We start from the raw sequence: 57,671 nt of genomic DNA, 5'->3' as shown, positions 1-57,671 counted from the left end.
GCATCTCGCCCACACCCATCAGGGCCTCCGGCTTCTCGCGGTCGAGCGCCCGCACCGCGTGCGCGAACAGCTCGACCGAGGGTTGGCTCGCCAGGTCGACGTAGAACGGCTTGTGCTCCACCGGGCTCTTGACGAACACGAACCTCGGCATGCCGTGCTCGCGCCGCCACGCCTGCGCCCGCAGGTACCGCGTCGGCTCGTCGGCGGCGAAGGCGAAACCGCACTTCGCGCTCGGCAGCCGCCAGCCCTCGCGGGCCACCACGAGCCGGTCCAGGCTCACCCGCGGGGTGTGCTCCCCGGCGGGCAGCAACCGGAAGTGCTGCACGAGCTGGGCCATCACCTGCTCGTTGAGCAGCTCGACGAGGTCCAGGTCGACCCGGCCGTCCCGGCTGCGCGCCAGCAGCCGGCCGCCGACCTCGACCACGTCGCACGAGCCGACCGGCACCGCGTCGCGCAGGCCGGGCCCGCAGGCGTCGTGCCCGAACACGATCTTCAGGTCCTCGGGCAGCACGAGGGCGTCGGCCAGGCGCTGCGGCGTGCCGCCCTCCTCGCGGGTGGTGGCCAGCACGACCCGCGGCCCGTCCAGATCGCGCCGCATCGCCTCGCGCAGCTGCTCGGGGTCGGGGTGCTGGGAGACGAACAGGGCCGAGCGCATGGTGTTCACGCCCGGGTGCACCTCGCCGAGCACCCACCGGTAGTCGCCGTCCCGGATCGCCTGCTCGTCGCGGGCGGCGATGAGCACGTCGGGGCTGTGCTGCACGGCGCCGCGCCAGCCGGGGCGCGGCGCGGCGAACGCCTTGAGCACCGCGTCCCGCACGTCGGCCACCCGGTGGTGGACCCGGCCGGGCTCGGCCTGGTCGCCGTCGCCCAGCGCGGTGGCCCAGCGCTGCTGCAACGCCCGGACCAGGCGGCCGATCAGCCGTTCGTCGAGCCGGAAGATGGTGTCGTTGGCCCACAGCCAGAAGTCCGCGAGGTTCACGTGGTCGTCGCCGGTGGCGGCGACGCGCTGCCGGTAGACCTCGCGCAGCGCCCGCCCGTACAGCGCCGCGCCGGCCGAGGTGTACCAGCGCGCCGCCTCCAGGACCAGCGACAGCGGCGACCACAGCGTGTCCAGCAGGCCGGGGGAGAGGGTGACGTCGAGGTCGCGGCGGCACTCCTCGTGCACCACGGTGCGCCCGGCGTAGAACAGCCCGGGTCTGCGCACCGCGGCGGCGCCGGTGACGGCGGTGAACCGCTCGTGCAGGTCCTCGATGGACCGCACCAGCCGGTCCGGGTCGCCCACCGCGGCGCGCACGGCGTCGCGACCGGCCTCGATCTCGGCGAGCCGCTGCTCGACGCCTGCCCGCGCGTCGTCGTCGCCGATGGCGGCGACCTGCTCCCTCAGCGAGTCCTCGGGCACCAGCGCCTCCGGCGGCACCTCCAGCGTCCAGGCGATGCGCTTGGCCAGGCGCAGCCGTTCCAGGACGGCCAGCACGTCGTCCGCCGGCAGCCCGAGGCGTTCGGCGATCGCGTCGGGGCGGGTCAGCCCGTCGCACGCGGCGAGCACCGCGGCGTCCGGCGCGGGCAGCCGCACCGGCCCGGTCATCGGCACGCGCAGGACGTCGCCCTCCACGTGCACGAACGGCATCCGCCTCGGCACCGCCCACGGCCGCACCGCGTCGGTGGTCAGCGCCTCGGCGAGCTGCTGCACGGCCCAGTTCTCCAGGTAGACCGTGCGCGAGGCGATCAGGTCCGGGCCGGGCGCCGCGGTGATCGCGGCGGGGGCGTCGTCCTCGACGCGCGCCCACCCCACGGGGCCGAAGAACCCGATGGTGTCGTTCTTCGCGCAGTACCGCTGGAGGTAGCTGACGACGGTGTGCTCCCAGCGGCGGTAGTCGACGTTGCGCGTGGCGGGTCGCCCGCCGGACAGGGCCCGGTGCAGCGCGTCGACGGCGGTCTGCAACGCCCTCGGGTTCTGCCAGGCGACCGCCTCGCGGAACCGGGGGTCGCCGCTGACCTCGCGCAGCACCACGGCCGCGGCCCGGCGGCCCTCCTCGAACCGGTCGGCGTACGCGGCCAGCAGCGCCTCGTGCCTGGCGGTGGCCTCGGCCGCGGCGACCAGCGCCGCGTCCACCCCGGTCCGCGCCAGCACCAGCTGCACCTCGGCGGTGCTCGTGACGGTGGTCGCGGAGGCGGCCGCGGGCGGCGTCTCCGCGACCGCGCCCAGGTCGACGAGCTCGGGCACCGCGGCCAGCGCCGCCCGCGCCTCCGCGAACCGGCCCTTGCGCACGAGCCGCCCGATGCGCCGCAGCGCGGACCGCTGCTCGCCGTGCGCCCGGTCCTCCACCTCGCGCAGCAGCCGGAACGCCGACCACCGGGCCTCGCCGAGGGCGTCCTCGGCGGCCAGCGCCTCCTCCGCCGCCCGCGCCGCTCCGGGGCTGGACACCGCCAGCAGCGGCTCGATGCCGAAACCCGTGCCGCGCAGCTCGACCCACCGCCACGCCGCCCAGTCGCCACCGCCGGCGGGCGCCACCAGGTGGTCCGCCGCGGGCGGCCGGGCCGGTGCGCTTCGGGCCGGCGGCGCCGGGGCCGGTCTGGCCGGCACCTGCGCGATCCGGACCGGCACGGTCCCGGCCGGCGAACCCGGGGAGACCGCGATCCGGTAGGCCGAGCGGTCCCGGCGCGTGATGCCGGCCGACAGCCCGGCCCCCTCGTGCGCGGCCGCGTCGAGGACCGCCGCGCACGCGGCCAGCGTCCGCGCCCGGTGCAGCCGCGCGACCGGCACCTCCACGCCGAACTCCTCGCGCACCCGGAACGCCAGCCGCACCGCCAGCAGCGAGTTGCCGCCCACCGCGAAGAAGTCGTCCTCGGCCCACACCTCCGGCACGCCCAGCAGTTGCTGCCACAGCCGCGCCAACCGCTGCTGGGTGGCCGAGGAGGGAGGAGTTCGGCCCGCGCCCCGCGCGCCCGGGGCGCGGACCGAACGCAGTGCCGCCCGGTCCACCTTGCCGCTGCGGTTCAGCGGCAGCTCCGGCAGCGGCACGTACCGCGCCGGGCACAGGTAGGCGGGCAGTCGTTCCGCGACGTGCGCCCGCACCCGGTCCACGTCCAGCGGACCGGAGGGCACCACGTACGCCACCAGGTGCCGGGCGTCGCCGTCGCCGACGGGCAGCACGGCCGCCGCGCCGACGCCGGCGTGCTCCCGCAGCACGGCCTCGACCTCGGCCGGCTCGACCAGGAAGCCGCGGACCTTCACCTGCTGGTCCGCGCGGCCCAGGAACTCCAGCACGCCGTCCGGCCGCCACCGCGCCAGGTCGCCGGTCCGGTACAGCCGCTGACCGGGCCGCTCGGCGAACGGGTCGGGCACGAACTTCGCCGCGGTCGGGCCGGGCGCGGCCCAGTACCCGCGCGCCAGGCCGTCGCCGCCGGCGTACAGCTCGCCGGGCACGCCGACCGGCACCGGCCGCATCTCTTCGTCCAGCACGTACACCGCGCCGGACTGCACCGGCGCGCCGATCGGCACGGTGGCGCCGACCTCGTCGGCGGAGGTCATCACGTGGCACGAGGTGAAGGTCGTGTTCTCCGTCGGCCCGTACCCGTTGACCACCGGCTTGCCGCCGCGCGCCCGCAGCGCCGCGCGCACCGCGTCCGGCGCGAGCACGTCACCGCCGGCCAGCAGCTGCTCGACGTCCGCGAGCAGGTCCGCGTCCAGCGCGTGGAACAGCCCGGCGGTCAACCACAGCACGCTCACCCGGTGCTCGCGCAGCAGGCCGGCCAGCACCGCCGGCTCGACCGGGCCCTCCGGCGCGGGCACCACCCGGCCGCCGGTCAGCAGCGCGCCCCACACCTCCAGCGTGGTCAGGTCGAACGCGGTCGCCGACAGGTGCAGGAAGGTCTGCCCGGGACCGAACCGGGCGAACGAAGGTCGGGTCACCAGCCGCACCACGCCCCGGTGCGGCACCGCGACGCCCTTGGGCCTGCCGGTGGAGCCGGAGGTGTAGTTGACGTAGGCGACGCCCTGCGGGTGCGCCGCGACCGCCCGGAACACCGGGGACTTCGCCCGGGTGTCCACTTCGGACAGCACCACGCCGGCCACCCCCTCGGGCAGCGGGCGCGGGCGGTCGGTCACCACCAGCGGCGTGCCGGACTCCCGCAGCGCCACCGCGTCCCGCGCCGCCGGGTTGGCCGGGTCCAGCGGCAGGTACGCCGCACCGGTCTTGAGCACCGCGAGCATCGCGACGACCAGGTCCGCGCCGCGCGGCAGCGCCAACCCCACCGGCCGGTCCGCTACCGCGCCCCGCTCGACCAGCACGTGCGCCAGCCGGTTCGACCGCTCGTCCAGTTCGGCGTAGTCGATCCAGCGCTCGCCGTCGAACACCGCGTCCGCGCCCGGCCGCGCGCGCACCTGCTCGGCGAACAGGGTGACCACGGTCGCGGTCTCGTCGAGGTCGACCGCGGTGTCGTTCCAGTCGCGCAGGAGGAGCCGCAGCTCGTCGCCGCGCGGCCCGGTCAGCTCCCGCACCGGTCGGCCGGGGTCCTCGGCCATGCCCGCGAGCAGGTCGCGCACCCGCGCCAGCAGCGCGTCGGCGGCCCAGCCCGGGAAGCGGCCGGTGTCGTGGATGAGCTGGAGGCTCAGGTGCGGTTCGGCGAACGCGTACAGCGTCATGGCGTAGCCCGGGGTGCGCAGGATGCGCACCCGTCTACCGGGCGGCGACGAGGACCGCGCGGCCAGCACCGTGTTGATCTCCTGGTGCTCGAACAGCACCAGGCTGCCCATCAGCGGCGCGTCGTGGCCCGCGGCGCGCTGGATCGCCGGCAGCGGGCACAGCTGGTGGTCGCGCGCCGCGACCGAGCGCTCCCGCACCGACCGCAGCCAGTCGGCCACCGGCGCGTCCCGGTCGACCGGCAGCCGCAGCGGCACGGTGGCCAGCAGCAGGCCCAGCATGTCCCGCGCGCCCTCGACCGTGCCGTGCCGTGCCGCCCGGGTCACGCCGAACACCGCCTCGTCGCGCCGCGCGTGCACGGCCAGCAGCAGCCCCCACGCGGCCAGCACGACGGTGTTCACCGTGACGCCCGCGCCGTCGGCCAGCGCGCGCACCGCCGCGCTCTCCGCGTCGGTCAGGTCGACGCCCGCCGTGGCCATCACCGGCGTGCCCGTGCCCGCGTGCTCCAGCGGCAGCGGCCCGGGTTCGGCCGACCCGGACAGCTCGGCGGCCCAGAACCGCTCCTCGGCGATCCGCGCGGACGACGGCCGGGCGTCGTACCAGCGGGCGTAGTCGGTGAAGTCCGGGCGCTCCGGGAACTCCAGCGCGCCACCCGCGCGGCGGGCCGCGTAGTCGTCGTCGATCTCGCCCAGCAGCATGGCCAGCGACCGCCCGTCGAGGATCGCGTGGTGGAAGGTCGCCACCACAACGTCACCGGGCAGCGCCACCACCCGCAGCGGCGGCCCGGAGACCGGGTCCACCCCGGAGCGCCGGTCGGCGGCCAGGAACGCGTCGAGGTCGGTCACCGAATCGTCGAACCGCACCGGGACGTCCCCGCTCGGGCCCGCCCACTGCTCCATGCCGCCGTTGGCCCGCCAGGCGAACCGGGTGCGCAACAAGGGGTGGCGCTCCACCGCCGCCCGCCACGCCGCGAGGTAGGCGTCGGTGTCCAGCCCGTTCGGCCAGTGCTGGACGCACTGGATCACATCCGTCCCGGCCGACGGGTCCCGCAACCCGGCCGCGATCATCCCGCTCTGCAACGGCAGTGCGGGCGCGAGCCGTGGCAACGATTCCGTGTGCACCAATACCTCCCCGGCTGATGTGTTTCCCGCGCATGCCTGAAGGGGCCACCGGGAATACCCGGCGGCCGAATCTGCGCACGGCGGCGTACGCCCCGTTCACGAGGACGGGGTGAATTCTTCGAGAGGTCGGACGAGAGCGCCGTCAGCCGGACTGGGCGGCGAGGTGCTCTCGGACGCTGCGCGGGCGCATGTCGGTCCAGACCTGGTCGATGTGGGCGAGGCAGTCGTCCCTGGAGCCTCTCTTGCCCTCGGCTCGCCACCCCGGCGGGAGGTCCCGGTCGGCGAACCAGATCGAGTGTTGGTCTTCGTCGTTGATGACGACGAGGAATTCGCGGTAATCCGCGTTGTCGGTGCTCATGGTGTTACCTCTGCTGCCCTTGGCGGATGTGGGCGTTGATGTGTCGAGCACGCTACGCGGCCGACGGCCGCACAAGAAATCCACTGAATGGTCGAACCGGCCATAGAAGAAGCCCCGCGCGGGTTATCAACAGTTCCTATCGTTCGTCGCGGCGCGTGTTCGAGCGGTTACTGTTCTCTTTCCTGGTCGGTGGCGGAAACTTTTGCAACCGACAGTGTCGTCCAAAAGTAGTCACTTCCGTTGGGCTGATCAGCCTGGCTGAATCGATTTCTGCCGTTTCTGCGGTTGGGTGTGCACGCACCGTGACGGGGCGCTATGTCGCCGCCGTGAGCGGTGGCGGCGAGACCCACGACGACATCAGCGGCGAGGTGCGGGGCGGATCCGCGGTGCGGGCTCACCACATCGGCTCGGTCAACTACCGCCTGTCACCACCGGCGCCCGTGGAGCCTTCTTGCGAGAAGCACCTCCGCGACCACTCCCGATTCGTGGACCGCACCCTGCTATCGGACCTGCCGGATCGCCCCGACGCCCAGGCGGACATCGGGTGGTGGCTGTTCAACCGGTGGGTCAGGCAACGGGCGGAGGTCGTCAAGCGCCAGTCAATCGGCGACCTGCTCGCGCGCGTCGACACCGGGCCGCCGGCCGAGGCCTCGCCGAATTCCGCGCCGCGATCCCGAAGATCCCCTGGGTCGGATGACCCGCGAACCGCGAATCCCGCCCCAAGTCCACCGTGTACGGTTCCGCCGGGGGTGCGAGCTGGTGGACTTCGGGATCCTGGGCCCGTTCACGGACGGGCGGCCCGGGGACGCGGCGCCGCTGAGCGGCAGGCAACGGCTGGTGCTCGCGGTCCTGCTGGTCAACGCCGGCCACCCGGTGCCGGCCTCCCGCCTGGTCGACCTCCTGTGGTCCGACCCGCCCGGCACGGCCAAGGCCCAGCTGCACAACGCGGTGAGCGCGGTCCGCACCGCCTGCGGCGCGGACCTGGTCACCACCCGCCCCGCCGGGTACGTGCTCGACCTCGACGGCCACCGCCTGGACCTGCTGGAGTTCCGCTCGCTCGTGACCGAGGCGCGGGACGCCACCGCGCGGGGTGACGACGACCGGGCGGTCACCGCGCTGACCGGGGCGCTGGAGCTGTGGCGCGGACCGGCGCTGGTCGACGTCCCGGGGGACTGGGCCGCGGCGATGGGCCGCACCCTGGGTGAGGAGAAGGCCGAGGCCGCGCAGGCGCGCCTGGAGGCGATGCTCGCGCTCGGGCGGTTCGACGCGGTGGCGAGGGACGTCGTCGCCGCGATCGCCGAGGACCCGTACCGCGAGCGGCTGCACGAGGTGCACCTGCTCGCCCTGGCCGCCGTGGGCCGCAAGGCCGACGCGCTGGCCGCCTACCGCGAGACCTTCCGCAGGTTCGTCGACGACCTGGGCATCGAGCCCGGTCAGGCCCTGCGGGAGGTGGAGCGGCGGGTGCTGCGGGACGAGGTGCCGGTCGTGGGCGCCGCCGTGCGCAAGCCGCGCCAGTTGCCGCCCCGGGCCGCGCAGCTGACCGGTCGGGACGCCCTCGTCGCGGCGATCGCGGACTCGCTGCGGCGGACCACCGACGCGTCGCCGCCGGTCGCCGTGCTGGTCGGGCCCGGTGGTGTCGGCAAGACCGCGCTCGCCGTCGCGGTCGGCCACGCCGTGTCCGCGCGGTTCCCGGACGGGCAGGTGTTCGTCGACCTGCGCGGCGCGCACCCCGACCCCGCCGACCCGCACGCCGTCACGGGCAACGTCCTGCGCGCCCTGGGCGTCGACGGCGCGACGCTGCCCGAGGACCGCGACGAGCGGACCGCGGCGTACCGCAGCCACCTCGCGGACCGCGCGGTGCTGCTCGTGCTGGACGACGCGGCGAGCGAGGAGCAGGTCCGGCCGCTGCTGCCCGGCACCGGGCGGTGCGCCACCGCGGTGACGTCGCGCCGGCAGCTCGGGGCGCTGCTGGGCGCGGCCCGCCACCAGGTGCCGCTGCTCGACCGGGACGACGCCCTCGCGCTGCTGACGCGGATCGCCGGCGAGGACCGCGCCGTCGCCGAGCCGGACGCGGCGCGCGAGGTGGTCCGGCTCTGCGGGAACCTGCCGCTGGCCGTGTGCATCGCGGCGGCCCGGCTCGCGATCAACCCGCACTGGACCTTCGGGGAGTTCCGCGAGCGGCTGGCCGGTGAGCGCGCCCGCCTGGACGAACTCGTCGTCGGCGACCTGGACGTCCGGGCCGGCATCGCGCTCGGCTACCGCGCCCTCGACCCCGGCGCGCGGCGGCTGCTGCGCAGGCTCGGGCTGGTGGCCGCGCCGGACTGGCCGCGCTGGGTGGCCGAGGAGCTGGTCGGCGAACCCCTGCGCGGGCTGCTGGACCGGCTCACCGAGGCGCACCTGGTCGACACCACCGGCAAGGACGCCGTCGGCCAGGTCCGGTACCGGCTGCACGACCTGGTCGCCGACTTCGCCCGGGAACGGGTGGCGGAGGAGGACGACGCGGGGGAGTGCGACGAGGCGGTGACCCGGGTGGTGTCGGGCTGGCTCGCGCTGGCGGCCACCGCCGACGAACTCGTGCCGCACGGCACCACCTACTCCGCCGGCCTCCCCGTGCCGCGGCCACCGCGCGCCGCGCCGGGCATCGCCGGGGACCTGGCCGTCGAGTGGTTCGAGGCCGAGCGGCACGGCGTCGGGGTGGCGGTCGACGAGGCCCTGCGCTCGGGGCGGCCGGACCTCGCCGCGCGCCTGGCGCTGCACATGTCGGGCTTCCTCACCCTGCGCGCGCACGACCACCAGCGCGAGGACCTGTTCCGCCGGGTGGTCGCCGAGGTCCGCGGACGGGGCCTGGAGGCGCTGCTCCTCCGGCTGCTGCCCGCGTTCTACGAGGCGTGCAGCCAGGTGGAACTCCTCACCGAGCTGCCCGCGATCGCCGCCGAGCACCTGGAGCTGGCCAGGGCGTCGGGCGACCGGGGCGCGGAGGTGATGGCGCTGTGGCAGGCCGGCCGCGCGGCGCGGGTGCTCGGCCGGTTCGCCGAGGCGCTGCCCTGGCTGGACCAGGCCGTCCGGCTGTCACGTGAGCCGGGGGTGGACCCGTCCCTGCTGGCCAGCGCCCTGGCCGGGCTGGGCAACGCCCACGTCGACGCCGGGCGCCCGGAGCTGGCGCTGCCGTTCCTGGAGGAGGCGGTGGCGCGGGCCCGGGAGTCCGGCAGGTCCCGGGAGGTGACGCTCAAGCTCTACAACCTCGCCGTCGCCCTGGCGGACCTGGGCCGGTGGGCGGAGGCCGACGGGGTGCTGGCCGAGATGCTCGGCATCACCGAGGAGATCGGGGACGACACGGGCACCGCGTTCGTCCGGGCCGCGTCGGCGCAGGTGGCCCTGGGCCGGGGCGACCTGGTCGCCGCCGCCGGGCACGTCGACGCCGCGGTGCGGGCGGGCGAGCTGCTGGGCAACGAGTACCTGCTCGCCGGAGCCGTGCGCCTGCGCGGCGACCTGCACGCGGCACGGGGGTGCTGGCGGGAGGCCGTGCCGCCGCTGGTCGAGTCGCTGGAGCTGTGGCGGCGGATCGACACGCCGGTGGAGGTGGCGCGCACGCTCGCCAGGCTGCACGTCGCCCACGACGCGCTCGGCGAGACCGCGACCGCCTCGCGCCACCGCGACGAGTGCCGGCGGGTGCTGGCCGAGCTGACCCTGGACGAGGACAGCCTGAGGCTCCCGCCGCACCTGGCCGCCCGGCGCCCCTGATCCGGCGGGGGTCGGCGTGCGGCAGACCACCGGCCCACCGGGCGCGGACCCCTCGCACCGCGCCCGGCGGGTCGGAGCGGGACCGCGGTCCCGCTCCGACGACCTCGGTCGATCAGTACAGGCGCCACTTCTGCGCCGCGCCGTCCCCGCAACCCCACTGGATGATCTCGACCCCGGGCGAGGTCCACCCGGCGTAGACCGACAGGCACTGGTTCGTCTTGACGTTCCGCAGGCGCGACGCCTTGTCCCACGCCCACATCTGGTCGCTGTTGCCGGAGCACTCGAACTGCGCGACCGCCGCGCCCTGGGTGGTGGAGCCGCCCGGCACGCCCAGGCACAGGGGCCGGTCGCCGAAGAAGCTCTCGTAGGGCGACAGGCCGATCACCGGGTTGCCGTAGCCGTCGGTGTACCAGTCCAGGACGACGAACTGCTTGGCCGCGGTGTCGGGTTCGCAGTCGAACTGCGTGGCCTGCACGCCGACGGTCCGGGAACCGCCCGGGATCGACAGGCACAGCCCGCTGTTGTCGTTCCGGAACCGGAACCCGGCGTCGGACTGGTCGGTGGACTGGTCGGGCGCCGCGCTCGCGGTGGCCGTCGTGCCCACGACCGCCAGGACGGCCGCGGCGACGACCGCCGCGCAGGACCGCAGGAACTCGACTCGACTCGGCATGGTTCTCCTCTGCGCTGTTCGTGAAGACGCCGAGATCGTCCGCCGAGCCTCTAACAAACCTCTAACCGCGCCACGCGCGACGCGCTACGGCACGATCGAGTCCACGTACCCGCCGTCCACCCGCACCGCCGCCCCGGTGGTCGCCGAGGCCAACGGCGAGGCCAGGTACGTGCACAGGTTCGCGATCTCCTCGGGCTCGATCAGCCGACCCAGCAGCGATTGCGGCCGGTGCAGGCGCATGAACTCCCGCTGCGCCTCGTCCCACGGCAGCGACCGGTCCACCAGCTCGTACACGAAGTCCTCGACCCCGCCCGTGCGCGTCGGCCCGGCGATCACGCAGTTCACCGTCACCCCGCTGCCCGCCGCCTCCTTGGCGAACCCGCGCGACACCCCCAGCAGCGCCGTCTTCGACACGCCGTAGTGGATCATCTCCGCGGGGATCACCACGGCCGAGTCGCTGGCGATGTACTGCACCCGCCCCCAGCCGCGCTCCCGCATCCCCGGCAGGTACGCCCTGGTCAGCCGCACCGCCGCCAGCACGTTGACCTCGAAGTACCGCCGCCACTCGTCGTCGGTGATCTCCAGGGCCGGGCGCGAGCCGAAGATGCCGACGTTGTTGACCAGGACGTCGACCACCGGCAGGGCGTCGACCAGGGCCGAAGCGCCTTCCGCACTGGCCACGTCACCCGGCGCGGCCACCACCTCGGCGCCCGGCACGGCCTCCCGCAGCCGCGCCACCGCCTCGTCCACCGCGTCCGGTTTGCGCCCGTTGACCGCCGTCCGCGCGCCGGCCCGCGCCAGGCCCACCGCGATGGCCTCGCCGATGCCCTGCGTCGAACCGGTGACCAGTGCCGTCTTCCCGCTCAGATCAAGGTGCACGACCCCCATGATCGCGCAAACGGCCCAACCCCGCCTCGGGAGCCCGACCCCGCCTCAGGAGTACAGCGCGCCCAGGAACTCCACGAGCAGCCGTTCGCGCAGCGCGGGCGACGCCGCCGCGAGCAGCGCGTTCACCGTCGCCATCCGCTCCGGCAGCACGCCCTCGCCACCCATCCCGGCCGCCGAGAGGAGCCCGGCGAACTCGGCGGGGGTCAACGCGCCGGGGTCGAGCGAGCCGATGAACCCCAGCACCTCCGGCGCCACCTCCACCGGCCCGGCCCCGACCGCCGCCGCCACCGAGGCGCGCAGGTCGTCCAGCAGCTCCTGCTCGTGCCCGGAGTTGGCGGCGGTGACGGTCAGGTGCAGGTTGGCGGGCGAGGGGCCGAAGGCGAACTGCGGCTGCACGTACCAGTTCCGCGCCTTCATCTCGTCGGCCACGGTGAACACGTCGAAGTCGTCCCGGTCTGCGGCCACCGCCAGCAGCGTGGCCTCCGGCGCGCCGAGCACCCGGAGCCCGTCGACCTCCTCGATCCCGGCGCGCAGCACCCGCGTGCTCTCCAACGCCCGCCGCGCCAACTCCCGGTACCCGTCGTCGCCGACGTGGCGCAGCACCGCCCAGGCGGCGGCCAGGGGACCACCTGAACGCGTCGACTGCGTGGTGGGGTTCAGCATCGTGTAGCCGGGCCAGGCCGCGCTGGCGAAGTACTGCGAGCGGCGCAGGTCGGCGTGGGCGTGCAGCAGCACCGACGTGCCCTTCGGGCAGTACGCGTACTTGTGCAGGTCCACCGAGATGCTGGTGACGCCGGGCACCGAGAAGTCGAACGGCGCCACCCCCTCGGCGTGGGGCAGCACCCACCCGCCGATGCACGCGTCCACGTGGCACCGCACCCCGCGCGAGGAGGCCGCCGCCGCGATCTCGGCCACCGGGTCGACCACGCCGTGCGCGTAGGACGGCGCGCTGGCCACCACGAGCACCGTGGAGTCGTCGATCGCCGCCGCCACCGCCGCCGGGTCGGCCCGGAACGTCACCGGGTCCACCGGCACGGGCACCGCCCGCACCCCGAAGTAGTGCGCCGCCTTGTGGAACGCCGCGTGCGCGGTCTCGGGCAGCACCATCGACGGTGAGGCGACGCCCGGCCGCGAGTCCCGCGCCGCGACCACCGCGAGCAGGCACGACTCGGTGCCGCCCGAGGTGACCGCGCCGACGGTCCCGGCGGTTCCGCCGAGCAGCCGGGCCGCGGTGCGCACCACGTCGTTCTCCAGCCGCAGCAGGCTCGGGAACGCGGTCGGGTCGAGCCCGTTCACCGACGACGCCAGCGCGTGCGCGGACGCCGCCAGCTCGTCCAGGCCCGGCAGCGCGCTGTCGTAGACGTAGGCCAGCGTGCGCCCGCCGTGCGTGGGCAGGTCTCCCGCCCGCAACGCGCGCAGCTCGGCCAGGACGTCGGTCATCGAGAGGTCTCCTCACGCAACAGGGGCAGGGCCACCACCGCCAGCACCGCGGGCACGGTGGTGAACCCGAGCAGAGCGGCGGTCACCGCGCCGGGGGACTGGGCGACCGAGCCGCCGGTGCTCGCGACGTACCCGCCCAGCGCCAGCACCAGCCCGTACACGCCGGGGCCCAGGGCCAGGCCGAGCGTCTCGCCGGCCGTCCACACGCCGGCGAACAGGCCCGCGCGCGTCGCGCCGACCCGCTCCTCCTCGGCGGTGATCACGTCCGGCAGCATCGCCAGCGGGAACACCTGCATCCCGGCGTACCCGACGCCGACCACCGCCATCAGCGCGAGCACCGCGCCGACCGGCAGCACCGGCGAGGCCAGCAGCCCCACCACGGCCACCGCGAACACCAGCGACGCCGCCACCAGGCCGAACCGCTTGCCGCGCCGCCGCCCGACCCGCTGCCACAGCGGCATGACCAGCAGCGCGGGCCCGACGAACCCGGCGAACAGCGCGGGCTGCCACGACCGGTCGCCCAGCACCAGCCGGGCGAAGTAGTCGACGCCCGCGAGCATCGTGCCCAGGCCCACGGCCTGCACCACGAACACCGCCAGCAGCGACCGGAACGACCGCGACCCGCGCACCGCCGCGAGCAGCTCGCGCGGCGACGCGGCCGTCGGCGCCCGCCGGACCGCGGGCACGCCGCGCGTGCCCGCGAAGACCACCGCGGTGCCCAGCACCATCACCGCCGCGACCGCGACCCCCATGCCGGGGTACCCGACGAGGTCGCGCACCGCGGGCGCGCCCGCGCCGCTGAGCAGGATCGCCAGCGCCAGGAACGCCATCCGCCACGCCATCAGCCGGGTGCGCTCGTCGTAGTCCTCGGTGATCTCCGCGGCCATGGCCACGTACGGGACCTGGAAGAACGCGTACGCCGTCGCGCAGGCCAGGAACACCAGCGCCACGTACACCGCCGCACCGGCCCCGGTGAACGGCCCGGCGAACAGCAGCGCGAACAGCGCCGCCGTGGCCAGGCCGCCGCGCAGCAGGAACGGCCGCCGCACGCCCGCCCGGTCGCTGAGGCGGCCCGCCACGGGGTTGAACAGCACGTCCCAGGCCTTCGGCACGAGCACCAGCAGCCCGGCGACCGCGGCGGGCACGGCCAGGCCGTCGGTCAGGTAGGGCAGCAGGAGCAGTCCGGGCACGGTGCCGAACGCGCCGGTGACGAACGACCCGGCCGCGTAACCCGCCCGAACCCCCTGGGTGATCTTCGGCATAGGCGGAAGATCTTCGCATTCCAGGTCCGCCGGGTGCCAGGGACGGTTCGGGCGGTGGCGCGGCGCCTACGGACCGTCAAGAACCCGACCGCGGGCGTTGAGCCGGGCGGCCTGGCGCGTCAGGTGGTTGACCTCGGCGAGGTTGGTCGCCTTGCGGGCCGCCTCCGCGTACAGCCGCGCCGCCGTCGCCAGGTCGCCGTCGCGCTCGCGCAGGTACGCCGACACCGCGGCGTGGCGGGGCAGCGAGGCGTCCAGCCCCGCGAGCGCCGCCAGGCCCGCGCGCGGGCCGTCGGCCTCGCCCACGGCCACCGCGCGGTTGAGCCGGACCACCGGGCTGTCGACCAGGAGCAGCAGCTCGTCGTACCACTCGACGATCTGCACCCAGTCGGTCCGCCCGGCGGTGGGCGCGTCGGCGTGCAGCGCCGCGATGGCGGCCTGGGCCTGGAACTCGCCCAGCCGGTCCCGGGCCAGCGCCGCCTGGAGGACCTCGACGCCCTCGGCGATCAACCGGGTGTCCCACCGGCCGCGGTCCTGCTCGGCGAGCGGCACCAGGCCGCCGTCGGGCGAGGTCCGGGCGGCGCGCCGGGCGTGGTGGAGCAGCATGAGGGCGAGCAGCCCCGCCACCTCCGGGTGGTCGATCGCGGCCGCGAGCTGCCGGGTGAGCCGGATGGCCTCCACCGCGAGGTCGACGTCGCCGGAGTAGCCCTCGTTGAACACCAGGTAGAGGACCCGCAGCACGGTGGCCACGTCGCCGGGCTGGTCGAACCGCACGCCGGCGACGGTGCGCTTGGCCCGGCTGATGCGCTGCGCCATGGTCGCCTCGGGCACCAGGTAGGCCTGGGCGATCTGGCGGGTGGTCAGGCCGCCCACGGCGCGCAGCGTGAGCGCGACCGCCGACGACGGCGTCAGCGACGGGTGGGCGCACAGGAAGTAGAGCTGGAGCGTGTCGTCCACCGCGGGCGCCGGTCCGGGCGCCGGCTCCTCGTCGACCAGGTCCTCCCGCCGCCGGCGGGACGCGTCCGCCCTGGTCGCGTCGAGGAACCGGCGCCAGGCCACGGCGACCAGCCAGCCCTTCGGGTCCCGGGGCGGGTCGGCGGGCCACGCGCGGACCGCCTCGACCAGCGCGTCCTGCACGGCGTCCTCGGCCGCCGCGAAGTCGGCTCCGCGGCGGACGAGGATCGCGAGGACGTTCGGCGTGAGGCCCCGGAGCAGGGCCTCGTCCAGGTGCCCGGTCACTCGGTGATGGTGGGCGGGGTGCTGAGGAACGGGCGCAGCTCCAGCCACTCGTGGATGGGCTTCCCGCCCGCACCGGGCGCGGCCGACAGCTCACCGGCCAGCTCGACGGCGCGCTCGTAGCCGTCGACGTCGATCACCATCCAGCCGGCGATGAGGTCCTTGGTCTCGGCGAACGGGCCGTCGGTGACGGGCGGGCGCCCCTCGCCGTCGTACCGGACGAACGTGCCCTCGGGCGCGAGGGCCTGGCCGTCGACGAACTCGCCGGCCTGCTCCAGCCGGGCGGCGAAGTCGTTCATGTACTGGACGTGGGCCGAGATCTCCTCCGGCGTCCACTGGTCCATCGGCACGTCGTTGACGGCCGACGGGGCGCCGCGGTAGTGCTTGAGCAGCAGGTACTTGGCCATGGTGTCTCTCCTCGGTGCCGGCGCGACCCATTGTGGTCGGCTTCCACGACGGGGACGGAGCCGGTCCCGGGTTCTCGACATCACCGGCCGGATCTTTTCCCGGCGGTCGGGTCGACCGCGCGGCCCGCGTCGAGTCGAACGGGTCGCGCCGTTCGACGCCGCCCTGGTGGGACTTGCCGAAAACGTTTTCGGACCCCATCCTGGCCCGACACCCGGATCCCTCGGTGCGAACACCGCCGTCCTTCGCGCCTCCCACGCCGTTCGACGAAAGGTGTTGTCGTCCGATGACGTACGACCTGCACGGCAGGCGCCCGCGGAGCGCGCGGGCGCTGCTCGCGGCCCTGATCGTGGGCGTGTTCGTCGCGGTGCTCGCGCCGCCGACCGCGTCCGCCGCGCCGAAGACGGTCTACCTCCCGGCCCGGTGGACGCAGACCGGCGAGGTGCCGTGGGCGCCCGAGCGCACGCGTGAGTCCACCAACTTCGTCCTGCTGTGGGGCGAGCGGTCCGGGACGAACCCGGTGTCCGCGCCCTCGCCGTACAACTTCGACCCCAGCAGCGTCATCACGCAGCTGGAGAACCTGTACTCGTTCTACGTGAACACCATGCGGTTCACGCCGGAAGCGGGGCTGCTGGCCCAGCACAAGATCATCGTCATCATCACCCGGACGTGGAACCGCACCGCGCTGGACGCGTGGGCGACGGGCGGTTCGGTGGACGGCCGGGTCGGCATCATCAACGTCGCGCCCGGCGCGGCGCTGCCCGGCTCGTGGGGCCTGGCGCACGAGCTGGCGCACGTGTTCCAGAACTACACGTTCCTCGGCCGCCCCGGCTACGGCTTCACCGCCCCGTACGCGGGCACGTTCTGGGAGACCGGCGCCGAGTTCATGGCGATGCAGGCGCTGCCGACGACCGCGGCGGGCGACCTGACGCGCTGGCTGCGCTCGGAGAACCTGTACTGGAGCTCCAGCCGCCACCACTACGGCAACTGGATGCTGATGCAGTACGTCAAGGACCGCGACGGCCTGGCGATGTTCAACCGCATGTGGAACGAGGCGCGCAGCGACGAGCACCCGCTGGAGGTCTACCGGCGGCTGGCCGGCATCACCCAGGCCGAGCTGAACCGGCGGATCGGCGAGTACGCCACCCGCAACGTCACCTGGGACTTCGGCAACCGCTCGACGCTCATGCCGTTCATCGACAACGTGTACGGCTCGGGCTTCCTCAAGGCCTACAACGGCGGCCTGGTCGAGCCGGTCGACGCGGCGGCGGGCCACTTCCGCGTGAACACCCGCGCCGCGCCCTCCGACTACGGCTTCAACAAGGTCAAGATGGTGGCCGCGGACGGCGCGCTGGTGAAGGTCCGGGTCAGGGGCCACGCCGAGACCGGCGCGACCGGCTGGGCCTTCGGCCTGGTGGCGGTGCGCAACGGCGTCCCGCGCTACTCGCCGGTGACGGTCGGGACCGACGGCCAGGTCACCTTCCAGCTCCAGCCCGGCGAGCGCGAGGTGTGGCTCGTGGTCACCGGCACGCCGACCGCCGTGCCGCGCTACGCCTTCCTCGACGGCTACCCCAAGGCGCGCCGCCACCCCTACGAGTTCCGGGTCTCCGGCGCCACGCCGTCCGGCTTCGAACCGGGCCACGTCAAGCCCGCCCCCACCGGCGGCGGCCGCTGGCACGCCAACGGCGGCGGCTGGGTCGCGAACACCGCCACGGTCGCCGCGTCCGCCTACGTCGGTCCCAAGGCCGCGGTCCACGGCCGCGCGACGGTCCGGGACAACGCGCGCATCGAGGGGCTGGGCTGGGTCAACGGCGGCACGGTCGCCGGCAACGCCGTGGTCAAGGACAACGCCCTGGTCCAGGACGGCGCGAACCTGTCCGGCACCGTCGTGGTGGGCGGTGACGCGGAGTTCGCGATCGCCTGCTCCTCGGGCACCTACCTGGCGTTCAACCCCGACCGGCGCTGCGACGGCGGCGGGGGAGAGGCCGACGTCAACCCGGCGCACGGCACGTTCCCGACCTCGGAGCTGGCGCTGAGCTGACGGTGCGGGCGGGCGTCGGCCGGGGCAGCGGCCTGCGCCCGCGGGTTCGGGGGTGCGCCGGCGCCCGCCGGTTCGGGGATGCGGAGGCCCGCCGGTTCGCGGGTGCGCCGGCGCCCGCCGGTCCGGCCCTCGGGCTCGCGCCGTGGTTCCCGGACTCGCGGGCCGGCCGCGGGCGCGACATGATCCACGCGCACCGCCCAGCCGCCCGGAGGGAACCACCGTGACCGACCCGCACCACCCCGTTCCCGCCGTCGCGGTCACCGGCGCCACCGGCCGCCTCGGCGGGCGCGTCGCCCACCGCCTGTCCGCCGCCGGCGTCGCCCAGCGGCTGCTCGTCCGCGACTCGTCCCGCGCGCCCCGGCTCCCCGCCGCGACCGCCGCCGTCGCGCCCTTCGCCGACCGCGCCGCCGTGCGCGCCGCCCTGACCGGAGTCGACCGGGTCCTCATGGTCTCGGCCTCGGAAACCCCGGACCGCGTGGAGCAGCACCGGGCGTTCGTCGACGCCGCCGCCGAAGCAGGCGTCACCCACCTGGTCTACATCTCCTTCTTCGGCGCGTCACCCGACGCCACCTTCACCCTCGCCCGCGACCACCACGCCACGGAGGAGCACATCCGGGCGAGCGGCCTGGCGCACACGTTCCTGCGCGACAACCTCTACGCCGACTTCACCCCGCACCTGGCCGGCGAGGACGGCGTGATCCGGGGCCCGGCCGGTGAGGGCCGGGCCGCCGTGGTGGCGCAGGACGACATCGCCGACGCCGCGACCGCCGTCCTGCTGGCGGCTCCCGACCACGCCGGCGCGACCTACGACCTCACCGGACCCGAGGCGCTGACCCTCGACGAGGTCGCCGGGGTCATCACCGAGGTCACCGGCCGCGCCACCACCTACCAGCGCGAGACCCGGGAGGAGGCCTACCGCTCCCGCGCCGCCTACGGCGCACCGGACTGGCAGCTGGACGCCTGGGTCTCCACCTACACCGCCATCGCCAACGGCGAACTGTCCGGCGTCACCGACCACGTCGAGCGCCTCACCGGCCACCCGGCCACGTCGTTGGCGGAGGTGCTGCGGAGGGCCGGGTGACCGGTGGAACACTGACGACGCGGCTCCGCCTCGGTCAGAACGTGGCGATCGGGTTGACCGGGCTGCCGGACGTGCCGGCGAATCGGACCGGCGCGACCGCGAGCTGGAAGTCCCACTGGTCCAGCTCGGCGGCCGTCGCCGCGCACGCCTCCAGGTCGCAGTTGTCCAGCAGCCACAGGCCCATCGCGACCAGCCCCACGGCGTGAACCGGCATCAACACGCCTTCGTACCCCGACGGCTGCACGTCCTGCGGGGTGTCGGCGCCGATCAGCGCGACCCCCCGCTCGTGCAGCCACGGCAGGCAGGACGCGTGCCAGCCGGCCTGCGTGAAACCGCCGGCCGCGCCGGCCTCGTGCCGGGCGCGGCCGTAGCCGGTCCGCAGGAGCACCGCGTCACCGGGCCGCACCCGCACGCCCTGGCGTCGCTCGGCCTCCTCCAGGTCCTCGGGGAACGCACCCCGCCCCGGTTCCAGCCACGGCACGTCGCGGACCCGCGCCACGTCCAGCAGGACACCCCGCGTGACGATCCCGTTCGCCGCCGCCGTGACCGCCGCCCACGCCGATCCCGTCGCCGCGTCGACCAGCGAGTGCGACCGCCCGTTGTACATCCTGCCGTCCCAGAACAGGTGGCACGGCGAGTCGACGTGGGTCACGGTGTTGCCGTGGAACGCGATGCCCAGCCGCTCGGACGAGAAGCCCCAGCGCCGGTCCTCGTGGAACTCCGGCGCCGGCATGTCCTCGGCGCCCGGCATGTCCGCCGCGCACGGGCACGTCGTCGTCGACCGCTCCATCTCCTCCGGCACGGCGACCTCCCACGCGCACGACACGCTCCTGCCGTGGCGCACGGCCCGCGCCGCCGCCAGCCGGACGTCGTCGGTGATGTGGTTCAGGGTGCCCAGCTCGTCGTCATCACCCCACCGCCCCCAGTTCGACAGCGCGTCGAAGTACCCGAGCACGTCGTCCTTCGTGGGCATCGACCGCCCAGCCGTCATCCCGACACCAACCCCCTGGTCGCGCGGCTCGACGGGCCGCCGGCCGGGGGTAGGTTACGGCACACCTGCGGCACCGGTGGTCGTCCGCGTCGCGTGGTGTCGAACAGGCGAGGACGAGCTCAGGCGGTTCGGCGAGCCGCCGAGCCGGGACGCGGCCCGCCTGCGCGACGCCGGGCGCACCCGGCGAGCGTCCTGCCCGACCTGGGCCGAACTGGGGCCCCGTAGAGGATCGTGCAAGGACCAGGGACGATGGTTCTATCGGTTCACCAGGTCAGAGCGATTGAATGGGATCACCACTTCTCCTGCCGGGCAGGAAGATGACTGCCCATCCGGGGATTCCACGACATCGCGGTGAGCACGCAGTGAAGACGGTTCCGATCACCGGCACGTCCTCCGGGTACGGGCGGGAAACCGCCCTCCACTTCCACGCCCGGGGCTGGGACGTCATCGCCACGATGCGCACCCCGCGTCCGGACCTCCTCCCCGAGTCGGACCGGCTCCGCGTCCTCGAACTCGACGTGACCGAGCCCGGGAGCATCACCGCCGCGTTCGAGGCGGCGGGACCCGTCGACGTCCTGGTCAACAACGCGGGCGTCCCGTCGATGGGCGTGTTCGAGGGCACCTCGATGGCCCGGGTGCGGGCGGCGTTCGAGACCAACACCTTCGGCGTGATGGCGACGACCCGGGCGGTGCGGCCGGTCAGGTCGAGCCGCCACTGCCGTCCGGGACGACCGTCGGCGATGGCGTCACCTCAGCGTTCGGCCACCACGCGCACCAGTGTGCGGAACTGTCCTGGCTGCAAGCCGGTGAAGGGCGCGACCCACTCGGGCCATTGGGTGGCGTTCCGCGCACGACCCCCCACCGCGGTGGGGGAAGATCCCCCTGATCACCTGGGGATGGGATGCCGCCCAGGCCGACGACGCGGCCTGGTTCTGCGGGCGCGACGACGAGGTCGACGAGCTGGTCGCCCGGGTGGGCGCGGGGCGCTTCGTGGCGGTGTTCGGCCCGTCCAGGTCGGGCGAGTCGTCGCTGCTGCGGGCGGGCCTGGCGCCGCGGTTGACCGCCGGGGGACCGGTGGTGCTGCTCACCCCGGGGCACGACCCGCTCGGGGAGTGCGCCGCCCACCTCGCGCGCCTGGTGGGGGCGACCGCGGGGGCGGTTCGCGCGGACCTGGCCGCCGACCGGCTCAACCTGCACCGGCTCGTGCGGCAGGCGCTGGTGGACCGGCCCGCGGAGGCGGAGCCGGCCCTGGTCGTCGACCAGTTCGAGGAGCTGTTCACCCTCTGCGGCGACGAGCGGGTCCGGCACGCCGGCGAGGTCGCCGCCGACACCACGGACCTCGTCGTGATCTCCTCGCTCAACGAGGGCTCCGGCGGGACAGGCGTGAGCCCGGACGGCGCGTTCGCCGCTACCCGGGGCCGCGACGCCACCACTCACCTGTGGGACCTGACGGACCCGCGCCGACCGCGGCGGGGCGGGATCCTGCCGGGGGCCAACGCCCTGTTCACCTTCGGCGGTGACGGTGCGCTGGTCGCCACGCCCGACCGGCGGAGGCGGTCGGGGAGCCCGTCGACGCCCCCGGGCGCCGCGGCCTTCGCGGCGGACCGGCTGCTGGTCACCGGATGAGGTGCATCGGCGAACTGCCGCCGGAACCGCTGTGCGACGGACCGGGGAGCGGGACCGCTCACCCGATCCCGGCGCGTCATTCGATCACTGACCTCACCCGCGTGCGACAGCCCTCACCGGCGGTCTGCGGCCGCTGACGTGCAGGCGGACGAGGTCGTGACCACCGGCGATCGGTTCCTCCCCGGCCCGACGATTCGGAGCTGGTAATTTCCTTCTCGTGGACCCGTCGAATTCACAGGACGACACCGACGGCACCGACTTGACCGAAGAAGTCGAGGATTTCTCGACAACGCGCAACACGATGAGCGGATCGGCTTCTGCGGCCGTCCAAGCCGGAATGATCACCGGTGGCGTCACGCAGAACACCGATCAGTCGACGCGGAACACCTATCACGTGCCGGGTGGGTGGATCGGCACCGTGCTCTTGGCCTGTTCGGTGATCTTGTCGGCGGTGCTGCTGGTCAAGGCCGTCGACGACGATCCACCGGAGCAGTCGAGGGGTGATGACTCCGCAGTTCCGCTGGTCGCGGCGGTCAAACCGGTCACTGACCCGTGCTCGTCGGACTGGTTCACCTCCAAGCCCGCCGACGAGGTCCGGGCGCTGTTGTCGGAGGGCGAGCCCCGATCCTGGACCGACCTGGCACCTCTCGCCGAGGGCGCGTCCGCGGACCGGGGCCTGGTCATGGTGACCCTGCAGGGCCTCCACCCCGACCGCAGCGTGATGATCACCGGAATCGGGATCGAGGTGCTCAGCCGCGAACCGCCGCCGCCGGGGATCCTTCTCGATGCTCCCTGCGGGGGTTCCGACAACTACCGGCACGTCGACATCGACCTGGACCAACCCCGGCCCCGGGCCGTCGGCAGGCCAGTGGACTCCAACGCGGTCGAGGAAGCCCACCGCAAGGGCTGGCGTGTCGATCCGATCGCCTTTCCGTACGAGATCACCAGCACCGATGCCGAGACGTTCCTGCTCGATGCCACCACCGCGTCGTGCGACTGCACCTGGATCGCCCACTTCGACTGGTCGGCCGGCGGGCGGACCGGCAGGCTGACCGTGCCGGACGGCGGCTCGTTCAGGGCCGTCAGCAGCGCGAACGCGACCCGGTGCAGCACGCTCACAGGGCTGACGTGCGGATGAGGCCGCAACGCCATCGCAGGCTGAACCTGGTGTTGGCAGTGACTGCGGTCGGGATGTCCGCGGCCCTGGGGCTGACCTTGCTCTTCAACCGGGAGGAACCGGCGTCCGAGGCACGACAGGCGCAGTGCGGCCGGCCCGCCCTCACCTACGCCGACGGCACCCCTCTCGGCGACGACCGCGCCCGCGACGTCGCCGGGGTGCACGCGGCGGCGTGCGCAGGTGACTACGACGCCCTGATCCCCTTCATCCCCGACGCGCGCCCATCGTCCCTTTCCACCTTCACGGCGGTCCAGATCGTGGAGGACTGGCGCCGGGAGGACCCTGCCGGGGTCAAGCTGCGGGCAGTGGCCGAGGTGCTCGAACGGCCCGGGGTCGGCGGGCAGGGCGGCCTGGTCTTCTGCGAACCGGACAAGGGACTGGTCGGGTTCAGCCGCGGCACCATCGACGTGCGGCCCGGACTGGGGGGCATGGAGTTCCCCCGCGCGGGCCGCCCTGTCGACTGTTCCCCCTACGCCCCGGGGTAGGCCTGGACGGGCTGACGGCCGGACCACCGCGCGACCGTGCGCACCGCGACCAACCCCGGCTCGACCCGGCTGCTCTCCGCCGCGCCCACCGGCCATGGCAGGAGCCGCTGGACCGTGTGCCGCTCGAAAGTCACCGCTGCGGGTCAAGCGGCGTTTCCCCGCTCGTTGACGAGCCCGTGGCCCGGAGGGCGACCCGCGCTCGGCTGAGCGTCGCGGCAGGACTCGGCGATCCGCGAACCTCCGTGCGGCGCATGGGTTCCGCGGATCGTTGCGCTGTCCGGCCGACACCGCCGCGGGCGCGCGGGGGTTACCGTTGATCGATCCAGTGCCACTTCAGGACATACTCGCAACGGAGCGATCATGCCCGACTTACGCGCGTCGCTGGCCGTGTTGGCGCTCGCGACAGCCCTGCCCCTGGCCACCACCCCCGCGGCGGTCGCGTCCGCCACGCACGTCATCGCCGAACTGCCGGGCGTCGCGGGCCTGCCCGGCACCTTCGGCTACCACCCCACCGGTGTCAACGACCTCGGCCAGGTCGTCGGCAGCGCCCAGGGCGACGGGCTGACGCGCGCGGTGCTGTGGGCGCCGCGCGGCGGTGCGACCGACCTCGGCCCCGGTCTGGCCGGCGCGATCAGCCAGAACGGCCGGGTGCTCGGGTCGACCTCCGACGGCGTGCCGGACACGCAGAAGCCGTGGGTCTGGTTCGCGGGCCAGCGGAAGGCCATCGCACCGCCGGGAGCCGCGTGGGCGCTGGCGCAGGTGATCAACGACGACGGCAGCGTGCCGATGTCGTACGCCACGTCGTCCCGGGGCGGGCAGCACGCCACCGTGTGGGACGGCGAGCGGCACGTGGAGCTGCCGGTGGCCGGTGATCACGTGTCGACGTACGCGATCAACGACGCCGGTGTCGTCGCGGCGAGCTACGCCTCCGCCTCCTTCCAGGAGTTCGGCGCGCTCCGTTGCGCCGACGGCGCGTGCACGGCGCTGGCCCCCGGTCCGGGCTACGGCACGTACGACCCGGAGGCGGTCAACGAGGCCGGTGTGATCGTCGCCAACCGGGGCATGGTGGCGCTGCGCTGGGACGGCGAGGAGCTGACCGTCCTGTCGGAGAGCGGCCGGCTCGCCCACGGCGAGCAGTCCCTCAACGAGCGCGGCGACGCGGTCGGCTGGGTGCTGGACAACGGCATGTCCCGCGCGGTGCTGTGGCCCGCCGGCGGCAAGCAGGTCGACCTCGGCGTGCCCGGCAACTCCGTGGCGACCGCGATCAACGAGCGCGGCGACATCATCGGGCACGCCTCGTCGCCGGACCACTCGTCGACCCGCGTGTTCCTCTGGCGCGACGGGCAGCTCACTTACCTCGACTCGCTGGGCGGCGCCCACAGCACGCCGGTCGCGCTGAACAACCACGGCGTCGTGGTCGGTCGCAGCACCACCGCCGACGGCACCTGGAAGGGCGCCCGTTGGACCCCGGTCGCCACGACCCCGTCCCGCTGACGCCCGCCGGCCACCACGACCCACCCGACCCGGCCGTGGCATCCGTGCACCGGCCGGTCACCTGCCCGGCTGCCCCGGACTGCCTGGACCCGCCGGTGGGGCGCTGGAAGGATCGTGGTGACCACCCCGGGGCACGGCCTGGACGTGCTGGAGACCCCGGCGTCCGCGCCGTCATCGAGAAGGGGGTGTCGTGGGCGACCCGCACCGCGTCGGCATCGTAGGTCTCGGGGTCATCTCCCGCGCGTACCTGGACACGCTCGGCAACCACCCCGCGGTGCGCGTCACCGCGGTCGCCGACCTCGACGGCACCCGGTCGGCTGCGGTCGCCGCCGAGCTCCCGGACGCCGAGGCGGTCGGTGTCGAGCGGCTGCTCGCCGGGGAGGACGTCGACACCGTGCTGAACCTCACCGTCCCCGCGGCCCACGCCTCGATCGCGCTCCGGGCGATCGAGGCCGGCAAGAACGTCTTCGGCGAGAAGCCGCTCGCCGTCACGTTCCCGGACGGCCGAGCGATCATCGATCGGGCCGCCGCGGCCGGTGTCCGGGTCGGTTGCGCACCGGACACCGTTCTCGGCACGGGCACGCAGACCGCGCGGGCGGCGATCGACAGCGGGCTCATCGGGCGCCCGCTCTCGGCATCGGCCGTGATGGTCACGCCGGGGCACGAACGCTGGCACCCCAACCCCGACTTCTACTACACCGCCGGTGGCGGTCCACTGCTGGACATGGGGCCGTACTACATCACCGCGCTGATCCACCTGCTCGGCCCGGTGCGCACGGTGCTCGGCGCGGCCAGTCGCCTGCGCACCGAGCGCGTCATCGGCTCCGGTGCGCGGATGGGCCACGGATCCCGGTCGAGGTCGACAGCCACGTCTCCGGCGTGCTCGAACACGCCAACGGCGCGCTCTCCACCATCACGACCAGTTTCGACGGGGTGGTCACCACAGCCGCGCCGATCGAGGTGCACGGCGAGATCGGCACGCTCGCGGTCCCGGACCCGAACCTCTTCGACGGCGAGACCCGTTTCTTCCCGCTCGGCGGCACCGGGTGGCGGACCCTGCCCCCCAGCGCGGGCTACGCGGGCGCAGGACGGGGGATCGGCCTCCTCGACCTCGTCGCGGCCGGCGGGCAGCGGGCCCCGCGCGCCGGCGGTGAGCTCGCGCTGCACGTGCTCGAGACGATGACCGCCGTGCTCCGCGCGGCGGACGAGGGGCGGCGGATCGAGCTGACGACCACGGTGGAGCGGCCGGTGCCGGTGCCCCTCACACCCGTGGACGAGTGGTCCCCCAGCCGCCGATGAAGGCGCCGGCACGGCGGAGGGTGCGGCGGGCAGGTCGGTGTTCCGGGGTGATGCCCGTTCGAGAACGTGGTCAGGACCGCGCCGGTGGGGACGTCCTGGCGCGCACCGGCACGGGCCGGGTGCGGCAGGTCCTGTCCGACGCCATGGCCCACCTGTGCTCGACCGCCCTGCGCGCGGCGGTGCTGCTCGACGTCGTCGAGCACTTGGTGGACGGGCCGCGCGACGCCGCCGACCGGCCGGGAAGATCGGGGCGCACGGCCCGTTGCCGCACCGGCTGCTGCGGTTCCTGGCCGGCCGCGGGGTCTTCCGGGAGGACGAGGACGGCAGGTTCCACCTGACCCCGGCCGCCGACGTGCTGCGCGCCGACGCGCCCCGGACGGTCAAGACGGCGGTGCTCGGGATGACCTCGGACCTGTGTGCTGCCCGCGACCGGCCTCGCCGACGCCCACCGGCACGTGGACTCGGGGCACAATCGAGGGATGGATGCCGGTTTGTTGGTGGCCGTGATCGCCACCGTCCTGGTCTTGCTGACGCTCGTGGTCCTCGTCGCCCGGGACCGCTTCTCACCCGGTCACCCCGACGACGAGCCCGGCCCCGAGACCTCGGGCGGCGGTGGCGGCGGCTGATCCGGGCTGCCGCCCTCGCGGGCGTCCAACCACGGATAGCGCTTTCCACTTCGATTCCGGAAAGACCGAAAAGGGCGGTACATCGCCATCGTCGAACGTGTTCGACGCTCCGGCCCATACAAGATGCGGCCATTGACCGCGAAGGGAGATCCACGTAACTCTTTCGCCGAAGACGTTCTCTCGTCCGGCGGCCCGACCGCCGTGCCGACTCAGGCGAAAGGCACGAACATGACACTGTCGTCATGCGGTGCGGTCATGCGATCGGCGCTCGTGCTGGTCGTGGGCGCGGTCGTCGCGCTCGCACCGGTCGCACCGCCGGCCCAGGCGGCCACGGTCGACACCACGGCGAGCTACGCGGTCGTGGCCCGGCACAGCGGCAAGGCCATGCAGGTCCAGTCCACGGCCGACGGCGCCGCCGTGGTGCAGGCGACCAGGACGGACTCGGCCGCGCAGCAGTTCCGGTTCGTCGACTCCGGCGGCGGGTTCCACCGGCTGGAGTCCCGCTACAGCGGCAAGGTCGTGGACATCTCCGGCTCGTCCACGGCCAACGGCGCGAACGTGGTGCAGTGGACCGACGCCAATGCCGCCAACCAGCAGTTCAGCCTGGTCGACGCGGACGCCGGGCACGTGCGGATCGTCAACCGCAACAGCGGCAAGGCGCTGGACGTGTGGGAGCGCTCGACCGCCGACGGCGCGCGGGTGTCCCAGTACGACGTCAACGGCGGCGCCAACCAGCAGTGGCTGCTGGTCCGGCTCGGCGGCGGCACGCCGGGCGGCGACGGCTCGCCGACCGACGCGAACGTGAAGCACTTCGGCCGGTGGAACACCGCCGACCCGACCGCGCACGTCTCGGAGTGGGCGGGCGCCTACGTGCTCGTCGGGTTCACCGGCCGCACGGTGAAGCTGAAGCAGCGCAACGCGATCGACTTCCACGTCAGCATCGACGGCGGGCCCGACGTCTCGTACGTCAACCGCAGCGGCACGGTGAACCTCACCCCGACGCCGCTGGCGAGCGGCAACCACACCCTGCGGGTGTCCTACCGGCCGGTCGCCGGGTCCTACCGGGGTGACGCGGTGTTCCGCGGTGTCGAGCTGGACGCGGGCGCGACGACGTTCGCGCCGAGCGCGCCGGCCAAGCTCGTCGAGTTCGTCGGTGACTCGATCACGGTGGGCCAGCAGTCGTCCAAGCAGGCCCTGACCGCCTACGGCTGGCTGGTCGGCGAGCGCCTGGGCGCGGGGCACACGCAGATCGCGGTCGGCGGCGCGTGCCTGGTCCCGGCGGCGGACGGCTGCATCGGGATGAGCGACCGGTTCCTGCGCACCGGTTTGCAGGCCAACGCCGCGAACTGGGACTTCTCCCGCTACCGCGCCGACGCCGTGGTGATCAACCTCGGCACCAACGACGTCGGCCACGGCGTCACCGGACCGCAGTTCCAGTCCGCCTACGTCACGCTCCTCCAGCGGGCGCGGCAGAAGTACCCGAACGCCACGATCTTGGCGATGCAGACCTTCCGCAAGCGCTACATCCCGGAGACGCAGGCGGCCGTGCGGGCCGTCGACGACCCGAAGGTGCGGTTCGTCGACACCACGGGCTGGATCGTCGAGTCCACCGACACCACCGACAACGTGCACCCCAACGACCAGGGCCACCGCAAGATCGCCGACCGGCTCGCGCCGATCCTGTCGTCGGCGCTCGCCACCGGCTGAACCGTCGTCCCCGCCCCACGTCCGGGAACCCGCCTCCGGCCCCGGACGTGGAGCGGGCCTGCGCACGAACCTCCTCCCCGTCATGCGGGCGAACCGCAGCAAGGAGCACACCCATGCCCTCCCGGACCGCTGTGCTGCGCTCGGCGCTGGCCGTGACGCTCACGGCCGGCGCGCTCACCACCCTCGGCACCGCGCCCTCGCACGCCGCACCGGCCGGCTGCACCGGCACCGGGCCCATCACCTGCCGCTACGACGTGGCGCCCGGCCACTACGACGTGACCGTGCGGCTGGGCAGCCGGTCCCACGCCGCCGGCACCGGCATCACGGCCGAGGCCCGCCGCCGCGTGCTGAACGCGGTGGACACCGGCGCGGGCCAACTGCTCGACCGGGTCGTCACGGTCAACGTGCGGCAGCCGGAAGGGCAGCCGACGGGTCAGGGCGGCACCGGCACGCCCGGGTTGACCCTGGTGTTCGACGGGCGTTCCCCGGCGGTCGAGGCGATCACCGTCCGGCCGGTCCGGCCGCCGGCGTTGTTCCTGGTCGGCGACTCGACCGTGTGCGACCAGCCCACCGCTCCCTACACCGGCTGGGGCCAGCTGCTGCCCGCGCGCCTGCGCGAGGGCCTGTCGGTGGCCAACTACGCCGACTCCGGCGAGAGCTCCGGCTCGGTGCTGTCCAACCCGGTGCTGTTCCCGGCCGTGCGGTCGCAGACCCGCGCGGGTGACACCGTCGTGATCCAGGTGGGCCACAACGACAAGCGCACCACCGCCACCGCGTTCCGCGACAACCTCACCCGCATGGTCCGCGAGGTGCGCGCGGCGGGCGGCGCGCCCGTGCTGGTGACGCCGCCGGTCCGCCGGCTGTTCGACTCGGCCGGGCGGCTCACCGGCACCGCGTGGCACGTGAACGAGCTGGGCGTGAACCTGCCCGGCGAGGTGAAGGCCGTCGCCCGCGCGCAGGGCACACCGCTGGTCGACCTGACCACGTCGTCCGCGAACCTCGTCCAGCAGCTCGGCGTCACCGGGTCGGAGCGGTTGTTCCTGACGCGGGAGAAGGGCGACAACACCCACTTCTCCGAGTACGGCGCGGCCGCGATGGCGTCCCTGGTGCTCGACGAGGCCCTGCGGCTCGGCGTCATCAGGTCGACCCGGGTCCGCTGAACCAGCCGGCACGACATGGAGGATCGATGAGGACTTCTTCGCTCACCAGGAACCTGGCGGTCGCGGCGGCGGTGTGCGCCGCCGCGACGGTCGTGACCGCGCCGGCGCAAGCCGCGCCCGCGCCCTGCGCCGCCACCGACCGGACCGGTCCGGGGGCCGCCGCCGCGCCGTTCAAGGTGTGGCTGGCCGGTGACTCCACCATGGCCAACCCCAACTCCGGCGTCAGCTGCCCGGCGGGCTGGGGCAGCCAGTTCGACCGGCTGTTCAACGACGACGTCACCGTGGTCAACAACGCCGTGGGCGGGCGCAGCATCCAGACCTGGCTCTACGAGTCCAACGTCAAGAGCACCAAGGACTCCACCGGCGAGTGCGTGGTCAGCCCCCGCACCTACGCCTCCCGCTGGGCGAACATGCTGTCGTCCACCAACGGCATGACGGCGGGGGACTGGCTGGTCATCCAGTTCGGCATCAACGACGGCGACCGCAACTGCCCCCGGCACGTGGGCACGACCCGTTACCGCCAACTGCTGTCCACCATGGCCCGTGAGGCGAAGGCCCGCGGCGTCAAGCCGGTGTTCGTGACGCCGGTCGCCGCGATCCGCTGCTCCGGCTCCACCGCCGTGGGCAACCGCGGGTTCGTGTCCGAGACCATCGCCCAGGCGCAGGCCGACCAGGTGCCGGTCATCGACCTGCACCAGCGCAGCGTCGCCCTCTACAACTCGCTGCGCCTGTGCCCGAACAACGGCGACTACACGCAGGGCGCGGTCGGCGCGTTCTTCTGCAACGACCACACCCACTTCGAAGCCGCCGGCGCGGCCCGCATCGCCGAGGTGGTCGCTCGGGCGCTGCGCGAGCAGGGCCTCGGCCTCGCCTCGTCCCTGCGCTGACGCCCGCACCACGATCACATCACCGACGCCCTCGACGCCCTCGACCGACAGTGCCGCAGACCCGGCAGGTGCGGCCGGTCGCCGGGCTCGGAGCAGCACACCGGCCAGTGGTTCAGGCAGGGCCGAGGCGAGTGCCGCGGCGCCAGGTGTCACGGGTGTTGAGGGTGTCGGAGATCGTCGTGGTCGGATCACCGTCCACCAGGAGGAGGTCGGCGCGCTTGCCCTCGGTGATGCGGCCGCGGTCGTCGAGGCTGAAACGACGTGCGGGAGCCGAGGTGGCCGCTGCCAGCGCGTCGGCGGGGGAGAGGCCCGCCTGGACGAGGTATTGCAGTTCCTGGTGGACGCTGGCGCCGTGGGCCACGCCGCCGAGGAACGGCAGCGGCATCGAGGCGTCCGTGCCGACGAGGAGGTCGACGCCTGCGCGGTGCAGTGCCCCGACGGAGCGGAGCACGTCGTCGAGCCTGCCTTGCGGGTAGCGGTTGAAGCTGCTGCGGAGGGTCTCGTTCCAGGCGGCGTCCAGGCGTGAGGACACGCGCGCGTCGTCGGCGAGGGTGTCGCCGGTGATGCCCATCATGGACGCGTTGAGCACAACGCAGGGCACGACGAAGGCGCCGGAGGCCGCGATGAGGTCGACGAGCTCGTCGGTGTGCGGCTGGTCCATGAACAGGTGGACCAGCCCGTCGATGCCCGCGTCGATCGCCATCCTGGTCGCCTCGGCGGTGAGGGCGTGGGCGACGGTGAGCATGCCGTGCCTGTGGGCTTCCGCGACGCCTGCGGTCACGGTTGCCCGGTCGAGCACCGGAAGACCGGGGTGGCCCTCGACGCTGCCGTCGTCGATCATGAACTTGATGTAGTCGGACCCGGTCTCGACCAGTCGTGGGATGAAGCCGGCTGCTTGTTCCGGTGTGGTCGAGAAGGGGTGGACGATCTCGCCGACGGGGCGGCGTCCGCCACCGGGGCGGAAGTCCTCGGGGAACAGCTCGCTGGGGTGGCCGCCGGGTGGCGTGATCGCGAAGCCCGCTGATCGGACGTCGGCGACACCGTCGTTGGAGGTGATGTGCCTCCGGTTGGGCTTGGTGTGGGTGCCCTGCATCTCCAGTTCCGTGGTGACCCCGAACCGCAACGCCAGTGCCAGTGCCTCCTCGCTGGTGTGGACATGGGCGTCGAACAGCCCCGGCAGCAGGGTGCCGCCTCGAGCGTCGACGATCTCGCTTCCCGGTGGGGCGACGGCGCCGACCGAGGTGATGACGCCGCCGTCGATCACGACGGTGTCGGCGTCGAGCACCCGTTCGCCGTCGAACACGCGCGCGTTGGTGATCGCAGTCCTCATGTGCCACTCCTGTCGTCGATTCCCCGCCGCCGCGGCGACCGTTGACTAGAATCGTATCAAACTTAGAATGACTTCAACTTTAGAGCTGGTCCAGGTGCCCTATGCTTCCCGCTGTGGAGATGGTGGGACGCAGGGAGCGCAAGAAGGCGCAGACGCGTCAAGCGCTCGCAGAGGCGGCGATGACGCTCTTCCTGGAGCGCGGGTACGACAACGTGACCGTCGCTGAGATCGCCGCGGCCGCCGACACGGCTCTGGGCACCGTGTTCAGTCACTTCCCGGACGGCAAGGAGTCCCTGATCTTCGACGACGGCGCCCAGCGCGAGGCCGCCTTGGTCGCCGCCGTTCGCGACCGCCCGGCCGGGCAGGCGATCCTGCGAGCGCTGCGGGAGTTCCTCGCGGACCGCGGACCGTTCCGGAGCAACCCCTCGGTGGAGTTCCGCCTCAGGACCGAACTGATCGTCAACACCCCCGCGTTGCGCGGCTACCAGCTCAAACTGTGGCTTCGTGGCCAGGACGTGCTCTCGGAGGCCATCGCCGCCGAGTGCGGCAGGTCCGCGGGCGACATGGACATCCGGGCCCTTGCCCGCTACGTCCTGATGATCCCGGACCTCGCCGGCACGGAGCCCGATCCGCGTGCCGCTCTCGACGTCGTCTTCGACCTGCTGGAACAGGGATGGCGTGAAGTGTGAAGCGTCTCCGTGTCCATGTGCAGGCAGAGGTTGAAGAGTCGCGTGCTGGGAGCCTGACCCTGGCGGAGCAGGAGGAGATCTCGCGAGGGCTGCACGCCGGTGAGTCCTACCGGGCGATCCGCCGCGCTGTTGGGTCGCTCTGCGTCCACGGTCGGTCGGGAAGTGCACCGGGTCACCGGCCACCCGGCCACGTCGTTGGCGGAGGTGCTGCGGAAGGCGGGGTGACCGGTGGAACACTGACTGGTGGAACACTGACCGGGTGCCCGACCCCGCCGTGCCGCCGCACGTGACGAACACCGTTGCCGGGAGCGTGTCCGGCCTCGTCGTGCAGGCGGGCGCGGTCCGAGGTGGAGTCCACCTCCACCTCGCCCCGGAACGCCGCACGGGCGGGCCGCTCGGCCGTCCGATCACCGAGGTCTCGCCCTCCGACCTGGAGGTCCACCACGCGGCGACGCCCGGCGCGGACGCGCTGACCGGGTACGTCGTGCGCGCCCACGACCACCGGTTGACGGACCTGGTGGCCGCCGCCCTCGGTCCGGCTTCGGAATCCGGCCTCGCCGTGCTGGTCAGCGAGTCGACCGCGGGCAAGACCCGTGCCCTGTTCGAAGCCCTGCGCCGCCGCGTCCACCTCGACCCCGACACGGTGACGAGCCTGCTCGAAGCCGGGTGGCGGGTGTGGCCGGGCATCGCCCCGGCGCCCGCGAGGCGCTTCCTCGCCGAACTGGGCTCGGTCGGGCCGAAGACCGTGATCTGGCTCGACGAGGCCCAGCGGTACCTCGTCGACCCCGATCACGAGGTCGCCTCCGCGATCGCCTCCGCGCTGCGGGAGCGGCTGGCGGATCCCGGTCACGCGCCGGTGCTGGTGCTGGGCACGCTGTGGCCCCGCTACCTGAACCTCATCGCGGGCCGGCCCCGACCGGGCCGACCCGACCGGTTCGCCGACGCCCGCCTGCTCCTCGCCGGGCGCACGTGGCCGGTGCCCGGCGCTTTCACCGGCGCCGACCTGGAGGCCGCGCGCCGCAGCCGGGACGTCCACGTGCGCCGTGCGGTGGAGTTCGAGGACGCCGCCGCCGGTGGAGCGGGGCGCGCCACCCGGATCGAGTTGACCCAGGTGATCGCCGGCGTGCCCGCTCTGGTGAACCTGCGCAACACCGCCTCGGCGACCGAGCGCGCGGTGCTGCGCGCCGCGATGGACGCCCGTCGCCTCGGGCACGGCGAATGGCTCCCGGTCGAGTTGCTCCACCACGCCGCACCGGCGTACCTCACCGACGCCGAGCAGCGCCGCTCCCTCAGCCGTCCCGACTGGTTCGCCGAGGCGCTCGACGCGCTGACCACCGAGTTGGCCGGTTCCGCGCGGGCGCTGGAACGACCTCCGGTGTTCGCCGGCCGACCACCGCCGCCCGCGGTCCGGCTGCACGACCACCTGGACCAGTTCGGCCGGCGGACGCGTGCCTACGTCGTGCCGCCCCAGCGGTTCTGGGACGCGGTGCTCGACCACGCCGCCGATCCGGACGACAGGTACCGGCTCGGCGTCTCCGCGCACCGACGGCACCGGTCGCGCATCGCCCACGGCCTGTGGCGCCGCGCCGCGGCGGCCGGAGTCGCCGGCGCCCGGGATGAGCTGTCGTACTACGCCGGCGAGACCGAGGACGGGCGCGAACCGTTCACCCGGGGGTCGTGGTCCGTGATGGAGGAGATCCTGTCCTCAGGCGGGGTGCGGATCTTCACACCTGCGTGTTGGGCTCAACGGACCTCGACGTGCGACCTGGTGGGTTGCCCCGACGAGGCCGACGGGCACCTGGGCCGGGCGGCGGGCGTCGGCGGGGGCGTCGAGGGGTTGTTCGCCGACCTGGGCTTCCACCGGCACGAGGACCCGACGACACCGGGCGCCGGAGCGGACCTGGCCCGTCGCGTCCTGCTCGGCGAACCGGACGTCCTCCGCCTCGCCAGTCGGTTCGGCCTGGAGGCGGACGGCTCGGTGGCGGAGCCCTGGGACGACGGCCTGGACCCGGAGCTCCGCCACCGGCCGTTCCCCGACCCGCCGGACAGCGGGCCGGGGAACGACGACTACGCCGCCGGAACCGTGTCCACGTGGGACACGCCCGCCGACCGGTAACCGCCCACCTTCGACGTCACCTGCGCCGGGCTCAGCACCTGGTCCTTGGCGAAGTACACCCAGTCCACGTGCTGCTGGTACGTCCGCTCACCCGGCGTCCCGACCAACCCGCCCGAGATGAACCACAGGTTGAAGTTGATCGACATCGGGGTCTCCGGGTAGTACTTGTCGCCGTGGTCGGCCACCTGCGCGCCGTCCACGAAGTACTTCACCCGGCCACCCGACACCTGCACCACCAGGTCGTGCCAGCCCGCGTAGCTCTGCCGCTGCGCGGTGTGGGTGTTGTCCGCCAGCCACGGCTCGTTGCGGTAGGTCTCCCACGTCGTCTCGTACAGGACGTTCGCCGGTTCGCCCCACCCGCCGTTGGGCAGGTACTCGAAGTCGATCTCCCCGTAGTCCGGGTCGAGGTCGGAGCGCAGGGGCGTGATGGTGAAGAACGTCTGCACCACGTGGTCGCCGTCGGGGCCGGACACCGGCGCGTCGGAGAACTTCACCCGTGCCGCGTACGTGCCCTCGAAGAACTTCCGCTGGTGGTACAGCTCGGTCTGCCGCGCCGCCGAGCCGTTGTTCCACGACTCCAGCCGCATCGACTGCTGCCCGTCCACGGACGGGAACGTCACCCGCGTCGGGTCCCACTCCGCGCCCGGCACGCCCGGACCGCCGCCGCCGGCCCGGACCGTCCAGCCGCGCTGCGCGATCCGGGGGTCGGCCGACCCGGTGTAGGAGAAGTCGTCGAACAGCGCCGGGCCGTTGGGGTTGGGCGGGTTCGACGTGGTGGTGGTGGTGGTGGTGGTCGTGGGCTGCGAACCGCCCGGCGGGGTGCCGTACAGCAGGGCCCCGCCCCGGTGCACGGTCACCCGCGACCACGCCGAGTAGGTGCTCGACGCCCGGAACGAGTAGTCGTCGGACTGGGTGATCCGGCCCCAGTCGGCCCGGTAGAAGCGCAGTTGCAGGTCCCCGGTGTCGGCGCCGGGGGCCAGGGTGCCGGAGGTGAAGCCGACCTCCAGGTACCGGTCGGCGCCGCCGCCGGTCAGCGTGCCGAACGTGCCGGTCACGATCCCGCAGCCGCGCACCGCCCACGAGCACGCGAAGCGGTAGCCGGTGGAGGGGGTGTCGGCGGTGAAGTAGTAGCGGACCTTCAACTCGTTCAGGGGCAGGGTCGTGGTGCCCGAGTTGACCAGTTTGAACCAGGGCTCGGCCTGGTCGGTCGCGGCGGCGGTGGCGCTGGTGCGGTACTGGGCGGTGACCGCGTCGGCGGCGAGCGCGGGGGGCGCGGTGACCAGGCCGGTCACCAGGGCGCCCACCGCCACCGCGGCCGCGCCCGCCGCGGCGATCTTGCGCGTGGACGGGGTGGACAGGGTGGACAAGGTCGTTCTCCTCGGGTCAGCAGGGTTGAACGGGGGAGCGGTCGTCGTCCTCCTCCCTGGTCGTCAGCGGTCCGTGCGGCACCGACAGCGCGGTCAGCCGGTCGGCGTGCCCGCGCATCCGGTCGGTGAAGTCGGTCCACGAGGGGCGCTTGGCCCACAGCGCGTCGGACAGGGCCGCGAGCCGGGGGAACGCCAGCCGCTCCAGGTGTCGCGCGGTGGGCACGTACTCGGTCCACAACGCGCACTGGGCGCCGAGGACCCCGGCGGGCAGGGGCACGTGGTAGACGTCGTGCGCGGTCACCACCAGGCCGGGCTGCCCGGCGGGCTCGTCGGGGCCGGCCGACTGCGGGTAGTCCAGGTAGGTCGAGCGGTGCGGCGCCATGACCACGTCGTGCCCGCCGTCCAGCGCCGCGTGGGCGTCCGCCGCGTCCCGCCACGGCATGAGCACCGCGCCGGGGCGCCCGACCGGTTCCCACGACACCGGCGTCCGCCCGCGCGACACCAGGTGCTCGGCGACCTGGCGCAGGAACCAGCCGCGCAGCTCGTGCGGCCCGGCCAGGCCCTCGCGGGCGACCCGCGCCAGGGCGGTGGGGCTGGTCTCCCACTCGGTGGTGGGGCACTCGTCGCCGCCGATGTGCACGTGCGGCCCGGGGAAGACCTCCAGCACCTCGTCCAGCACGTCCCGGCAGAACTCCAGGGCGGCGTCGTGCACGCCGAACACCGCCTCGCTGACGCCCCACCGCGTCCACACCGGCAGCTCGCGACCCGGCACGTTGCCCAGGTGCGGGTACGCCGCCAGGGCGGCCCGCGCGTGGCCCGGCATCTCGACCTCCGGCACCACCCGGACCCCGCGCTCGGCGGCGTGGGCGACGAGCCCGGCCAGCTCCGCGCGGGTGTAGCAGCCGCCGTGCGGCACGCCGTCGCCGTCGCTCTCCGCGCGCCAGGCCCCGACCTCGGTCAGCCGCGGCCACCCCGGCACCGGCAACCGCCAGCCCTGGTCGTCGGTGAGGTGCAGGTGCAGCACGTTGAGCTTGTGCAGCGCCATCAGGTCGACGAACCGGCGCAGCGCGGCCACCGGCTGGAAGCGCCGGGCCACGTCCAGCAGCACCCCGCGCCACGGCAGGCGCGGCGCGTCCCGGATGTCCACCCCGGGCAGCGCCCACTCCACGTTCGGCGCCGGCCTCGACCCCAGGGCCTCGACCGGCAGCAGCTGCCGGATGGTCTGCACGCCGTGCGCCAGCCCCTGCCGGGTCGCCGCCCGCAGCACCACGGCGTGCTCGGTGACGCTCAGCGCGTAGCCCTCGTCGCCGAGGCCGACCAGCCGCTCGTCGAGCGCGATGACCACCCGCCCGTCCTCGTGCACCGGCAGCGGCAGCCCGGTGGCCGGGCGCAGCGACGCGCGCAGCAGCCGGGCCGCGCCCTCCGCGCCGGGACCCGCGCGGACGGCGGTGTCGGGGGAGAGGGTGAACCGGCCGCGGCGGCGGACCAGCCTCGTCGGTCGTGGCACGATCACGCGGCCCCCTCAGCCCTTCACCGCGCCACCGACGATGCCGGTGGTCACGCGTCCCTGGAGGACCAGGAAGACCAGCAGCACCGGCAGCATGAACAGGGTGGAGGCGGCCATGGTGGCGCCCCAGTCCGTGCCGAAGGTGTTGCTGAACGACGACAGCCACACGGGCAGCGTGCGGTCGTCCTGGTCCTTGATGATCAGCACGTTGGCGAAGGCGAACTCGTTCCAGGCGGTGATGAACCCGAACAGCGAGGTCGCCAGCAGGCCCGGCGCCAGCAGCGGGAACACCACCCGCCGGAACGCCTGGGCGCGCGAGCAGCCGTCGACCAGGGCGGCCTCCTCCAGGTCCGCGGGTATCGCGGCGAGGAACCCGCGCAGGGTGACGATCGTGAACGGCAGCGTGATCATGAAGTAGACGAGCGTGAGCATCCACAGCGTGTCGAGCGCCCCGGTGTCGCGGGCGATGACGTAGACCGGGATCAGCAGCGCCTCCCACGGCGTCATCTGCGCGATGAACACCATCAGCACGAAGCCGCGCCTGCCCGGCCACCGCAGGCGCGCCACCGCGAACGCCGCCAGCAGCGCGACCACGAGCGCCAGCAGCACCGCCCCGCAGGCCACCAGGGCGCTGTTGCGCCAGAACGACCAGAACCCGCGCGCCGCGACCGCCGTGCCGAAGTGGTCGAGGGTCAGCGACAGCGGCAGGAACACCGGTGTGGCGGCCTGGATGTCGCGCGTCGGCTTGAAGGCGGTCAGCACCATCCAGTACACGGGGAACACCGACACGACGAACACGACCAGCGCGGCCGCGGCCCGCAGCACCCGACCGGTCACGACTCGCCCTCCTGCCGGTAGAGCTGCCTGAGGTAGGCCAGCAGCGCGAGCACCAGCAGCACCACCATGAGCATCGACACGGCCGCGCCGAGGTCGTAGCGCTGCAACGACTGCGCGACCTGGAACGCGTACACCGGCAGCGTGGTGGTGGCCTGACCGGGACCGCCCTGGCTGATCACCCAGATCTGCACGAACGCCTTGGCCACCCAGATGACCTCCAGGCAGGTGATCAGGCCGAACATCGCGCGCAGCACGGGGACGGTGATGGTGGTGAACGACCGCCACGCGCCCGCGCCGTCGATCCGCGCCGCCTCGTACAGCTCGGCCGGGACGGTCACCATCGCCGCGTACAGCGACAGCGCGGCGAACGGCACCGACTGCCACACGATCAGCACCACGAGGATCGCGAACGTGGCGGGCCCGTCGGCGAACCACGCGTAGTCGCGGAAGCCCTCGAAGCCGAGCCGCACCAGCGCCCAGTTCACCACCCCGAGCCGCGACTGGAACAGCCACTGGAACACGGTGGTCGCCGCGATCACCGGCGTGGCCCACACCAGCACCAGCCCGGACATCACCAGCAGGCGCAGCGCGCGGCCGAGCCGCACCAGCAGCAGGGCGACCAGCGTGGACAGCACCATGATGAGCACGACGTTGATCGCGGTGAACAGCAGGGTGCGCCGCACCACGGCCCAGAACTCCGGGTCGGACAGCACCCTGGCGTAGTTCGCCAGGCCGACGAACCGGGCGTCCCCGCGCACCAGCTGCGGCAGGCGGAACTCCTGGAAGGAGATCACCACGTTGCGCACCAGCGGGTACAGCAGGAGGTAGCCGGTGGCCAGGAGTGTCGGCGAGATCAGCAGGTAGGGCCAGAGCGGGCGCCGTCGCCGCCGGGGTGCGGGCGCGGGGCGCGGGCGGTGCTCGACCGACCGCGCCAACGTGGTCGCCACCTACTCCCCCGAGTTGAGCGCCCGGGTGATCACCCGGTCCGCCTCGGCGGCCGCGGTGGCCGGGTCGGCCCCGGTCAGCACCGCGGTGAGGAACTCCTTGACCGGGTTGCGCGCCTCCACCGCCGCCCAGTTCGGCGAGTTGGGCGTGGCGTGCCCGTTGACCGCGGCCGCCGCCATGGCCGCCGCGCCCGGGTCGTCGCCGACGGCGGCGGCCAGGCTCGTCCGGTTGGGCACGTAGTTCATCGCCTTGGCCAGTTCGACCTGCCACTTCTCGCCGGTCAGCGCCTCCACCACGGCGTAGGCGCCCTCCTGGCGCGGCGAGGCGAGCGGGATGATCAGGTCCGAACCGCCGGTGAACACCGCGCCGGGCGTGGCCGCGGTCTTGCCGGGGATCGGGAAGAAGCCGAGCTCGCCGGCCAGCTCGGGGTTGGCCTGCTCGACCAGCTTCGCCGCGCCGGGCACGGCGATGAACTGCGCGACCTGGCCGGCGGCCACCACGTCGGTCTGCTGCGGCCTGGCCTCGTCGGAGTCCTTCGGCCCGTCGCCGAGCGCCTGGAGCCTGCGGTAGAAGTCGGCGCCCGCCAGCGCCTCGGGCGTGTTCAGGGAGCCGGACCACCGGTCGCCCTCCCGGGTGGCCAGGTCGCCGCCCTCGTCCCAGACGAAGCCGGCCAGCACGTACCAGTTCTGGCCGGGCAGGTAGATGCCCTGCGCGTCGCCCTCGTCGAGCCGCTCGGTGGCGGCCAGCCACTCGTCGCGGGTCCTGGGCGGCGTCACCCCGGCGGCCTGGAACAGGTCCTTGCGGTAGATGACCACGCGGTTGGCGGCGTAGAACGGGATGCCGTGCTGCCTGCCGTCGACCGCGCCCGGCTCGGCCAGGCCGGGGATCCAGTCCTCACCCTTCAGCTCGGCCTTCCGGTCGGTCAGGTCGGTCACGCCACCGCTGGCCGCGTACTGGGCGACCTGGGTGTTGCCGACCTCGATGACGTCGGGCGGGTCGGTGCCGGCCAGCGCGCTCGTCACCTTCTGGGTGATCCCGTTCCACTCCTGGACCTGGAGGTCGAGGTCCAGGTCGGGGTGGTCCCGTTCGAACTCCGCTTCGAAGCGGCTGACGAAGTCGTCGGTGGCCGAGTCCTTCATGAGCCAGACGGTGATCTGCTGCCGGCCGCCGGCGTCGCCGGGGTCGTCGCCGCAGGCCGTCAGGGCGAGTCCCAGCGCGAGGAGGAGGGCAAGGGGGCGGTGCGGCACGTCTCACCTCTCAGCTGACCAATTGGTAAACCCTGGGTGGAGCGTGTTGAAGATGGCATAGACCAATGTTGCAGTCAACACCCAGCTCACAGCCTTGAGAGCGCTCTCGTTGTCTGGCAAGTGGTTACTGACCAGTGGTCTGCCATACTGGCCGGGCGACGCGGTCGGAGCAGCGTCGGACGAAGCGAGGCGCCATGGCCGAACCGATCCTCAAGCGCGAACGGGTGCGCGACTACCTGCTGGAACTCATCGAGACGCACCCGCCGGGCGCGCCGATCCCGGCCGAGCGCGCGCTGTGCCGGCAGCTGTCGGTGTCCCGCCCCACGCTGCGATCGGCGGTGGACGAGCTGGTCAACACCGGCCTGCTGGTCCGCCAGCACGGCCGGGGCACGTTCGTCGCGCCCGCGAAGATCACCCAGGAGCTGGTGTCCGGCGACCGGGCCATGACGCTGCCGCAGGCGGGCGGGGTGTGGACCAGCCGGGTGCTTGAGCACGCCCGCGTCCCCGCCGGCGCGCGCGTCGGCCGCAGGCTGCGCGTGTCACCGGCCGCCGAGATCGCCTACACCGCGCGCCTGCGCCTGGTCGACGGGCAGCCGATGGCGATCGAGTACCTGCACGTCCCGGTGGCCGTCGCGCCCGGCCTCACCCCGGAGGACATGGAGTCGGGCAACTTCTACGACCGCCTGGCCGAGCACGGTGTCCACGTCCACGACGCGGTGCAGTCCATCGAACCCACCGTCACCAACGACGCGGAGTCCGGGCTGCTCGGCGTCCCGGTCTTCGCGCCCGCGCTGCTGTTCGAGCGCCTGACCAACGACACCTCGGGCCGCCCGGTGGAGTACGTGCACTCCCTGTACCGGGGCGACCGCTACCGCATCGTCTCCCGCCTGTCGCTGGTGCCCACCGCCGTCGCGCCCGGCGCGCGGGCGGACCACCACCCCGGCATACCGCCGGGCGACCTGTCCTCGACGGGCCGGGTCCGCTCGACCACGACGGGCGACGTGCAGTGACCCCCGCACCGGTATGACGCGGGGAGTAGTTCCCCGGTGGGACGACCCGGCCCCGGTCCGCGGCTAGCGTCCCAGGGGTGAGAGCACTCGCCGCACGCCTCGGGGTGCACCCGCGACCGGGTGTCCTCCGCGCACTGGCCGCCGCGCCGTTCGCCCTGCTCGCCGCCTACCTGGCGGCCCGGGGCTGGCTGTACCCGCTCTGGCCGGACACCGCCGGCGCCCTCGGCCACCCGTTCACCGCGGACCCGGACCTCGACGAGGCCTGGGGCGGTCCCACGCTCGCCGGCGCCTGGGTGGTGCACGCCCTGGTCGCGCTCGGCCTCCAGGCCCTCTGCGTCGGGGTGCTGAGGCTGCTCTACCCGAGCAGGGCCAACGGGTGAACCTCTGACACGAACCGGTGAATGCGGCGACTCCGGGCGAGGGCCGCGATCCGGCCGGTGGCACGCTCCGACGCACAGGACGGGCGGACCCGCGCGGGCGGTCCCCGTCCACGCCGAAGGGGGACGTCATGAGCGCGCACTCCACCGGGCGGCCGCAGCCCGACTTCCCCTACGGGCCGGACGACGCGACGTGGTCGGCGCCGGTGACCCCGGCCGGGCCGGGCAACGGGCACGCGCCGGTCATCGCCGAGCCCTCCCGGGACCCGAGGGAGGTCTACCCGAGCGACCCGGAGCTGGAGGTCAAGGAGTTCGAGATCCCCGCCGGGGGCCTGAGCCCCCAGCAGCGCAAGCGGGCCCTCAACCGGTTGGAGACCTACCTGGTCGGCAAGCACGAGACCATGGTGGGTTTCCAGGGCAACCAGGACATGGCGCACTACCAGCAGGACCTGGCGCGGTTCCTGGAGTTCCACCTCAACAACGTCGGCGACCCGTTCCAGCAGGGCAACTACCGGGTCAACACCAAGATCGTGGAGCGCGCGGTCCTCGACCACTACGCGTCGCTCTGGCGGGCGGCGTGGCCCTACGACGCCGACGACCCCGACAGCTACTGGGGTTACGTGCTGACGATGGGCTCCACCGAGGGCAACCTCTACGCGCTGGCCGGCGCCCGCGACTACCTGTCGGGCAAGAAGCTCATCACCGAGCCCGGCGGCGGTGGCGAGCAGATGGTGTACGTGCAGGCGACCCCGCCCGCCGCGGGCGACGGCGAGCGGGGCGCGCAAGGCCGGGACCACACCTACCGGCCGGTGGCGTTCTACTCCGAGGACACCCACTACTCGGTGATCAAGGCGGTCCGGACGCTGGACATCGACACCTTCGCGGCGATCGGCAGGCGGGAGTACCCCGGGCAGTGCCCCGTCGCCGACGAGTGGCCGATGGAGGTCCCGTCCCGGGGCGGTGCGGAGGGCAGCGGCGAGATCGACGTGGACGCGCTGGAGCGGCTGGTCCGGTTCTTCGCCGAGCGCGGGCACCCGATCCTGCTGCTGCTCAACTTCGGCACCACCTTCAAGGGCGCCTACGACAACGTCGAGAAGGTCGCGGGCCGGCTCGTCCCGATCTTCGCGGAGCACGGCCTGCTGGAGCGGGACATCGAGTTCGAACCCGGCCGCACCGACCGCCGCCGCGGCTTCTGGGTCCACGTCGACGGCGCGCTGGGCGCGGGGTTCATGCCGTACCTGCGGATCGCGGCGGCCGAGGAACGCACCAGCGAACTGGCAGTGCAGCTGCGCCGGGAGGTCAAGGACAAGGTCCCCGAGTTCGACTTCGGCCTGCGGGTCCACGGCGTCGACGTGGTCAGCTCCCTGGTGATGAGCGGGCACAAGTGGCCCGGCGCGCCCTGGCCGTGCGGCGTGTTCATGACCAAGAACAAGTTCCGGGTCGAGCCGCCGGCGAAACCGGCCTACACCGGTTCGCCCGACACCACGTTCGCCGGGTCGCGCAACGGCCTGTCGCCGCTGGTGCTGTGGGACCACCTGGCCTCCAAGTCCATCCGCGAGCACGCGGCCACGGCGGTGCGGGCGCTGCGCACCACCCGGTACCTGGAGAGCTCGCTGCGGGAACTGGAGGACCGGCTCGACCGGGAGGACCGGCTGCCCGGGGGCGGCCTGCACGTCGACCGCAGCCCGATGGCGCTGACGGTGCGCTTCCGCCAACCCGGCGACGCGGTCGTCGAGAAGTGGTCGCTGTCCTGCCAGCCGATGCCGGTGAACGGCGAACTGCGCCACTACGCGCACGTCTTCGTCATGCCGTCGGTCACCGAGGAGAAGGTCGACGCGTTCATCGAGGACCTCTTCGCCGAGGGCGCCTTCGACCGACCCGAACCGCGACCCCTGCCGGAGCGGCCGGCCGGCGCGCCGGGGTTCGCCGCCGAGGTGCGGCCCTTGGCCCTGGTGCCCCGCACCGGGCGCGGGTTCCAGTGACCGGCGCCCGTGCCCGCGTCGGCCTGCCACCGGTGATGGGCCACCGGTGGCTGGCCGCCGACGCGGGCACGGGCGGTGCTCCGGCTACGCCCGGTGGGCGTCGAAGCGCAGCAGCGCCCGGCGCGGGCAGGGGACCGCGCCCCTCATGGTGGTGCGCAGGTCGGCGCCCGGCGCGAGGGACAGCCGCCACCTCCGGGTGAGGGCGGCGAGGGTCAGCGTGGCCTCGGTGGTGGCGTAGGCGTCGCCGATGCAGCGCCGCGCCCCGCCGCCGAACGGCAGGAACGCCCCGTGCGGCGGCGCGGCGTCCCACCGGTCGGGGTCGAACAGCATCGGCTGCCGGTAGTTGTCCTCGCTCAAGTGGACCACGGCGGGTGAGGTCATGATCGTGGCGCCGCGCGGCAGGGCGGTGCCGGCCAGCTCGACCGGCTCGGTGACGGTCCTGGTGATCAGCACGGTCGGGTGGTGCAGCCGCAGCGTCTCGTCCAGCACCCGCCGCGCGTAGGTCAGGTCGGCGGGGTCGGACACCGCGGTCGCCTCGGCGCGCACCGCGTCCTGCACCTCCGGGTGCCGGGCCAGGCGGGTCAGGCACCAGGTCATGGTGGCCGCGGTCGTCTCGACGGCCGCCACCAGCATGGTCATGACCTGGTCGTGCACCTGGTCGGTGGTCATCGGCGCCAGCTCGTCCACCAGGCCGCCGGGCGGGCGTGCCGCGGCCAGGCGCTCCACGGCGTCCCGCAGCGACCGCTCGGCCAGCCGGTGCGGCCGGTGGACCGCGGTCAGCGCCCGCCGCAGCCCGCGCGGGACGAGCATCAGCGGCAGGAAGCCCCGCAGGACCGTTTCCACACCGCGCTGGATGTCGTGCACGACCTCGGGCGAGTCCTCCGCGAACAGGGTCCGCACCACGATCCGCCGCGACAGCGCCTGGAGCGCGGGGTGCACGTCGGCGACCTCGCCGGGGCGCCACGCCCCGACCGCCGCGTCCGCCTCCTCGGCCATGACCAGCGCGTAGCGCCGGAGCCGGTCGGGGTGGAACGCCGGTTGGATCATCCGGCGCTGCGCGCGGTGCTCGACGTGCCCGCAGGTGCCCAGGCCGTCGCCGATGAAGTCGCGCACGCGGTCCAGGGCCGGGCCGCCGCGGTCGAAGACGCGGTCGTGCACCAGGACGTGGCGCAGGATCTCGGGGTGGCAGCACACGTGCGCCGGGCGCGGACCGAGCCGGATCTCCACGAGGTCGCCCAGGCGGTGCAGCGAGCGCAGGAACTCGACGGGCCTGGTGGCCAGGTGCCAGGCGTGGCCGACGACGGGCAGCGCGCCGGGCGCGGTGGCGGAGCGGAACCCGGTCGGGGCGGACCTGGCCGTGGTCGCGCCGGTGTGGGCGTGCCCGGCGCTCCGGAACCCGGTGGACCGGGAGGCGGCGGGACAGGGCGCCGAGGGGTGCGGTGCCGAGGGGTGCGGTGCCGAGGGGTGTGGTGCCGAGGGGTGTGGCGCTGAGGGGTGCGGCGTGACGGGGTGCGGTAGCGCGCTGTGGGGCACGGCCGGGTGGGGTGCGGCCGGGTGGGGTGTGACCGGGTAGGACGCGCTCGGGCAGGGCGAGGTCGCGTGGGACGTGGTCGGGCGGGACGGGGTGCTCAAGCGGGACAGCCTCCTGGTCTAACCGTGGTGTCCGGCGAGTCCACCCCGGATCCCGGCGGCCGGCACCTCGGCCGACCCGTTCGTGACCCGCCCAGGGCATTTACCACCCGTACTGGTGGCGTCACTTTGAGTGAATGAGGCCCCTGCCCCGATCGCGTGGCACCGGCTTCGGGGTCGACTTGCCGGAGAGGGCGCTCCCCACTACGGTCCGACGAAAGTGAAGAGCTTTCGCGTATTTCCGGGAGTGCGCATGAGGGGTTCTCGTCGTTCGCTGGTGCCCACCGCGCTGGTCGCGGCCCTGGTCGTGGTCGGTTTGCCCGCCGCCCACTCCCAAGCTCAGGACCAGCCCTACCTGATCGGGCGCGGCATCTCCGACGTGACCGGGCCCGCCGCCGAGAACGGGATGATGGGCTACTCCTCGTTCGACCAGAAGACCACCGGCATCCACCAGCGCCAGCGGTCCCGCGCCTACGTCGTGGTCGACCGGGCCACCGGTGAGCGGGTCGCCTACGTCAACGCCGACCTCGCGATGATCTTCCGCGCCGTGCAGGAGGCCGTGCTGGACCGCCTGCGGCCCCGCTACGGCGACCTCTACACCCGCGAGAACCTGCTGCTGTCCGCCACCCACACCCACGCGGGCCCCGGCGGCTACTCGCACAACCTCGCCTACAACCTGTCGGTCCTCGGTCTCCAGCCGCAGGCGCTGAACGCCATCGCGGACGGCATCACCGAGTCGATCGTCGAGGCGCACGAGGACCTCGCGCCCGGTGAGCTGTCCCTGGGGCGCGGGCAGCTGACCAACGCCAGCGTGAACCGCTCGCGCACCGCGTTCGAGCGCAACCCGGCCGCCGACAAGGCGCACTTCCCGAACGCCATCGACCCGGCCGTGACCGTGCTGAAGTTCCGGCGCGGCGGCGAGGACGTCGGCGCGATCAGCTGGTTCGCCACCCACAACACGTCCCTGACCAACGAGAACACGTTGATCAGCCCGGACAACAAGGGCTACGCGTCCTACCAGTGGGAGCACGACGACGAGGGCGTGCGCTACCTCGACGACCGGCCCGGCTTCGTCGCCGCGTTCCCCAACACCAACGCGGGCGACCTGTCGCCGAACCTCAACCTGCGCCCCGGCTCCGGCCCGACCGAGGACGAGGTGGAGAACACCCGGATCATCGGTGAGCGCCAGAACCGCAAGGCGCAGGAGGTGTTCGCGGGCCCGCAGCGGGCCGTCACCGGCGGCGTCGACTCCCGGATGCGGTTCGTGGACATGTCCCGGGTCGCCGTGGACGGCCGCCACACCACCGACGGCCGACCCGGCACCACGTGCTCGGGCGTGGTCGGCGCGTCCACCATGGCGGGCAGCGTGGAGGACGGCCCGGCGCTCCCCGGCTTCAGCGAGGGCATGCAGAGCCCGCTCAAGGCGCTGTTCGAGCCGTTGGACGTCGAGGTGCCGCAGTGGCTGCGCGACTGCCAGTACCCCAAGGCGTCCCTGGTGCCCACCGGGCTGGTGGGCGCGACGCCGGACGTGCTGCCGCTCCAGGTCGTCCGCATCGGACCGCTGCACCTGGTCGCGGTGCCCGCCGAGGTGACGGTCGTGGCCGGCCTGCGCATCCGGCGCGCGGTCGCCGAGGGCGCGGGCGTGCCGCTGGAGGACGTGCTGGTCCAGGGCTACGCCAACGACTACAGCCAGTACGTGACCACCCCGGAGGAGTACGACCTCCAGCAGTACGAGGGCGGCTCGACGCTGTTCGGCCGCAACACCCTGCCCGCGTACCAGCAGGAGTTCGGGGAGCTGGCCGAGTCCCTGCGCACGGGCGCGCCGCTCGACCCCGGCCCGACGCCCGGCGAGCCGCCGTTCACCGGGATCAACCTCCAGACCGGCGTGGTGTTCGACGACAAGCCGCTGGGCAGGTCCTTCGGCGACGTGCTCACCGAGCCGGCCGCCGAGCACACCCGGGGCCAGACCGCCACGGCCGTGTTCGTCACCGGGCACCCCAAGAACAACCTGCGCCGCAACGGCACGTTCCTGGAGGTCCAGCGGCTCGTGGACGGCCGGTGGACCCGCCACGCCGACGACGGCGACTGGTCCACCCGCTACCGCTGGCAGCGCGAGGGCGTCGCCAACTCGACCGCCACCGTCACCTGGGCGATCCCGGCCGACACCCCGGCCGGCACGTACCGCATCGTCCACCACGGCGACTGGAAGAGCGGGTGGACCGGCGCGATCACGCCGTTCACCGGGGTGAGCCGGGCGTTCACCGTGAGGTGACGCCGGGTTCGACGGGATCCCGTTCCAGGGGGACGCGCACCGCGACGTCCCGCTGGAGCGGCCTGGGTCGACGGCGGCGAACCCGTTGTGACCGCGCGTCCTCCGCGACGGGCGCGGCGCTACCGGTCACCGGGGGCGCGGCCGCGTGACCGGTCCTCCCGCTCGTCGTCGAGCGGCAGGGCGGCGGCGGGGTGCTCGACCAGGGCGAGCACCCTGCTCGCCATGAACCGCGCCGTGCGCACCGGGACGCCGGTGCGCGTGACCTCCACGACCTCGACGACGCCGCGGCCGACGCTGATCTCCACGCGCCGACCGGACCGGGTGGCCACGATCTCGTAGGTGCGGGTCGTGTCACCGGCGTCGACCACGATTTCGACCCGATCGCCCTTCACACCCCTGATGCCAGCGAGCCGGTGGGCGAAGGGCAGCCCCCATCAGTGCAGGTCGGCGAGGAATTCGGCCAGCACGGCGGCGAACTCCTCCGGCGCCTCCTCGTGCGGCGCGTGCCCGGCGCCCGGCAGGACCCGCACCTCCCCGCGCCAGAGCGTCGGCATCGGGACCGCGCGCAGGTAGTCCAGGCTGACGAGCTGCTCGCCCTCGCCGTGCAGGACCGCCAGCGGCCGCGTGAGCCCGGCGACGACCGCCACCTCGTCGGCGAACCGGCCCGCGCCGAGGCTCGCCTGGAGACCGGCGCGGGCGGCGCCGTCGGTGGCGAGGACGTCGGCGACGAACCCGGCGGTCGGGTACGTCGAGCCGGGGGCGAGGAAGCTGGTCGCGTACGCGCGGGCGGCCTCGTCGTCCACCTCGGCGCTGAAGCCGGTGTTCACGGCCGGGTTCGGGAGGAACGCCTCCGCGAGCTGGGCGGGCGAGCCGACCGGCGGTGTCCCGAAGACCACGAACCCGGGTGCGCCCGGCAGCCGCGGCGCCGCCTCGATCGCGATGTGCCCGCCGAGGCTCCAGCCGACCACGACGGCGTCCTCGGCGCCGGTGGCCGCCACGAAGTCGACCAGGTTGGCGGCGTAGCCCGGCAGGGAGTAGGCCTCCGCGACCGCGGCCGGCGGGGACCCGCCGTGTCCGGGCAGGTCGAACGCCAGGCACCGGAACCGCTCGCCGAAGGGGCCGTCCAGGAGCGCGCGCCAGGTGCGGCTGGAGGACGAGTTGCCGTGCACCAGGACGACGGCCCGCCCGGTGCCGGGCGACTCGCGGTACGCGAGTTCCTGCCCGCCGACGGTGACGCTCTTCTCGACCAACGGATGGTCCCCTCACTCAGGTGGTGTTCTCGCCGGTAGCCTCTCACCCCGCCGCCGGGACGAGCCGGGGGCCGTCGTCGGGTTCGTGCGCGCATAGGCTTCGACCGTGCCCTTCACCACGACCCCGGACGGCGTGTCCCTGCACTACGAGACCGCCGGCAGCGGCGAACCGCTGCTGCTGCTCGCCGGCCAGGCGAACAACCACCACTGGTGGGACCCGGTGCGGGCGGACTTCGAGGCCGCGTTCACCGTCGTCGTGCTCGACTGGCGGGGCACCGGCGCCAGCGACCACCCGGACAACGACACCTACAGCACGCGTGGTTTCGCCGCGGACGCGCTGTGCGTGCTCGACGCGCTGGGCGTCGACCGCGCCCACGTCTACGGCACGTCGATGGGCGGCCGGGCGGCCCAGTGGCTGGCCGCCGACCACCCGGCCCGCGTCGACCGCCTCGTGCTCGGCTGCACCACCCCCGGGCGGCGCGGCGTGCCGCGGGCGAACGAGGTCAGCCGCTCGCTCGCCCAGCGCGACGCGGAGGCGGCCCGGCGGGCGCTGCTGGAGCTGATGTACACCCCGGCGTGGCTGCGCGAGCACCCCGGCCCGTTCACCACGCTCGGCGACCCGGCCATGCCGCCCCACGCCCGCCGCCGCCACTTCGCCGCGAGCGCGTCCCACGACGCGTGGGACGCGCTGCCGTCCATCACCGCGCCGACCCTCGTCGTGCACGGCGCGGACGACCGCTTCAACCCGGCCGCCAACGCGCCGCTGCTGGCCGAGCGCATCCCCGACGCCCGCCCGCACCTCATCCCCGGCGCCCGGCACGCCTACTTCGAGGAGTTCCGCGCCACCGCGAGCCCGCTGGTGCTCGACTTCCTGTCCGGGAAAGGGGAACGCGCTTCCTCGGGCGCGGCGGGGAACTAGCGCCCGCGGGTGAACACCTCGGTGTCACCACACGTGCGCCACGCCTCCGCCCGTGCTCCCGGCTTACGCGCCCACGTGCAGAAACCCTGCCCAGAGGGCGGGGGCACGCGGGTATGCCCCCCGCACCCGCCGCACCGCCTCGTCCACCGCGGAGGCGCCCAACTCCACCCGTGCCCCGGTCCGACCGCTGTCCGTGAGCCGTGAGTGGACAGCGGTGGCGACCCGGGTCGCGATCCGGTCGCGGACCGGCCACAGCGTGCCGATCACCTGCCGGTACCCGGCGAGTTGGAAGGCGGCGGTGATGTGCAGCGCCTCGTCGACGAGCAGGGCCGGCCCGAGGGTGGTCTCGCACGCGGACAGGTAGGCGAGTTCCGCCCCGGTGAGCCGGAGCGCGGAGATCCGGCGGAGCGTGAGCGGGTCGGTCGTGTGGTCGTGGAGCAGCAGCGTGGCGGCGGCCGGGTCGTCCCGCCCGCTTCGGCCGTGACAGGCCAGGTGCGCGATGCGGTGCCGGGGCAGCGCGGCGAGCACCGTGCGGCTGGTCGCGTCGGGGCCGGTGAGGACGCGTGAGCCGGGGACCATTCGGCTGACGCGATCCGCCTCCGCGCTCACCCCGGGCAGGTCGGGGGCGTGGGGGGTGCGGGGCATCGCGACGATCAGCATCCCGTCGGAACCCGTCCGGTTCGCCGGGCGGCGTGCGTGCCGCAGCGCACCGAGCGTCGGTGTGTACGACGAGATGACGCGATCCAGCAGGTTCGCCTCACCGGCGCCGTGGCGACCGGCCGCGTGCAGGGGCAGGTGCGCCAACGCGCCGACGGCGCACCACCACAACCGCGGCCGGTCCGGGCCGGTCGGGCCGAGCGCTGCCAGGACGGGCTCGGCGACGGCGTCCCACAGCCAACCCAGCACGGTGGTGAGGACGGGGTCGGACGGGTCTTCCAGTGCCGCCGGCAGGCGTCTGACGTGCTCCGCGACCGCGACGGAACTCAGCAGGGGCAGGGGAACGAGCCGGGGCGCGCGGTCCGGCCCTGGTAGCACGACGGCATCGGACCTGCGATCACCGGCGATCACGAAGACGACGGGCCCTTGGTCGGCGACGGCGCGGAGGTCGGCGAACGACGGCGGCCGGAGGAACCCGCCCAACCCCGGGCGTGACCGGATGCGGGTCAACAGCGCTTCCCAGTCGTTCGCGAGCCGCCGCCGGCGGTTGTCGTCGTGCTCGGCGATCCTGTCGACGCCGGCGAGTGGTTCGGCGGTGGCGTCCCGGCCCGTGGCCTCGATGCCGGCCACGACCACGAGGGGAGCGGCGTCGGCGCCCTCGACGGCGTCGAGCGCGTCCCGCAGGTGCAGGAAGTCTTCTTCGAGATCCGGCGCGTTCGCCCGGAGCGCGCTCAGATCGCCATGCGCGTCCATGCCCTCGGCGAGCAACCGGCCCCGTGCCGCTTCGAGCAACTCGACGGCCCGCTCGACGTGGCCGGCGTCGAACGCGGCCGCGGCGGCCTCCGCTGGCAGCCCCGCGATCCCGCCGAGCCCGAACTCCCGGTCGACGCGTGCCAGCCGACGCGGTGACACCTGTGGCAGGAGCGCCACCGCCGACTCGTGCGCGGCGAGCGCGGCAGCGGTGTCGCCCGCGGTCGTGGCCGCCCACGCCGCGCCGCGCGCGGCGGTCACCCGGATCCCGGCAGGGGCGCTGTCCGCACCGGCGGCGGCGGTGTGCGCGGACCGGGCCTCGTCGAGTGCCGACGGGTCACCGGTGCGGCCGAACAGGAGCTGCGCCGACGCGCCGAGCGACGTCAGCCGCACGGCCCGGCGGGGATGCCCGTCGGGCGTGGCCACGACGGCCTGCCGCAACCTCACGACACTCTCGGTCAGCGCTTCCCCGCTGCCGTCGTGCAGGAACACCGCCCGCAGCGCGGCGCCGAGGTTGTGGACGTGCCCCGCGAAGTCCGGGTGGTCCGACGGCGTGCCGGCGACCGCCCTGCGCGTGATCTCGACCGCCTCGCGGAGCGCGGCCTCGTCTCCACCGCCGGCGTAGGTGGCGAGCAGTGCCGAGCCCAGGTTGTTGAGCACCACGGCCGACTCCGGGAGATCCGGCGACATGGCCTCCTCGGCCTGCCGCAACACCTCCACCGCACGGGCCAGGACCCGCTCGTCGCCGGTGCGCGTGACGAGCGCCCGGAGCGCGTTCCCGAGGCCCATGAGGTAGATACCCCGGCAGGGGCGATGGCGCGGCGTGCCGGCGACCGCGGCTTCGGCGGAGGTGACCGCGTCGTGCAGGACGGCGAGCTCACCGGTCCACTCGAAGAGCTGGAGGTGGACGACCCCGAGCAGGTGGAGGTGCATCGGCCGGCGCGCGTGATCCGGTGGGGTGGCCGCGATCGACCTCATCGCGACGTCGACGGCCTCCCGCAGGACGGCCTCGTCACCGGTGCGGCCGAACAGGCCGGCCAGGCCGGCGGCGAGGCCGTGCAGGTGCAGGGCGCACGGGACGCTGCCGACCGCCGATGCCGCCACGGCTCGCCGACCGACGTCCACCGCCTCCCGCGCCAACGACGTGTCGGCCGACCGGGTCGCAGCCATCCGGAGCGCCACCCCGAGGTTGTTGAGCGCCGCGGCACGGTCCGGGTGGTCGCCCGGGGTGGCCGCGACCGCCCGCCGCAGGGCGGAGACGGCGACCTCGATCCCAGGCCGTGCGGAGGAGCGCAGCGCCCGGGTCAACAGCGCGTTGCCGTGACTGCCGAGGAACATCGCGTGGTCGGGCTCCCCGGGTCGGGACGCCGTCACCGCCAGGCCGAGCAACTCGACCGCCGTGTCGAGGTCGTGGTCGTCGCGCGCCGGTCCCGACCTGATCCGCAGCACGACACCGAGCGTGTGCCGCGCCAGGGCGAGGTGCTCGTGCGCCGTGGTCACGGCGGGCCGCAGCACGTCGACGGCCTCGTCGAGCGCCTGCGGGTCGCCGGTCCGCTCGTACCAGGACCGCAGTGCTTGACCGAGGTGGACCCGGATGCCGCAGGCGTACGCGTCGGTGGCCGGCGCGGCGGCCACGACCACCCGCAGGTTGGTCACGGCCTCCCGCAGGAGGGCGTCGTCCCCGTCCGCCTGCGCGGCCAGGAGCAGGCAGCCCCACAGATCGGCCAGGAGGACCCGTTCGAGCTCGGGGACGGGCCGGGACTCCAACGCTTCGTGGAGCCGTTGGACGGCGTCCTGGAGCGCCCACCGCTCGCCGGTCCGCTCGAAGACCAGGCGCAGCCCGGCGGCGAGCGCCTGAAGGTACCCGGCCCGGTCCTCGTGCCCAGGGGGGAGCCGCTCCACCGCCTCGATGAAGAACCCCACGGCTGCCTGCAACGACTCGACCTCACCGGTCCGCCGGTAGTGGTACGCACACCGGAGTCCCCGCTTCACGGCGTCCCGCGCTGGTCCCGTCATGGGCGCACCCCCTCGCACAAGTGCAGCAGGACCGCGGGCCCGGGGCAATGGGCGCCGGCTCCCGCGACGACGCCCTCGCAGGGACTTCGGCCCTCTCGGCGGAGGAAGACCGGTGGCTGGGTCGAGCACGCGAAGTGGGTCAACCGCCACCGCGGTTGACCCACCGGCCCCCGCGGGCGCCGTGCCACGATCCAGGCCACCGAATCGCCTCGACCTGCACGCCCGCGTGCCGGCTCCGAGCTGACGAGAGGGTCCGGGGGAAGCACCCCCGGACTTCAGCAGAACACTTCCTCCAGCAACTCCTGGCGACCGCTGATCGGCCCCTCGTCCGGCGCCCACGTCACCGACAGGGTCAGCCGCGTCCGGGTGTCCGCGGTGCTCACCGTCGTGCTGACGTAACCGTTGAGGTTCCCGTTGTGCCCCCACACCGGCGCGCCGCACGACAGGTCGTAGGTGACGATGCCCAACCCGCGCCCGTCGAACGTCGTCAGCAGGTCCCGCTGCTGGGCCGGGCGCAGCAGCCGGCCGTCCAGCAGCGCGTCGGTGAACCGGGTGAGGTCGGCCGTCGTGGAGATCATCTCGCCCGCCGCGCCGATGAACGACGGGTCGATCTCGGTGATGTCCAGGACCTCGCCGTCGAACCGGTAGTAGGCGCGGGCGTGCGGACCGGTGATCCGGGCCCGCGTCCCCGGCAGGGACGTGGCCCGCAGGCCCAGCGGCAGCAGGACCCGCTGCGTGATCTCGTGCGCGTAGGACCGGCCGGTGACCCGCTCGACGACCATGCCCGCGATGACGAAGTTGGTGTTGTTGTAGCCCGAGGTCGTGCCGGGCTCGAACTCCAGCGGCTCGGTCGCGATCAGCGCCACCAGCTCCTCCGGCGCGAACGGCCGGGAACCCGCGTCGGGCGGCAGCAGGGCCATGTGGTCGGCGAGGCCGCTGCGGTGCTGGAGCAGGTGCCGCACGGTGATGCGGTCGCCGTGGGCGAGCAGGCCCGGCAGGTAGCGCGAGACGGGCGCGTCCAGCTCCACTTCGCCCTCGCCGACGAGCTGGAGCACCACGGTGGCGACGAAGGTCTTGGTGATGCTGGCGATGCGGAACCGGCCATCGGTCGGCACCGGCCGCGGCGAGTCGATCCGCGCCGTGCCCGCGCGGGCGGTGAACTCGTGCCGCCCCTCGACGACCCGCACCTGCGCCCCCTGCGCGCCGGTTCGGGTCATCTCCTCCAGTAATCGCTGGACCACCCGGCGGTCGACCCGGTCCCCGCCCGGTTCGGCCACCGCGGTCCCACCACCGGCCAGCGCGATCGCGCCGGCCAGGGCGACCACTCTCCTGATAATCAACTGGTCCCTCCCTGAAAGCGTCGAGAACACCTCCAGGATGCCGAGGAGCGGGCGGGCACGCCGGGAGATCCCCCCGGGGCGAGGCGGCCTGCGTGACGACGAGGTCCTCGCACTCCGCCGGCACCTCGTCCGAGATTCACCCGATCGGTGGAGGGCGCCGCGCCGGCGGCTCGGTGCCCGGACCCCGGCCGACCTCGGCGCCTCCAGCACCCACGGCCGGCGAGTTCGCCGACAGGCCGGGCAGCGCGCCGCCGGTCAGCCCGTCGCGGCGGCACCGCCCGCCGTCCGCGTCCGGGCCGCGCGACCAGCGCACGAACAGCTCGGTCGCGGGCGCCCGTTCCCCCACCAGGGCGGTCAGTTCATCAAGGTCGGTGAAGGTGCGCATGAGCCCTGGATATCCCGTCGGCACAGGTTCGAACACCGGTGTCGCGGGTATGGGTCAGGCATGACGGAAGCCACCACCACGGCCCGGCACTCGCTGTGGTCCGAGACCATCCCCCACGGGCGCCACCCCGCCCTGACCGGCGAGACCGAGGTCGACGTCGCGGTCGTCGGCGGCGGCATCACCGGCGTGACCACGGCCCTGCTGCTCAAGCGCGCGGGCCTGCGCGTGGCGCTGGTCGAGGCCGACCTGGTCGGCGGTGGCGTCAGCGGCAACAACACCGCCAAGGTCACCGCCCTCCAGTCCACGATGTACACCAAGCTGGTGGCCAAGCAGGGCGTGGAGGCGGCGTCCGACTACGCCGCCGCGAGCCTGGCCGCGGTCGGGTTCGTCGCCGCGCTGGCCGAGACCGAGGGCGTCGACTGCGACCTGCGCCGCCGCCCCGCCTACACCTACGCCCTCACCGGGGACGAGCTGCCCGCCGTCGAGCGGGAGGCCGAGGCCGCGCTGCGGGCCGGGCTGCCGGTGGTCGTGGACCGGGGCGAGCTGATGGGCGTGCCGTTCGAGGTCGCGGGCGCGGTGCGGCTGGACGACCAGGTGGTCTTCCACCCGGTCAAGTACGTGCGCGGGCTGGCCGAGCGGATCGACGGCGACGGCAGCCGCGTCTACGAGAACAGCCGCGTGCTGCGCGTCGAGGAGGGCGACCGGGTCCGCGTGCGCACCGCGTCGGGCGCCGTCGTCGCCGACCGCGCCGTGATCGCCACGCACTACCCGATCCTGGACCGCGGCCTGTACTTCGCCCGCCTGGAGGCCATGCGCGCCTACTGCGTCGCGGCCACCCTGCGCTCGGGCGAGCCCCCGACCGGCCTGGCCATCAGCGCGGGCAGCCCGTCCTGGTCGCTGTCCACCGACGGCGAGCGGCTGATCGTGTGCGGGCAGGGCCACGCCACCGGCTCGGAGGAGGGGCAGCCCTACGACGAGCTGGTCAAGTTCGCCCGGGAGCACTGGGACGTCGCCGAGATCACCCACCTGTGGTCCGCCCAGGACGCCGTGCCCTACGACAAGCTGCCCATGATCGGCCCGTACACCCCGGGCAACCGGCGGCTCTACGGCGCGACCGGCTACCAGAAGTGGGGCCTGTCCAGCGGCACGATCGCCGCCATGCTGCTGAGCGACCTGGTCCGCGACCGGGACAACGCCTGGGCCGAGCGGTTCAGCCCGCACCGGCTGTCCCTGAAGTCCACGCCGACCCTGGCGAAGATGAACGCCAAGGTCGCGGCGGACTTCGTCGGCGACCGGCTGCGGACCGCGGACGTCGACTCGGCGGCGCAGGTGCCGCCCGGCGAGGCGCGGATCGTGCAGCACGGCACCGACAAGCTCGGCGTGTTCTGCGACGAGGACGGCGGCGTGCACGCCGTGTCGGCGCGCTGCACCCACCTGGGCTGCCTGGTGCGGTTCAACGACGCCGAGCGCAGCTGGGACTGCCCGTGCCACGGCTCGCGGTTCGACGTGGAGGGCAACGTGCTGGAGGGGCCCGCGACGGAGCCGCTGGAAAGGCACGACCTCACCTGATGACGATCGGTGTCGAGGAGGAGTTCCTGCTGGTCGACCCGGTGACGCGGCGACCGGTGGGGCGCGCGGAAGAAGTGCTGGCGCGCGTCGCGCCGCACGACCTGCCGGCCGGGGCGAAGGTGCACCGAGAGCTGATCGGCACGCAGGTGGAGTTCGCCAGCGGCGTCTGCGACGACCTGCGGGAACTGGGTGAGCAGCTGGTGGCGGGCCGCCGGGCGCTCGACCGGGCCGCCCGCGCCGAGGGGCTGCGCCTGCTCGCGACCGGCACCCCCGCGCTGGCGGACCCGGCGCCGCCGCTGAGCCGCGGCGAGCGGTTCGGCGTGATCGAGGACATCTACCGCGGCCAGGTCTCCGACTACCAGTGCTGCGGCTGCCACGTCCACGTCGGCGTGCCGGACCGGGACACCGCCGTGCACGTGGTCAACCACCTGCGGCCGTGGCTGCCCACGCTGCTCGCGCTGGGCGGCAACTCGCCGTTCCTGGCGGGCCGCGACACCGGGTACGCGAGCTGGCGGGTGGTGGAGCAGGCGAAGTTCCCCGGCGCGGGTGTCACGCCGTACTTCAAGACCGCCGCCGAGCACGACGCCGCGGTGGACCGGCTGGTCGACTGCGGCGTGCTGGTGGACGCCACCCAGACGTTCTGGCTGGCCCGCCCGTCGCCCCGGTACCCGACGGTGGAGGTGCGGGTCGCGGACACCGCGGCCACCGCCGCCCACGCCGTGCTCCAGGCCGGCCTGACCCGGGCGCTGGTGCGCACCGCGCTGGCGTCCGGCGCGCCGCCGCCCGAGCCGGACGAGCAGGTGCTGGCGGCGGCGGTGTGGTCGGCGGCCCGCCACGGCCTGGACGGGCCCGGCGTCGACCCGCTCGCCGGTCGCCGGGTGCCCGCCGCGGAGCTGGTGGAGGCGCTGGTCGCGCACGTGTCCGACGAGCTGGGCGACGACGGCGACGTGGTGCGGTCGCTGCTGCGCGACGTCTCGGCCGGCGGCACGGGCGCGCGGCGGCAGCGGGACGCCGGTGGCCCCGACGCGGCCGTGGACCTGCTCACGTGCATCGTCACCGAAAGTGGGTAGTCAACGCGCATGACCTCTTTGGACCGGGCCGTCGACTCGGCCGTGCTGCCCGCGCCGCGCGGGCCGTTGTCG

45 protein-coding genes and 4 pseudogenes (2 of these 49 only partly in view) are annotated in these 57,671 nt (G+C 74.0%); 26 read left to right on the top strand and 23 right to left on the bottom strand.

The genetic code is table 11. The annotated features are described in order from the left end of the window. Together ABD223_RS17225 and ABD223_RS17220 are read right to left on the bottom strand one after the other, a co-directional pair. A protein-coding gene (locus ABD223_RS17225) for an amino acid adenylation domain-containing protein (protein WP_344037252.1) crosses the window boundary here: on the bottom strand, nt 1–5,764 show its 5' portion. It extends 119 nt beyond the left edge of the window; the window shows 5,764 of its 5,883 coding nt (coding positions 1–5,764); its start codon is at nt 5,762–5,764; its stop codon lies off the left edge, out of view. 142 nt (nt 5,765–5,906) lie between these two features. Further along, nucleotides 5,907–6,122, bottom strand: a complete 216-nt coding sequence (locus ABD223_RS17220) for an MbtH family protein (RefSeq protein ID WP_344037251.1) — start codon at nt 6,120–6,122, stop codon at nt 5,907–5,909. A 26-nt stretch (nt 6,123–6,148) separates the two neighbouring features. Between ABD223_RS17220 and ABD223_RS43570 the strand changes: the two are divergent. Next, nucleotides 6,149–6,766 (top strand): annotated as a pseudogene (locus ABD223_RS43570) (hypothetical protein); the annotation flags it as partial. A gap of 115 nt (nt 6,767–6,881) precedes the next feature. Next, complete coding sequence (locus tag ABD223_RS17215) at nt 6,882–9,863, top strand: AfsR/SARP family transcriptional regulator (protein ID WP_344037250.1); 2,982 nt, start codon at nt 6,882–6,884, stop codon at nt 9,861–9,863. Between the two features lie 112 nt (nt 9,864–9,975). Here the strand turns inward: ABD223_RS17215 and ABD223_RS17210 are convergent, their stop codons facing one another. From ABD223_RS17210 to ABD223_RS17185, 6 genes are all read right to left on the bottom strand, one after another. Further along, nucleotides 9,976–10,533 (bottom strand): RICIN domain-containing protein, encoded by a 558-nt coding sequence (locus ABD223_RS17210; RefSeq protein WP_344037249.1) that lies wholly within the window; start codon nt 10,531–10,533, stop codon nt 9,976–9,978. 84 nt (nt 10,534–10,617) lie between these two features. Further along, a complete protein-coding gene (locus ABD223_RS17205; protein WP_344037248.1) occupies nt 10,618–11,412 on the bottom strand; it encodes an SDR family NAD(P)-dependent oxidoreductase in 795 nt (264 codons plus the stop codon). Nucleotides 11,413–11,466: 54 nt separating this feature from the next. Then, nucleotides 11,467–12,861 (bottom strand): pyridoxal phosphate-dependent decarboxylase family protein, encoded by a 1,395-nt coding sequence (locus tag ABD223_RS17200; RefSeq protein ID WP_344037247.1) that lies wholly within the window; start codon nt 12,859–12,861, stop codon nt 11,467–11,469. After that, on the bottom strand, nt 12,858–14,123 hold the full coding sequence (locus ABD223_RS17195; protein WP_344037246.1) for an MFS transporter: 1,266 nt from the start codon (nt 14,121–14,123) through the stop codon (nt 12,858–12,860). Before ABD223_RS17195 ends, ABD223_RS17200 begins: the two co-directional genes overlap by 4 nt. 66 nt (nt 14,124–14,189) lie before the next feature. Further along, the gene (locus ABD223_RS17190) at nt 14,190–15,347 is read right to left on the bottom strand and encodes an RNA polymerase sigma factor (RefSeq protein ID WP_344037281.1); all 1,158 of its coding nucleotides are present in this window, start codon (nt 15,345–15,347) and stop codon (nt 14,190–14,192) included. A gap of 8 nt (nt 15,348–15,355) precedes the next feature. Continuing rightward, nucleotides 15,356–15,763 carry a YciI family protein gene (locus tag ABD223_RS17185; RefSeq protein WP_344037245.1) on the bottom strand — a complete coding sequence of 136 codons (408 nt, stop codon included), beginning with the start codon at nt 15,761–15,763 and terminating at the stop codon, nt 15,356–15,358. Between the two features lie 284 nt (nt 15,764–16,047). Here ABD223_RS17185 and ABD223_RS17180 point away from each other — a divergent pair, with 284 nt between their 5' ends. Together ABD223_RS17180 and ABD223_RS17175 are read left to right on the top strand one after the other, a co-directional pair. Beyond that, nucleotides 16,048–17,802, top strand: a complete 1,755-nt coding sequence (locus ABD223_RS17180) for a DUF6055 domain-containing protein (RefSeq protein WP_344037244.1) — start codon at nt 16,048–16,050, stop codon at nt 17,800–17,802. Between the two features lie 220 nt (nt 17,803–18,022). Next, nucleotides 18,023–18,883 (top strand): SDR family oxidoreductase, encoded by an 861-nt coding sequence (locus ABD223_RS17175; protein ID WP_344037243.1) that lies wholly within the window; start codon nt 18,023–18,025, stop codon nt 18,881–18,883. A 34-nt stretch (nt 18,884–18,917) separates the two neighbouring features. On the opposite strand, the gene ABD223_RS17170 is transcribed toward ABD223_RS17175, so the two are convergent. Then, nucleotides 18,918–19,874, bottom strand: coding sequence for a cyclase family protein (locus tag ABD223_RS17170; RefSeq protein ID WP_344037242.1), 957 nt, complete (start codon nt 19,872–19,874; stop codon nt 18,918–18,920). A gap of 284 nt (nt 19,875–20,158) precedes the next feature. Here ABD223_RS17170 and ABD223_RS43565 point away from each other — a divergent pair. Then, nucleotides 20,159–20,521: pseudogene (locus ABD223_RS43565) on the top strand (SDR family NAD(P)-dependent oxidoreductase); the annotation flags it as partial. Here the strand turns inward: ABD223_RS43565 and ABD223_RS43560 are convergent. Beyond that, nucleotides 20,497–20,736 (bottom strand): annotated as a pseudogene (locus ABD223_RS43560) (hypothetical protein); the annotation flags it as partial. The pseudogenes ABD223_RS43565 and ABD223_RS43560 overlap by 25 nt on opposite strands. On the opposite strand from ABD223_RS43560, the gene ABD223_RS17165 reads away from it, so the two are divergent. From ABD223_RS17165 to ABD223_RS43555, 5 genes and pseudogenes are all read left to right on the top strand, one after another. After that, nucleotides 20,706–21,500 (top strand): nSTAND1 domain-containing NTPase, encoded by a 795-nt coding sequence (locus tag ABD223_RS17165; protein WP_344037280.1) that lies wholly within the window; start codon nt 20,706–20,708, stop codon nt 21,498–21,500. The pseudogene ABD223_RS43560 and the gene ABD223_RS17165 overlap by 31 nt on opposite strands. Before the next feature lie 217 nt (nt 21,501–21,717). Further along, nucleotides 21,718–22,638: a hypothetical protein gene (locus ABD223_RS17160; RefSeq protein WP_344037241.1), complete on the top strand. Its 921-nt coding sequence runs from the start codon at nt 21,718–21,720 to the stop codon at nt 22,636–22,638. Between the two features lie 29 nt (nt 22,639–22,667). Next, nucleotides 22,668–23,162 (top strand): hypothetical protein, encoded by a 495-nt coding sequence (locus ABD223_RS17155; protein ID WP_344037240.1) that lies wholly within the window; start codon nt 22,668–22,670, stop codon nt 23,160–23,162. 360 nt (nt 23,163–23,522) lie between these two features. Beyond that, the gene (locus ABD223_RS17150) at nt 23,523–24,656 is read left to right on the top strand and encodes a hypothetical protein (RefSeq protein ID WP_344037239.1); all 1,134 of its coding nucleotides are present in this window, start codon (nt 23,523–23,525) and stop codon (nt 24,654–24,656) included. A gap of 190 nt (nt 24,657–24,846) precedes the next feature. Next, nucleotides 24,847–25,407: pseudogene (locus ABD223_RS43555) on the top strand (Gfo/Idh/MocA family protein); the annotation flags it as partial. On the opposite strand, the gene ABD223_RS17140 reads toward ABD223_RS43555, so the two are convergent. Continuing rightward, nucleotides 25,392–25,526 carry a hypothetical protein gene (locus ABD223_RS17140; RefSeq protein ID WP_344037284.1) on the bottom strand — a complete coding sequence of 45 codons (135 nt, stop codon included), beginning with the start codon at nt 25,524–25,526 and terminating at the stop codon, nt 25,392–25,394. The pseudogene ABD223_RS43555 and the gene ABD223_RS17140 sit on opposite strands and share 16 nt — an antisense overlap. Nucleotides 25,527–25,535: 9 nt before the next feature. On the opposite strand from ABD223_RS17140, the gene ABD223_RS17135 reads away from it, so the two are divergent. From ABD223_RS17135 to ABD223_RS17110, 6 genes are all read left to right on the top strand, one after another. After that, entirely contained in the window at nt 25,536–25,955 is a 420-nt protein-coding gene (locus ABD223_RS17135) for a hypothetical protein (protein WP_344037283.1), read from the top strand. Nucleotides 25,956–26,005: 50 nt separating this feature from the next. After that, on the top strand, nt 26,006–26,293 hold the full coding sequence (locus ABD223_RS17130) for a hypothetical protein (protein ID WP_344037238.1): 288 nt from the start codon (nt 26,006–26,008) through the stop codon (nt 26,291–26,293). Nucleotides 26,294–26,434: 141 nt separating this feature from the next. Continuing rightward, on the top strand, nt 26,435–26,581 hold the full coding sequence (locus ABD223_RS17125; protein WP_344037237.1) for a hypothetical protein: 147 nt from the start codon (nt 26,435–26,437) through the stop codon (nt 26,579–26,581). Between the two features lie 255 nt (nt 26,582–26,836). Next, nucleotides 26,837–28,288: an RICIN domain-containing protein gene (locus ABD223_RS17120; RefSeq protein ID WP_344037236.1), complete on the top strand. Its 1,452-nt coding sequence runs from the start codon at nt 26,837–26,839 to the stop codon at nt 28,286–28,288. Nucleotides 28,289–28,401: 113 nt separating this feature from the next. Next, complete coding sequence (locus tag ABD223_RS17115; RefSeq protein ID WP_344037235.1) at nt 28,402–29,448, top strand: rhamnogalacturonan acetylesterase; 1,047 nt, start codon at nt 28,402–28,404, stop codon at nt 29,446–29,448. A gap of 26 nt (nt 29,449–29,474) precedes the next feature. Beyond that, nucleotides 29,475–30,335, top strand: coding sequence for a GDSL-type esterase/lipase family protein (locus ABD223_RS17110; RefSeq protein ID WP_344037234.1), 861 nt, complete (start codon nt 29,475–29,477; stop codon nt 30,333–30,335). Nucleotides 30,336–30,447: 112 nt separating this feature from the next. Here ABD223_RS17110 and ABD223_RS17105 read toward each other — a convergent pair whose 3' ends face one another. Further along, on the bottom strand, nt 30,448–31,665 hold the full coding sequence (locus tag ABD223_RS17105; protein ID WP_344037233.1) for an amidohydrolase family protein: 1,218 nt from the start codon (nt 31,663–31,665) through the stop codon (nt 30,448–30,450). A 119-nt stretch (nt 31,666–31,784) separates the two neighbouring features. Between ABD223_RS17105 and ABD223_RS17100 the strand changes: the two genes are divergently transcribed. Together ABD223_RS17100 and ABD223_RS17095 are read left to right on the top strand one after the other, a co-directional pair. Next, nucleotides 31,785–32,354 (top strand): TetR/AcrR family transcriptional regulator, encoded by a 570-nt coding sequence (locus ABD223_RS17100; protein ID WP_344037279.1) that lies wholly within the window; start codon nt 31,785–31,787, stop codon nt 32,352–32,354. A 259-nt stretch (nt 32,355–32,613) separates the two neighbouring features. Next, the gene (locus tag ABD223_RS17095; RefSeq protein ID WP_344037232.1) at nt 32,614–34,470 is read left to right on the top strand and encodes a hypothetical protein; all 1,857 of its coding nucleotides are present in this window, start codon (nt 32,614–32,616) and stop codon (nt 34,468–34,470) included. Here ABD223_RS17095 and ABD223_RS17090 read toward each other — a convergent pair. Genes ABD223_RS17090 through ABD223_RS17070 form a run of 5 tightly spaced genes read right to left on the bottom strand, consistent with a single transcriptional unit; the run spans nt 34,422 to nt 40,373 of the window. Continuing rightward, nucleotides 34,422–35,837 (bottom strand): cellulose binding domain-containing protein, encoded by a 1,416-nt coding sequence (locus ABD223_RS17090; RefSeq protein WP_344037231.1) that lies wholly within the window; start codon nt 35,835–35,837, stop codon nt 34,422–34,424. The genes ABD223_RS17095 and ABD223_RS17090 overlap by 49 nt on opposite strands. Nucleotides 35,838–35,853: 16 nt before the next feature. Continuing rightward, nucleotides 35,854–37,350 carry a beta-N-acetylhexosaminidase gene (locus tag ABD223_RS17085; protein WP_344037230.1) on the bottom strand — a complete coding sequence of 499 codons (1,497 nt, stop codon included), beginning with the start codon at nt 37,348–37,350 and terminating at the stop codon, nt 35,854–35,856. Nucleotides 37,351–37,359: 9 nt separating this feature from the next. Then, nucleotides 37,360–38,181, bottom strand: coding sequence for a carbohydrate ABC transporter permease (locus ABD223_RS17080; RefSeq protein ID WP_344037229.1), 822 nt, complete (start codon nt 38,179–38,181; stop codon nt 37,360–37,362). After that, complete coding sequence (locus ABD223_RS17075) at nt 38,178–39,128, bottom strand: carbohydrate ABC transporter permease (RefSeq protein WP_344037228.1); 951 nt, start codon at nt 39,126–39,128, stop codon at nt 38,178–38,180. The genes ABD223_RS17080 and ABD223_RS17075 overlap by 4 nt, the downstream gene beginning before the upstream one ends. After that, nucleotides 39,129–40,373: an extracellular solute-binding protein gene (locus ABD223_RS17070; protein ID WP_344037227.1), complete on the bottom strand. Its 1,245-nt coding sequence runs from the start codon at nt 40,371–40,373 to the stop codon at nt 39,129–39,131. 194 nt (nt 40,374–40,567) lie between these two features. On the opposite strand from ABD223_RS17070, the gene ABD223_RS17065 reads away from it, so the two are divergent. From ABD223_RS17065 to ABD223_RS17055, 3 genes are all read left to right on the top strand, one after another. Beyond that, a complete protein-coding gene (locus ABD223_RS17065; RefSeq protein WP_344037226.1) occupies nt 40,568–41,383 on the top strand; it encodes a GntR family transcriptional regulator in 816 nt (271 codons plus the stop codon). Between the two features lie 77 nt (nt 41,384–41,460). Then, nucleotides 41,461–41,763: a hypothetical protein gene (locus ABD223_RS17060; protein ID WP_344037225.1), complete on the top strand. Its 303-nt coding sequence runs from the start codon at nt 41,461–41,463 to the stop codon at nt 41,761–41,763. Nucleotides 41,764–41,891: 128 nt separating this feature from the next. Beyond that, complete coding sequence (locus ABD223_RS17055) at nt 41,892–43,742, top strand: PLP-dependent aminotransferase family protein (protein WP_344037224.1); 1,851 nt, start codon at nt 41,892–41,894, stop codon at nt 43,740–43,742. 84 nt (nt 43,743–43,826) lie between these two features. Here the strand turns inward: ABD223_RS17055 and ABD223_RS17050 are convergent, their stop codons facing one another. After that, nucleotides 43,827–45,374, bottom strand: coding sequence for a cytochrome P450 (locus ABD223_RS17050; RefSeq protein WP_344037223.1), 1,548 nt, complete (start codon nt 45,372–45,374; stop codon nt 43,827–43,829). Between the two features lie 250 nt (nt 45,375–45,624). On the opposite strand from ABD223_RS17050, the gene ABD223_RS17045 reads away from it, so the two are divergent. Next, the gene (locus ABD223_RS17045; RefSeq protein ID WP_344037222.1) at nt 45,625–47,643 is read left to right on the top strand and encodes a neutral/alkaline ceramidase; all 2,019 of its coding nucleotides are present in this window, start codon (nt 45,625–45,627) and stop codon (nt 47,641–47,643) included. A 119-nt stretch (nt 47,644–47,762) separates the two neighbouring features. Here the strand turns inward: ABD223_RS17045 and ABD223_RS17040 are convergent, their stop codons facing one another. Together ABD223_RS17040 and ABD223_RS17035 are read right to left on the bottom strand one after the other, a co-directional pair. After that, nucleotides 47,763–48,035 (bottom strand): hypothetical protein, encoded by a 273-nt coding sequence (locus tag ABD223_RS17040; protein WP_344037221.1) that lies wholly within the window; start codon nt 48,033–48,035, stop codon nt 47,763–47,765. Nucleotides 48,036–48,077: 42 nt separating this feature from the next. After that, on the bottom strand, nt 48,078–48,893 hold the full coding sequence (locus ABD223_RS17035) for an alpha/beta fold hydrolase (protein WP_344037220.1): 816 nt from the start codon (nt 48,891–48,893) through the stop codon (nt 48,078–48,080). 106 nt (nt 48,894–48,999) lie between these two features. On the opposite strand from ABD223_RS17035, the gene ABD223_RS17030 reads away from it, so the two are divergent. Continuing rightward, complete coding sequence (locus ABD223_RS17030) at nt 49,000–49,812, top strand: alpha/beta fold hydrolase (RefSeq protein ID WP_344037219.1); 813 nt, start codon at nt 49,000–49,002, stop codon at nt 49,810–49,812. A 63-nt stretch (nt 49,813–49,875) separates the two neighbouring features. Here ABD223_RS17030 and ABD223_RS17025 read toward each other — a convergent pair whose 3' ends face one another. The 3 genes from ABD223_RS17025 to ABD223_RS17015 form a co-directional block, all read right to left on the bottom strand. Further along, the gene (locus ABD223_RS17025; RefSeq protein WP_344037218.1) at nt 49,876–53,235 is read right to left on the bottom strand and encodes a CHAT domain-containing protein; all 3,360 of its coding nucleotides are present in this window, start codon (nt 53,233–53,235) and stop codon (nt 49,876–49,878) included. A gap of 275 nt (nt 53,236–53,510) precedes the next feature. Further along, complete coding sequence (locus ABD223_RS17020) at nt 53,511–54,575, bottom strand: serine hydrolase domain-containing protein (RefSeq protein WP_344037217.1); 1,065 nt, start codon at nt 54,573–54,575, stop codon at nt 53,511–53,513. A gap of 136 nt (nt 54,576–54,711) precedes the next feature. After that, nucleotides 54,712–54,960, bottom strand: coding sequence for a DUF6098 family protein (locus ABD223_RS17015; protein WP_344037216.1), 249 nt, complete (start codon nt 54,958–54,960; stop codon nt 54,712–54,714). A gap of 60 nt (nt 54,961–55,020) precedes the next feature. On the opposite strand from ABD223_RS17015, the gene ABD223_RS17010 reads away from it, so the two are divergent. The 3 genes in view from ABD223_RS17010 to ABD223_RS17000 are tightly spaced (at most 9 nt apart) and all read left to right on the top strand, a layout consistent with a single transcriptional unit that may run on beyond the window. Next, nucleotides 55,021–56,529, top strand: a complete 1,509-nt coding sequence (locus ABD223_RS17010; RefSeq protein ID WP_344037215.1) for an FAD-dependent oxidoreductase — start codon at nt 55,021–55,023, stop codon at nt 56,527–56,529. Continuing rightward, nucleotides 56,529–57,599 (top strand): carboxylate-amine ligase, encoded by a 1,071-nt coding sequence (locus tag ABD223_RS17005; RefSeq protein WP_344037214.1) that lies wholly within the window; start codon nt 56,529–56,531, stop codon nt 57,597–57,599. The genes ABD223_RS17010 and ABD223_RS17005 overlap by 1 nt, the downstream gene beginning before the upstream one ends. A gap of 9 nt (nt 57,600–57,608) precedes the next feature. Beyond that, a protein-coding gene (locus ABD223_RS17000) for an iron-containing redox enzyme family protein (protein ID WP_344037213.1) crosses the window boundary here: on the top strand, nt 57,609–57,671 show its beginning. The gene runs 951 nt beyond the window's last position; only the first 63 of its 1,014 coding nucleotides appear in the window; its start codon is at nt 57,609–57,611; its stop codon lies beyond the right edge, outside the window.

Source organism: Saccharothrix xinjiangensis (assembly GCF_039527585.1).
Taxonomy (GTDB): domain Bacteria; phylum Actinomycetota; class Actinomycetes; order Mycobacteriales; family Pseudonocardiaceae; genus Actinosynnema; species Actinosynnema xinjiangensis.
The sequence above is the reverse complement of the archived record's forward strand: the minus strand, read 5'-3'. Positions and strand labels throughout refer to the sequence as shown.

Excerpts from the sequence above, each read along its gene's own strand:
- ABD223_RS17220 (WP_344037251.1), bottom strand. The coding sequence starts at position 6,122 with ATGAGCACCGACAACGCGGATTACCGCGAATTCCTCGTCGTCATCAAC.
- ABD223_RS17210 (WP_344037249.1), bottom strand. The coding sequence starts at position 10,533 with ATGCCGAGTCGAGTCGAGTTCCTGCGGTCCTGCGCGGCGGTCGTCGCC.
- ABD223_RS17200 (WP_344037247.1), bottom strand. The coding sequence starts at position 12,861 with ATGACCGACGTCCTGGCCGAGCTGCGCGCGTTGCGGGCGGGAGACCTG.
- ABD223_RS17195 (WP_344037246.1), bottom strand. The coding sequence starts at position 14,123 with ATGCCGAAGATCACCCAGGGGGTTCGGGCGGGTTACGCGGCCGGGTCG.
- ABD223_RS17185 (WP_344037245.1), bottom strand. The coding sequence starts at position 15,763 with ATGGCCAAGTACCTGCTGCTCAAGCACTACCGCGGCGCCCCGTCGGCC.
- ABD223_RS17180 (WP_344037244.1), top strand. The coding sequence starts at position 16,048 with ATGACGTACGACCTGCACGGCAGGCGCCCGCGGAGCGCGCGGGCGCTG.
- ABD223_RS17170 (WP_344037242.1), bottom strand. The coding sequence starts at position 19,874 with ATGACGGCTGGGCGGTCGATGCCCACGAAGGACGACGTGCTCGGGTAC.
- ABD223_RS17150 (WP_344037239.1), top strand. The coding sequence starts at position 23,523 with ATGCCCGACTTACGCGCGTCGCTGGCCGTGTTGGCGCTCGCGACAGCC.
- ABD223_RS17130 (WP_344037238.1), top strand. The coding sequence starts at position 26,006 with ATGCCCGTTCGAGAACGTGGTCAGGACCGCGCCGGTGGGGACGTCCTG.
- ABD223_RS17125 (WP_344037237.1), top strand. The coding sequence starts at position 26,435 with ATGGATGCCGGTTTGTTGGTGGCCGTGATCGCCACCGTCCTGGTCTTG.
- ABD223_RS17120 (WP_344037236.1), top strand. The coding sequence starts at position 26,837 with ATGCGATCGGCGCTCGTGCTGGTCGTGGGCGCGGTCGTCGCGCTCGCA.
- ABD223_RS17115 (WP_344037235.1), top strand. The coding sequence starts at position 28,402 with ATGCCCTCCCGGACCGCTGTGCTGCGCTCGGCGCTGGCCGTGACGCTC.
- ABD223_RS17110 (WP_344037234.1), top strand. The coding sequence starts at position 29,475 with ATGAGGACTTCTTCGCTCACCAGGAACCTGGCGGTCGCGGCGGCGGTG.
- ABD223_RS17105 (WP_344037233.1), bottom strand. The coding sequence starts at position 31,665 with ATGAGGACTGCGATCACCAACGCGCGCGTGTTCGACGGCGAACGGGTG.
- ABD223_RS17100 (WP_344037279.1), top strand. The coding sequence starts at position 31,785 with ATGGTGGGACGCAGGGAGCGCAAGAAGGCGCAGACGCGTCAAGCGCTC.
- ABD223_RS17065 (WP_344037226.1), top strand. The coding sequence starts at position 40,568 with ATGGCCGAACCGATCCTCAAGCGCGAACGGGTGCGCGACTACCTGCTG.
- ABD223_RS17055 (WP_344037224.1), top strand. The coding sequence starts at position 41,892 with ATGAGCGCGCACTCCACCGGGCGGCCGCAGCCCGACTTCCCCTACGGG.
- ABD223_RS17045 (WP_344037222.1), top strand. The coding sequence starts at position 45,625 with ATGAGGGGTTCTCGTCGTTCGCTGGTGCCCACCGCGCTGGTCGCGGCC.
- ABD223_RS17025 (WP_344037218.1), bottom strand. The coding sequence starts at position 53,235 with ATGACGGGACCAGCGCGGGACGCCGTGAAGCGGGGACTCCGGTGTGCG.
- ABD223_RS17015 (WP_344037216.1), bottom strand. The coding sequence starts at position 54,960 with ATGCGCACCTTCACCGACCTTGATGAACTGACCGCCCTGGTGGGGGAA.
- ABD223_RS17010 (WP_344037215.1), top strand. The coding sequence starts at position 55,021 with ATGACGGAAGCCACCACCACGGCCCGGCACTCGCTGTGGTCCGAGACC.
- ABD223_RS17005 (WP_344037214.1), top strand. The coding sequence starts at position 56,529 with ATGACGATCGGTGTCGAGGAGGAGTTCCTGCTGGTCGACCCGGTGACG.